Origin of the sequence: Polycladomyces zharkentensis (assembly GCF_016938855.1) — a bacterium.
Taxonomy (GTDB): domain Bacteria; phylum Bacillota; class Bacilli; order Thermoactinomycetales; family JIR-001; genus Polycladomyces; species Polycladomyces zharkentensis.
The window spans coordinates 58,436-115,816 of sequence record NZ_JAFHAP010000017.1 but is presented as its reverse complement, the minus strand read 5'-3'; the positions used below and the strand labels follow the sequence as shown (position 1 = coordinate 115,816).

The 57,381-nt window shown below is 51.6% G+C and carries 51 protein-coding genes and 1 riboswitch; of the genes, 23 read left to right on the top strand and 28 right to left on the bottom strand.

Going from position 1 to position 57,381, the window contains the following annotated elements; translation table 11 throughout:
• Positions 1-463: 463 nt before the first annotated feature.
• On the top strand, positions 464-1,657 hold the full coding sequence (locus JQC72_RS15530) for an SDR family oxidoreductase (protein WP_419179880.1): 1,194 nt from the start codon (positions 464-466) through the stop codon (positions 1,655-1,657).
• A 527-nt stretch (positions 1,658-2,184) separates the two neighbouring features.
• Here JQC72_RS15530 and JQC72_RS15525 read toward each other — a convergent pair.
• Genes JQC72_RS15525 through JQC72_RS15510 form a run of 4 tightly spaced genes read right to left on the bottom strand, consistent with a single transcriptional unit; the run spans position 2,185 to position 5,726 of the window.
• The gene (locus tag JQC72_RS15525) at positions 2,185-2,463 is read right to left on the bottom strand and encodes a ferredoxin family protein (protein WP_205497245.1); all 279 of its coding nucleotides are present in this window, start codon (positions 2,461-2,463) and stop codon (positions 2,185-2,187) included.
• Positions 2,460-3,767, bottom strand: a complete 1,308-nt coding sequence (locus JQC72_RS15520) for an FAD-dependent oxidoreductase (RefSeq protein ID WP_205497243.1) — start codon at positions 3,765-3,767, stop codon at positions 2,460-2,462. The genes JQC72_RS15525 and JQC72_RS15520 overlap by 4 nt, the downstream gene beginning before the upstream one ends.
• A 16-nt stretch (positions 3,768-3,783) precedes the next feature.
• Positions 3,784-4,872 carry an electron transfer flavoprotein subunit alpha/FixB family protein gene (locus tag JQC72_RS15515; protein ID WP_205497241.1) on the bottom strand — a complete coding sequence of 363 codons (1,089 nt, stop codon included), beginning with the start codon at positions 4,870-4,872 and terminating at the stop codon, positions 3,784-3,786.
• Positions 4,869-5,726, bottom strand: a complete 858-nt coding sequence (locus JQC72_RS15510) for an electron transfer flavoprotein subunit beta/FixA family protein (RefSeq protein WP_205497240.1) — start codon at positions 5,724-5,726, stop codon at positions 4,869-4,871. The genes JQC72_RS15515 and JQC72_RS15510 overlap by 4 nt, the downstream gene beginning before the upstream one ends.
• Before the next feature lie 345 nt (positions 5,727-6,071).
• Between JQC72_RS15510 and JQC72_RS15505 the strand changes: the two genes are divergently transcribed.
• The 3 genes from JQC72_RS15505 (at position 6,072) to JQC72_RS15495 (ending at position 9,132) form a co-directional block, all read left to right on the top strand.
• Complete coding sequence (locus JQC72_RS15505; protein ID WP_205497238.1) at positions 6,072-6,701, top strand: LysE family translocator; 630 nt, start codon at positions 6,072-6,074, stop codon at positions 6,699-6,701.
• Between the two features lie 608 nt (positions 6,702-7,309).
• Positions 7,310-7,630 (top strand): DUF485 domain-containing protein, encoded by a 321-nt coding sequence (locus JQC72_RS15500; protein WP_302104931.1) that lies wholly within the window; start codon positions 7,310-7,312, stop codon positions 7,628-7,630.
• A complete protein-coding gene (locus JQC72_RS15495; RefSeq protein WP_205497234.1) occupies positions 7,627-9,132 on the top strand; it encodes a monocarboxylic acid transporter in 1,506 nt (501 codons plus the stop codon). Before JQC72_RS15500 ends, JQC72_RS15495 begins: the two co-directional genes overlap by 4 nt.
• A gap of 335 nt (positions 9,133-9,467) precedes the next feature.
• On the opposite strand, the gene JQC72_RS15490 is transcribed toward JQC72_RS15495, so the two are convergent.
• The 9 genes from JQC72_RS15490 to JQC72_RS15450 all read right to left on the bottom strand — a co-directional run bounded on the left by JQC72_RS15490 (position 9,468) and on the right by JQC72_RS15450 (position 16,999).
• The gene (locus tag JQC72_RS15490) at positions 9,468-11,279 is read right to left on the bottom strand and encodes a glycoside hydrolase family 3 protein (protein WP_335342488.1); all 1,812 of its coding nucleotides are present in this window, start codon (positions 11,277-11,279) and stop codon (positions 9,468-9,470) included.
• A gap of 16 nt (positions 11,280-11,295) precedes the next feature.
• Positions 11,296-12,111 carry an endonuclease/exonuclease/phosphatase family protein gene (locus tag JQC72_RS15485; protein WP_205497232.1) on the bottom strand — a complete coding sequence of 272 codons (816 nt, stop codon included), beginning with the start codon at positions 12,109-12,111 and terminating at the stop codon, positions 11,296-11,298.
• 275 nt (positions 12,112-12,386) lie between these two features.
• A complete protein-coding gene (gene fadH, locus JQC72_RS15480; protein WP_205497231.1) occupies positions 12,387-13,160 on the bottom strand; it encodes a 2,4-dienoyl-CoA reductase in 774 nt (257 codons plus the stop codon).
• 79 nt (positions 13,161-13,239) lie between these two features.
• Positions 13,240-13,653 (bottom strand): NUDIX domain-containing protein, encoded by a 414-nt coding sequence (locus JQC72_RS15475; protein ID WP_205497229.1) that lies wholly within the window; start codon positions 13,651-13,653, stop codon positions 13,240-13,242.
• 66 nt (positions 13,654-13,719) lie between these two features.
• Positions 13,720-13,896 carry a hypothetical protein gene (locus JQC72_RS15470; protein ID WP_205497228.1) on the bottom strand — a complete coding sequence of 59 codons (177 nt, stop codon included), beginning with the start codon at positions 13,894-13,896 and terminating at the stop codon, positions 13,720-13,722.
• 45 nt (positions 13,897-13,941) lie between these two features.
• Positions 13,942-14,403, bottom strand: a complete 462-nt coding sequence (locus tag JQC72_RS15465) for a DinB family protein (protein ID WP_205497226.1) — start codon at positions 14,401-14,403, stop codon at positions 13,942-13,944.
• 329 nt (positions 14,404-14,732) lie between these two features.
• Positions 14,733-15,701, bottom strand: coding sequence for an HPr family phosphocarrier protein (locus JQC72_RS16755; RefSeq protein ID WP_205497224.1), 969 nt, complete (start codon positions 15,699-15,701; stop codon positions 14,733-14,735).
• Between the two features lie 245 nt (positions 15,702-15,946).
• Positions 15,947-16,438 carry a DUF6114 domain-containing protein gene (locus tag JQC72_RS15455; protein WP_205497222.1) on the bottom strand — a complete coding sequence of 164 codons (492 nt, stop codon included), beginning with the start codon at positions 16,436-16,438 and terminating at the stop codon, positions 15,947-15,949.
• A 12-nt stretch (positions 16,439-16,450) separates the two neighbouring features.
• Positions 16,451-16,999 carry a DUF6230 family protein gene (locus JQC72_RS15450; RefSeq protein ID WP_205497220.1) on the bottom strand — a complete coding sequence of 183 codons (549 nt, stop codon included), beginning with the start codon at positions 16,997-16,999 and terminating at the stop codon, positions 16,451-16,453.
• 911 nt (positions 17,000-17,910) lie between these two features.
• Between JQC72_RS15450 and JQC72_RS15440 the strand changes: the two genes are divergently transcribed.
• The 3 genes from JQC72_RS15440 to speD all read left to right on the top strand — a co-directional run bounded on the left by JQC72_RS15440 (position 17,911) and on the right by speD (position 22,739).
• Complete coding sequence (locus tag JQC72_RS15440) at positions 17,911-19,446, top strand: response regulator transcription factor (RefSeq protein ID WP_205497216.1); 1,536 nt, start codon at positions 17,911-17,913, stop codon at positions 19,444-19,446.
• 218 nt (positions 19,447-19,664) lie between these two features.
• Complete coding sequence (gene fni / locus JQC72_RS15435; protein ID WP_205497214.1) at positions 19,665-20,711, top strand: type 2 isopentenyl-diphosphate Delta-isomerase; 1,047 nt, start codon at positions 19,665-19,667, stop codon at positions 20,709-20,711.
• A 630-nt stretch (positions 20,712-21,341) separates the two neighbouring features.
• Positions 21,342-22,739, top strand: coding sequence for an adenosylmethionine decarboxylase (gene speD, locus JQC72_RS15430; protein ID WP_205497212.1), 1,398 nt, complete (start codon positions 21,342-21,344; stop codon positions 22,737-22,739).
• Between the two features lie 1,015 nt (positions 22,740-23,754).
• On the opposite strand, the gene JQC72_RS15425 is transcribed toward speD, so the two are convergent.
• A complete protein-coding gene (locus JQC72_RS15425; RefSeq protein WP_205497210.1) occupies positions 23,755-25,491 on the bottom strand; it encodes an acyl-CoA dehydrogenase family protein in 1,737 nt (578 codons plus the stop codon).
• On the bottom strand, positions 25,488-27,116 hold the full coding sequence (locus JQC72_RS15420) for a long-chain fatty acid--CoA ligase (RefSeq protein ID WP_335342487.1): 1,629 nt from the start codon (positions 27,114-27,116) through the stop codon (positions 25,488-25,490). The genes JQC72_RS15425 and JQC72_RS15420 overlap by 4 nt, the downstream gene beginning before the upstream one ends.
• A 163-nt stretch (positions 27,117-27,279) precedes the next feature.
• On the opposite strand from JQC72_RS15420, the gene JQC72_RS15415 reads away from it, so the two are divergent.
• The 3 genes from JQC72_RS15415 (at position 27,280) to JQC72_RS15405 (ending at position 29,095) form a co-directional block, all read left to right on the top strand.
• A complete protein-coding gene (locus JQC72_RS15415) occupies positions 27,280-27,693 on the top strand; it encodes a hypothetical protein (protein WP_205497208.1) in 414 nt (137 codons plus the stop codon).
• A 100-nt stretch (positions 27,694-27,793) separates the two neighbouring features.
• Positions 27,794-28,168, top strand: a complete 375-nt coding sequence (locus JQC72_RS15410; protein WP_205497206.1) for a DUF423 domain-containing protein — start codon at positions 27,794-27,796, stop codon at positions 28,166-28,168.
• 72 nt (positions 28,169-28,240) lie between these two features.
• Entirely contained in the window at positions 28,241-29,095 is an 855-nt protein-coding gene (locus JQC72_RS15405) for an SDR family NAD(P)-dependent oxidoreductase (protein ID WP_205497205.1), read from the top strand.
• Positions 29,096-29,204: 109 nt separating this feature from the next.
• On the opposite strand, the gene JQC72_RS15400 is transcribed toward JQC72_RS15405, so the two are convergent.
• The gene (locus JQC72_RS15400) at positions 29,205-29,636 is read right to left on the bottom strand and encodes a helix-turn-helix domain-containing protein (RefSeq protein ID WP_205497203.1); all 432 of its coding nucleotides are present in this window, start codon (positions 29,634-29,636) and stop codon (positions 29,205-29,207) included.
• Between the two features lie 217 nt (positions 29,637-29,853).
• Positions 29,854-31,026 (bottom strand): MFS transporter, encoded by a 1,173-nt coding sequence (locus JQC72_RS15395; protein WP_205497201.1) that lies wholly within the window; start codon positions 31,024-31,026, stop codon positions 29,854-29,856.
• 208 nt (positions 31,027-31,234) lie between these two features.
• Between JQC72_RS15395 and JQC72_RS15390 the strand changes: the two genes are divergently transcribed.
• Positions 31,235-32,098, top strand: a complete 864-nt coding sequence (locus tag JQC72_RS15390) for a LysR family transcriptional regulator (RefSeq protein ID WP_205497199.1) — start codon at positions 31,235-31,237, stop codon at positions 32,096-32,098.
• A gap of 283 nt (positions 32,099-32,381) precedes the next feature.
• On the opposite strand, the gene gcvPB is transcribed toward JQC72_RS15390, so the two are convergent.
• The 3 genes from gcvPB to gcvT form a co-directional block, all read right to left on the bottom strand.
• Complete coding sequence (gcvPB, locus tag JQC72_RS15385) at positions 32,382-33,851, bottom strand: aminomethyl-transferring glycine dehydrogenase subunit GcvPB (protein WP_205497197.1); 1,470 nt, start codon at positions 33,849-33,851, stop codon at positions 32,382-32,384.
• The gene (gcvPA, locus tag JQC72_RS15380; RefSeq protein ID WP_205497195.1) at positions 33,848-35,197 is read right to left on the bottom strand and encodes an aminomethyl-transferring glycine dehydrogenase subunit GcvPA; all 1,350 of its coding nucleotides are present in this window, start codon (positions 35,195-35,197) and stop codon (positions 33,848-33,850) included. Before gcvPA ends, gcvPB begins: the two co-directional genes overlap by 4 nt.
• Before the next feature lie 126 nt (positions 35,198-35,323).
• A complete protein-coding gene (gcvT, locus tag JQC72_RS15375) occupies positions 35,324-36,418 on the bottom strand; it encodes a glycine cleavage system aminomethyltransferase GcvT (RefSeq protein ID WP_205497193.1) in 1,095 nt (364 codons plus the stop codon).
• Between the two features lie 187 nt (positions 36,419-36,605).
• Positions 36,606-36,705, bottom strand: a riboswitch (glycine riboswitch).
• Positions 36,706-37,043: 338 nt separating this feature from the next.
• Between gcvT and JQC72_RS15370 the strand changes: the two genes are divergently transcribed.
• The 6 genes from JQC72_RS15370 (at position 37,044) to JQC72_RS15345 (ending at position 43,750) form a co-directional block, all read left to right on the top strand.
• On the top strand, positions 37,044-37,445 hold the full coding sequence (locus tag JQC72_RS15370; RefSeq protein ID WP_205497190.1) for an aspartate 1-decarboxylase: 402 nt from the start codon (positions 37,044-37,046) through the stop codon (positions 37,443-37,445).
• A complete protein-coding gene (locus JQC72_RS15365) occupies positions 37,442-38,275 on the top strand; it encodes a YheC/YheD family protein (RefSeq protein WP_205497188.1) in 834 nt (277 codons plus the stop codon). Before JQC72_RS15370 ends, JQC72_RS15365 begins: the two co-directional genes overlap by 4 nt.
• Positions 38,276-38,533: 258 nt before the next feature.
• Positions 38,534-40,252 carry a DEAD/DEAH box helicase gene (locus tag JQC72_RS15360; protein WP_205497263.1) on the top strand — a complete coding sequence of 573 codons (1,719 nt, stop codon included), beginning with the start codon at positions 38,534-38,536 and terminating at the stop codon, positions 40,250-40,252.
• Positions 40,221-41,033 (top strand): YqhG family protein, encoded by an 813-nt coding sequence (locus tag JQC72_RS15355; RefSeq protein WP_205497186.1) that lies wholly within the window; start codon positions 40,221-40,223, stop codon positions 41,031-41,033. The genes JQC72_RS15360 and JQC72_RS15355 overlap by 32 nt, the downstream gene beginning before the upstream one ends.
• Positions 41,034-41,229: 196 nt before the next feature.
• On the top strand, positions 41,230-42,405 hold the full coding sequence (locus JQC72_RS15350) for an iron-containing alcohol dehydrogenase (protein WP_302104928.1): 1,176 nt from the start codon (positions 41,230-41,232) through the stop codon (positions 42,403-42,405).
• Between the two features lie 31 nt (positions 42,406-42,436).
• On the top strand, positions 42,437-43,750 hold the full coding sequence (locus JQC72_RS15345; RefSeq protein WP_205497182.1) for an MFS transporter: 1,314 nt from the start codon (positions 42,437-42,439) through the stop codon (positions 43,748-43,750).
• A gap of 166 nt (positions 43,751-43,916) precedes the next feature.
• Here the strand turns inward: JQC72_RS15345 and JQC72_RS15340 are convergent, their stop codons facing one another.
• From JQC72_RS15340 to JQC72_RS15310, 7 genes are all read right to left on the bottom strand, one after another.
• Positions 43,917-44,669 carry an amino acid ABC transporter ATP-binding protein gene (locus JQC72_RS15340; RefSeq protein WP_205497180.1) on the bottom strand — a complete coding sequence of 251 codons (753 nt, stop codon included), beginning with the start codon at positions 44,667-44,669 and terminating at the stop codon, positions 43,917-43,919.
• A 14-nt stretch (positions 44,670-44,683) separates the two neighbouring features.
• Positions 44,684-45,376, bottom strand: a complete 693-nt coding sequence (locus JQC72_RS15335) for an amino acid ABC transporter permease (RefSeq protein WP_335342486.1) — start codon at positions 45,374-45,376, stop codon at positions 44,684-44,686.
• Positions 45,377-45,476: 100 nt separating this feature from the next.
• Positions 45,477-46,277: a transporter substrate-binding domain-containing protein gene (locus tag JQC72_RS15330; RefSeq protein WP_205497176.1), complete on the bottom strand. Its 801-nt coding sequence runs from the start codon at positions 46,275-46,277 to the stop codon at positions 45,477-45,479.
• 424 nt (positions 46,278-46,701) lie between these two features.
• Positions 46,702-47,514, bottom strand: coding sequence for a carbon-nitrogen family hydrolase (locus tag JQC72_RS15325; protein WP_205497174.1), 813 nt, complete (start codon positions 47,512-47,514; stop codon positions 46,702-46,704).
• Positions 47,515-47,576: 62 nt separating this feature from the next.
• On the bottom strand, positions 47,577-47,939 hold the full coding sequence (locus JQC72_RS15320) for a hypothetical protein (protein WP_205497172.1): 363 nt from the start codon (positions 47,937-47,939) through the stop codon (positions 47,577-47,579).
• 120 nt (positions 47,940-48,059) lie between these two features.
• Entirely contained in the window at positions 48,060-48,539 is a 480-nt protein-coding gene (locus JQC72_RS15315) for a hypothetical protein (RefSeq protein WP_205497170.1), read from the bottom strand.
• Between the two features lie 313 nt (positions 48,540-48,852).
• The gene (locus JQC72_RS15310; protein ID WP_205497169.1) at positions 48,853-50,148 is read right to left on the bottom strand and encodes an anti-phage deoxyguanosine triphosphatase; all 1,296 of its coding nucleotides are present in this window, start codon (positions 50,146-50,148) and stop codon (positions 48,853-48,855) included.
• A 177-nt stretch (positions 50,149-50,325) separates the two neighbouring features.
• On the opposite strand from JQC72_RS15310, the gene JQC72_RS15305 reads away from it, so the two are divergent.
• Positions 50,326-51,120: a hypothetical protein gene (locus JQC72_RS15305; protein WP_205497167.1), complete on the top strand. Its 795-nt coding sequence runs from the start codon at positions 50,326-50,328 to the stop codon at positions 51,118-51,120.
• 4 nt (positions 51,121-51,124) lie between these two features.
• A complete protein-coding gene (locus JQC72_RS15300; RefSeq protein WP_205497165.1) occupies positions 51,125-51,847 on the top strand; it encodes a hypothetical protein in 723 nt (240 codons plus the stop codon).
• Positions 51,848-52,220: 373 nt separating this feature from the next.
• Here JQC72_RS15300 and JQC72_RS15295 read toward each other — a convergent pair whose 3' ends face one another.
• Positions 52,221-52,406 (bottom strand): hypothetical protein, encoded by a 186-nt coding sequence (locus JQC72_RS15295; RefSeq protein ID WP_205497163.1) that lies wholly within the window; start codon positions 52,404-52,406, stop codon positions 52,221-52,223.
• 377 nt (positions 52,407-52,783) lie between these two features.
• On the opposite strand from JQC72_RS15295, the gene JQC72_RS15290 reads away from it, so the two are divergent.
• The 4 genes from JQC72_RS15290 (at position 52,784) to JQC72_RS15275 (ending at position 57,128) form a co-directional block, all read left to right on the top strand.
• Positions 52,784-52,990, top strand: coding sequence for a hypothetical protein (locus JQC72_RS15290; RefSeq protein ID WP_205497161.1), 207 nt, complete (start codon positions 52,784-52,786; stop codon positions 52,988-52,990).
• 1,391 nt (positions 52,991-54,381) lie between these two features.
• Entirely contained in the window at positions 54,382-55,083 is a 702-nt protein-coding gene (locus JQC72_RS15285) for a hypothetical protein (RefSeq protein ID WP_205497159.1), read from the top strand.
• Between the two features lie 135 nt (positions 55,084-55,218).
• Positions 55,219-55,602 carry an Imm7 family immunity protein gene (locus tag JQC72_RS15280; protein ID WP_205497157.1) on the top strand — a complete coding sequence of 128 codons (384 nt, stop codon included), beginning with the start codon at positions 55,219-55,221 and terminating at the stop codon, positions 55,600-55,602.
• 887 nt (positions 55,603-56,489) lie between these two features.
• On the top strand, positions 56,490-57,128 hold the full coding sequence (locus JQC72_RS15275; RefSeq protein ID WP_205497156.1) for a DUF4241 domain-containing protein: 639 nt from the start codon (positions 56,490-56,492) through the stop codon (positions 57,126-57,128).
• The last annotated feature ends 253 nt before the right edge of the window (positions 57,129-57,381 follow it).

Here is a 57,381-nt window from a genome sequence, read left to right as displayed (position 1 = left end):
AATGATGACCGCATTGGAGCCATGAATCTGCACAGAAAGGGAATTGAGTACCTGAGTGCAGTGTCGGCACAAGTATGACTTGTGTCGGACGGGTAGCTGTCAACCTGCCTTGATGTATCGTCACTCTAAGGTAGGAGTCGAAAGACGCTCGCACTACTGGACAGATACAAGCTCCCGCCTCTAAGCGTTAGCGTAGGCGGTGAGCAGTTGACTGGCTGATCTTGTGGAGTATCGGCGATCACATCGACTGCTCCGGGGATCAGGCGGAATGATTTCGCTGGCCATTACTGTTATCACGTATCCAATCCTCTACGCCTCCTTGTCCATCATCATGGCTCCGGATATGCATTTCATGATCACGGCCACCTGAACTCTTTGCAAGTTTCCCCATGTCCCAACAGATTGGAACCAACCGCCCTTCTGTGAAGGGCCATATCCGCTCAGAACACTTTGGGAGGGAAAGGTGTTGAAGCAAAAAACGTATTTCATCACAGGATTCCCGGGTTTTATTGCATCCAAAATGATCAGGAAATTACTTCTTCAAGACCCGGCTTCCCGATTTGAGGTGTTAGTCCATCCCAGTCAATTGAACAAGGCGAAAACAGAAATCCACCTCTTGGAAAACGATTTCGGAGCATCAGACAAATTTACTGTCATCCCCGGCGATATCACGTTAAAAAATCTGGGGATGAATGAACCGACTTTGCAGAGACTCCGGGAAAGCGTAACGCATGTATTTCACCTCGCCGCCATTTACGACTTGGCGGTTCCTCAAGATGTGGCTTATCGGGTGAACGTAGTTGGAACAGACAATGTGAACCAGTGGGTGTTACAATTGGCGAAACTGCAACGATACGTGTATTTTAGTACCGCATACGTATCGGGGACCCGATCCGGAAGAATTTTGGAAACGGAACTGGATTGCGGTCAATCCTTCAAAAACTTCTATGAGTCAACCAAATTTGAGGCAGAAGTGCTAGTGCAAAAAATCCGCGACAAAGTTCCTGCCACGATCGTTCGACCCGGCATTGTGATGGGGGATTCCAAAACCGGCGAAACCGTAAAATTCGATGGTCCCTACTTCATCATGCGGTTTTTGGACAAGTTCGCCAATTGGCCGATTCCCTATATCGGGAAGGGGACAGCGCTGATCAATCTGGTCCCCGTGGATTACGTGGTCGATGCAACCTGTTATTTGGCACATCATCCAAAAGGAGAAGACAAAGTATATCATTTGACCGACCCGCGCCCGTACCATGCGAAGGACGCGTATCGGATGATCTGCGAAGCGTTGATTGACAAAAAACCATCATTCACGCTTCCCCTGTCACTTGTGTACGGATTGCTTTCCATACCCGCGTTTCGCAAATGGGTGATGGTGGAAAAAGAGACCATTGATTACCTCAACCTGAAAGCAGAATATGACTGCACACATGCGTTGAACGATCTGGAGGGGTCCGGCGTGGCGTGCCCCGATTTCTCGGATTACATCAAGGCAGCGGTTGATTTCTACAAACAACACCGGCACGACCCGGACAAAATGATTCTTGTGGATCAGAGAGATAAAAAGAACGCACGTGGTGAAAAAGCAGGCTACCATGGACATCACTGGCATATCGGAAAAGAATCCGCCAGGCAACATTCACAATCTTTGTGACTTGCTCCACACGGCCGAAGACCAAGAGCACTCCCTTTGGTCGCCGGTGGACTTCTCGCTTCATCCGGCGTGGCAACCCACATCCATCCACGAAGGCTTTGTCCAAGCCTGGAAAAGGTTTTATTCTGATTGTCCGTATTTCGGTTCAGGAACGGTTCCCATCGCTCTATGCAGGATATTTCTTGCGGCATTGACACCTCTGTCTGCCACATATCCGCATGAGCAGCGATGGGGACGTTCTTTTCATGTCTTCTTTACAATCTGACCGCAACAATGTCGGACTTGCGAGAGCTGAATCCCTCCCACGTCCGACGCTCGCTTTCATCCCAACCCTGAAGGCCCGGGTTTTTCCGCTCGCTTTTTATAAGGCCAAAGAAAGAGAATGCCATCGATTCCGTACTCTCTCCGCTGTCACGCTCCACACTGCTTGCCTCGCCTGAAGCGCTATCATCTCCCCGTTTCATACAGGAGGATGATAGCGGTCAGTAAAAACCGGCTTCCTGTCGGAAACCGGAGATGATGTGATCTCAACCGTATTTGTACGTAATGCCGTAGCCGCCTTTGGGATATACCCACTCGATGTTGTAATAGGGGCAACCGATACGGCACGTACCGCACTCGATGCAATTCTCAAACGCGACGGTGGTCATCTCTCCCGTCCAGTCATAGACGTCCGCCGGACAAAAATGGGTGCACTCCTTGGTCTCACATGTCAGGCAAACCTGCTGATCCTTGATGATCAAATGGGACTGATCGTCCACTTTGTACCGGATGGTAAACAACTTCTCCGCAATGCTGCTGCTCATCCGTTCATCGCCCTCCATCCCTTCACGCCCATTTTGAGCAGATTCCAGGTTCCCCCTGCTGCCTGTTTGAGATATTGTATGGCTTTTTTCTGCTTTTCGCCTTTGGGGACTCCGTCAACCAAAAACATTTCGTACGCCGCCCGGTTTACCGCCTGCGGCAGGCGGTTGAACAACAACTCGGGGTCCTCTTCCTTCAAAATCTGGTGCATACCTTTGTACTTGACCAAATCCTTGCGGATAAAAGAATCGGCCACCTTCTGATCGTACAGGCGAAGCGTCTCACGCGAAAAATCCCCCCGCTTTTTGGCCTCGATCACCGCTTCTCCCGCCATACGTCCGGATGTCATGGCCAGGTTTGACCCTTCCCGGTGCACAAAGTTGACGAGCTGGGCAGCATCCCCGGTGATGCACCAACCATTTCCGCTGAGCGGAGGAACGGAATTCCATCCGCCCTCGGGGATCAGGTGTCCCGAGTACTCCTTGGTTTCCCCTCCCTCGATCAGCCGTCGGATCATCGGATGCTTTTTCACATGATCCAGCAGTTCGTACGGCTTGATCTTCTTCTTTTTGAGATGGTTCACCATCACGCCGATGCCGAGCGACAACGTATCCTTGTTGGTGTAAAGGAAGCCCATCCCGGCCATCCCCAACGACGTCTCGCCCATAAACTCGATGGTGACGCCTTCATCTCCTTCCAGATTGAAACGGTCCTGGATCTTTTCCCTGGGCAGGGCGATGATCTCTTTCACCGCCAATGAAACCTCATCCGGCTGCCATTCCTTGTGGATGCCCAACTGTTTACCCAACAGAGAATTGACACCGTCGGCGATCACCACCACGTCCGCGTAAAGATCGCCGTCCTCCCGATCGGTGCGTACCCCGACCACGCGATCCCCCTCGGTGATCAGCTCAGTGGCCACCGTCTCGTAAATGGGCAAGGCCCCCGCCGCTTCCGCCTGAGCGGCGAACCACTGGTCAAATTTCACGCGAAGGGCAGTCCAGCAGTTGTATGGTTCCTTGTAAGCTTCGTTTCTGTGGCTGAACGTAACCGCCGAATCCTTTCCCATCAGCCAGATCCGCTGTTCGACGATATGACGCTCCACCGGCGCTTTGTGCCACTGATCGGGCAATACATCCTCCAGTTGTTTGCGGTAGAGCACCCCACCGAACAAGTTTTTCGCCCCCGGAAATTCCCCCCGTTCAAGCAGGACCACGGACAATCCCGCCTTGGCCATGGTGTAGGCCGCCGCACTCCCCGCCGGACCCGCTCCCACGACGATGGCGTCAAATTTTTCGTTGGCCATTCTCTCCCTCCTCACGTTAACCCGCCGCGACCGGGTCGTTTGTTTCCGCTTTGAATAAAGGAAGTCCTCTCCGCTTTTTCACTTCCTCCGTCAATGCGGGAACGATTTGAAACAGATCCCCCACGACCCCGAAATGAGCGACCTTGAAAATAGGCGCATCAGGGTCCTTGTTGATGGCCACGATCACGTCGGCGTTTTGCATGCCCACCAGATGCTGAACCGCTCCGGAAATGCCCACGGCAATGTACAATTTGGGTCTCACCGTGTGTCCGGTCTGCCCCACCTGATGTTCATGGCCGATCCAGCCGGCATCCACTGCCGCCCGGGATGCACCCACCACACCGCCCAATGCGTCGGCCAGCTCCTTTAGCAGGCGAAAAGGTCCGGGACCGCCCAATCCGCGGCCGCCAGCGACGATCACGTCAGCGTCTTCCAGATTGACCCGCTTTTCATCCTGGATGAAGTCCAGCACCCGTGCCGCAATTTCCTCTTCCTTCATCTCGCAAGTAATCGGGATAATCTCCCCCTTACGGGAAGGGTCGCGCGGCAGAGCCTCAAACACGCCCGCCCGTGCGGTCGCCATCTGCGGGCGGTACTGCTTGCACAAAATGGTGGCCACCATTTTCTCCGAGAAAGCGGGTCGGCTGGCCAGCAACAACCGGCTGGGATGGGGTTCCACGTCCAGCTGGGTGGTGTCCGCCGTCAGTCCCGTCGGTAAATGGGTGGCGATCGCTCCGGCCAGGTCGCGTCCGGTGTAGGTGGCACCCATCAGCACGATCTCCGGCTTGATGTCCCGGATCAATTGCAGGCAGACGCGGCTGTAGGGGCGGGTTCGGTAGACAGACAACACGGGATCGTCACAGATGTACACCTTGTCGGCTCCCCGATGGATCGCCTCTTCCGCCAGGTGGCCCACCCGGTGGCCCATCACCAGCGCGATGGTTTCCACCTCCAGCTTCTCCGCCAGCTTCCGACCGATGCCCAGCAGTTGCCACGACACGCTTTTGGCCACGCCGTCCCGCTGCTCCACCACCACCAACACCCCGCGGTATTCGGACCAGTCCGGAATGTCGTTTGGTTGTGCCGCTTTTTTCTTTTCCGTCATGCCGACACCTCCTCCGACTGCTGGTTCCATCCCAATTTATCGGGCAAATCCGTCGACCACAGACGATCGGCCAGAAATGCGGCCGCTTCCTGCGGTGATTGGTCTTGCACGATTTCCCCGTTGACGGGCTTTTGTTCCGGTACCCATGTCTTGGCAACGATCGTGGGGGAGCCTTTCAGCCCGATTTGCTTTTTGTCCATGTCCGGAAAATCGTCCACCGTCCAGATCACGGGCTTGAAACGTGCGGCTCTGAGCATGCCCGGCATGCTCGCCCGGCGCACCTTGTTCAACTCTTTAAGCGCTGTCAACAGTGCCGGCAACTTGGTTTCCACCACTTCCACACCATCTTCCAGGTGACGGTGAACCGTGATGGTTCGTTTCTCCAAATCGATGCCCACCACTTTTTCCACATACGTCAACTGCTCCAGATCCAGACGGCAGGCGATTCCCGGTCCCACTTGCCCGGTGTCGCCGTCCAACGTTTGCTTTCCACAAAATACCAGATCGACAGGACCCCACTCTTCCCCGATCTTTTGAATCGCTTTGGCCAACACATAGGAGGTGGCCAGCGTATCCGCCCCGGCAAACCGGCGATCCGTCACCAACACAGCCTCGTCGGCCCCGAGAGAAATGCATTGTTTCAGCGTTTTCTCCGCCGGCGGTGGTCCCATGCAGACCACGGTGATGCGGGCGCCATATTGGTCCTTGATGCGCAGTGCCTCTTCCAGCCCATGCATGTCATAAAAATTGGCGATAGCCGGAACGCCCTGCCGGATCAGCGTGTTGGTCTTGGGATCGATCCGGATTTCCCTGCTGTCCGGCACCTGCTTCACACAACAGACGATGTGCAGCATGTTTTCGCCTCCTCTCCTTTTTGTGAAACTTGTAACAAGACATAAGATAAAGACCCCTTGGAAGAAACAGACTTTTTATCAACCTATGTGTGAATCCGCGTATCCATTCGTGACCCCTTTCTCAATGAGGAGCATATCATCTTAAATCGACGAATTGCGACAATTATTTAACAATAGTACTCTTCTGCATTATGATTCGAATCTCCTGCCACGGTTTGAAAAAAGAAAACTGTATGGTAATGGGAGTGAGATCGGTATCGGCATGTTCGGGTCACACCCTGGGAGGTTCACTTCCTGTACCCTATAATGAAGAATGAACCGCGATAAATGACGGGAGTGTGAGAGATGTTTCTCCAAGTCTTTCTCATCGGTTTGCTGGGCGCGATTTCACCCGGACCGGACTTTGTCATCGTGACACGCAACAGTTTGGGTTGCGGAGCACGGGTCGGGATTGCCACGGCACTGGGGATCGCCGCGGCACTGACCATCCATATCGCTTACACCGTCGGCGGATATGCACTGATCTTGAAGCAATCACCCGCCGTTTTCACCGTGATTCAACTGGCAGGAGCGGCTTATCTGGCATGGTTGGGTACGCAGGCGATCCGTTCCCGTCCTGCCACCGAAACGGATTGGGAGGGAAAGGGAGACATCACCGAAACCAAAAGCGGATGGCAAGGATTTCGGGAAGGCTTTTTGTGCAATGCACTCAACCCGAAAGCGGCACTCTATTTTTTGGGGATATTCTCCCAGTTTTTACGGCCGGGAGATCCGCAATGGTACTACTGGATGTACGGTTTGGAAAATATCGTGGCGGTAGGCGGATGGTTTATCTTGCTGGCCGCTGTTATCTCCTCCCCCCGTTTCCGCAAGGTGTATCATCGGTATCGTCATTGGTCCGATCGATTGTTGGGAGCCGTCCTCATGTTTTTCGCAGTCCGGATCTTATGGCTGGCTGTCAGTCAATGGATGTAACCCTGTGAAAACTGATCAGACACAACTTGCCACAGCCCGATGTCGGTGCTTCAGGACGGGAGTGTGTTTGTTGACACGCCACACGTCTGAAGATGTGGGTTTCCTGGGTCGTTGGCGTCCGCAGTCCGTTTCCGCTTGGGACAACGCCCGGGTTCAGGGGTGTGTCATCAACCCGTCCCGTGCAGTTCCACAGCAACGCTGCATGTATCCCGAATGGGCGGCGTACCTCTTACCGGTACGCCGGTTCCCCTTTCTCGCGCTCATGATTTTACCCGTCTTCACCACCGGAACCTCCTGCCATAACGTACAAAAACCCACTGCCGCAGGATATGTACAGCTCAATGATATGCCAACATCTCGTGCTTGCCCCGACAATCCCCGTGAAAGGGGTCACGGGCAAAGCTTTCATTCATCCCATGATGCAAAGACCCCAAGGGTACTTCCTATGGTCGCCGCGAGATGAAAGAAATCCATTTCTGTCAACTCACTGACGGATCAGCGACACAGACTCTTTGATAGGTTTTTCTTCTTGATTCATTTAAAGAATTTTTGTTATATAGTAACTAAACCGAATATTTATGAATAAAAGCGCTAAAGGAGGGTCCTGTATGACAACCGGTTCACACCGCACCGATTGGGAACAAATCGCCCGTTCACCCGAGTTCCGCGCATTGATGAAACGAAAAAGACGATTCATGATAGGTTCCGTCGTATTTTTCTCTCTCTACTATTTCGCGCTTCCCATATTGACCGGGTATTTCCGTTTTCTCAACACGCCGGTTTTCGGCTCGATGAACGGTGCCTATCTGTTTGCCCTGTCGCAGTTTTTCATGGCATGGGTGTTGGCTTTCCTCTACATTCGCCACGCTAACCGCATGGATCGCCTGATCGAGGAAATGATCTGCAAACGGAAGGAGAAAGCCTCATGAATACCATGGCGTTCACCTTATTCGCCGTGATCGTGCTGTTGACGCTGGGCATCACGTATTGGGCTTCGAAACGGACGCAAACCACCACCGACTTTTACGCGGCCGGCCGCTCCATCTCCGGTTGGCAAAACGGGATCGCGATCTCCGGCGACTATATGAGCGCCGCCTCATTTCTTGGGATTGCCGGGTTGATCGCTTTAAACGGATTTGACGGATTTCTGTACTCGGTCGGTTGGCTGGTGGCCTATCTCGTCGTGCTGATCGTCGTGGCCGAACCGTTGCGCAATTCCGGACGGTACACCTTGGCGGACATGCTGGCGTACCGGTTGAAAGCGAAACCGGTCCGATCCGCGGCCGCACTTTCCACGATGGCCATTTCCACCTTTTATATGATTGCCCAATTGGTCGGTGCGGGCGGGATTATCAAGCTGTTGCTGGGGCTGCAATACGAAGTGTCCATCATTCTCATCGGCGTGTTGATGATCCTGTACGTCGCATTCGGCGGAATGCTGGCCACAACGTGGGTGCAGATTGTGAAAGCCGTTCTTCTCATGACCGGAACCATTTTGCTCAGTCTGCTGGTGCTCGGCCATTTCGGTTTCAGCGTCGTGGAGATGTTCAACCAAGTGTCCGCCAAATACGGGCAATCGTTTTTGGAACCCGGCAAACTGTACAAAAATCCGCTGGATAACCTTTCACTCGGATTGGCCCTGCTCGCCGGAACGGCGGGATTGCCCCATATCCTGATTCGCTTCTATACCGTCCCCAACGCCAAAGAAGCCCGCATTTCCGTTGCTTGGGCGATGGTCATCATCGGTTTTTTCTATATCATGACGACCTTCCTCGGATTCGGTGCGGCACTGCTGGTCGGTCAGGAAAAGATCATGGCCGCAGACAAGGCCGGAAACATGGCCGCTCCCCTGCTGGCGGAAGCGTTGGGCGGCAACTTCTTCCTCGCCTTCATCTCCGCCGTGGCTTTTGCAACGATCCTGGCCGTCGTAGCCGGGCTGGTGATCTCGGCCGCCGGAGCGTTCGCCCACGATTTCTATTCCAATGTGTTGCGTGGCGGGCAAGCGACGGAACGGGAGCAAATGCGCGTCGCGAAATGGGCTTCCATCGGTGTGGGGGTGGTATCGATCATCCTGGCCCTGATCGCCAAAGAACAAAACGTCGCCTTTTTGGTGGCGTTGGCATTTGCCGTGGCCGCCAGTGCCAACCTGCCGGTCATCGTGTTCAGTCTTTTTTGGAAGCGCTTCAACACTGCGGGGGCTGTCACCGGCATCCTCACCGGATTGATCAGTTCCATCCTGCTCGTATTGGTCAGTCCCAACCTGATGGAACCCGATCAAGCCCTGTTCCCGCTGAAAAATCCGGCGATCCTGTCCGTACCGCTCGGCATGCTCGGCGCCGTATTGGGCACGCTCTTATCCCGCGAACCGGAAGCCGAGCGGAAGTTTACCGAACTGTACGTGCGCTCCCAGACAGGGATCGGTGCGGAATAGAGGGGCGTTTACATGTTCGAAATGCATGCCTCACCCTTCATTTCATATCCTTCGAGAACCGGGTGAGCCAACAAAGGCCGACCACTACATGGTCGGCCATGTTGATGACAACGTTCGCGGGCTCCGAATTCCCGTCTTCGCTCCGTAGCGACAGTGAGAGTCGCTCGACAGGAAATTCGGCCCCGCTCCTCAAACAGAGGGTGGCCGCTTTCCCACGAGCGACTTTTGAGCTTGCCGAAAGAGGATTGAGAGGGAAAACGGCTCACCCGAGATCACGATAGTAAACCACTTTGTTTGCAGTCTCGCCGACCATTGGCATGGTCGGCCGGTTCCGTTTATTTGGAGCTGTCCTGCTCCTGCAGTTGATCTTCCTTTGAACTGCCGGCATCCATTTGGTTTGCGGGCAGTTGCTCGGATTTTGCATCCGTGTGTTTCCCACCATAACGCAATCCGTGACCGTAGGGGTACAAACCCGGAATGGTGACGGGCAACCGCCCTTTCGGTTGGTTGTCCCCTAACACCGTCTCCACCGCCGCCTGGAGCGAAACGGAGCGGAATCCGTACGCGGCGAGATAGGCGGGGACATCCGGGAACGCCTGGATGTCGTACGGATTGCGGAAGGCGATCACGACCATCGGCTTGTGCAATTCCTGGAGTGCTTTTACCAGTTTCACCTGTTGCGGGTTGGCGGTCGCATTGTAGGTTCCGACCAACAGGACATCCTGCGTTTTGGCCATTTCCACCGCCGCCTGGATATCCGCATCGGAAGGATTGACTTGGTTGTGGTAGATTTCCGTCGTCTTGGCGTGATACGGTCGCACACGGTCGATCAGGGAAAACTGGCTGATGATCCCCAGTTTCTGATCCGGTTGCAACCGAAGCGGCAGCAGATTGTTTTCGTTTTTGACCAGCGTGATCGAAGACCGGGCGATTTTCATCGAGGTTCGCAAGTGTTTCTCCGTTGCGACATGCTCGGGAATATCGGCCGGATCGACGAAACGATGTTCAAACAACCCGTATTTCGCTTTGACCTTCAGGATGCGCAATACCGATTGGTCGATTTGCTCCGCGGGAATCTCCCCTTTTCGGGCGGCTTCCAGTACCGCTTGGTACACCTCGATCTGCTCGTCCGTCGTCAGTGCCGGCGTGAGCAGGATGATGTCCGCTCCGGCCTGTACCGCTTTCACCGCCGCTTTCGGCACCCCGCCGAAATAGTTGGCGACACCGGCCATCGTCATCGAATCGGTGATGATCAGCCCCTGATAGCCCAGCTCCTGTCGCAACAGGCCGGTCAGGATGGGGCGGGACAACGTGGCGGGCAGATCGGGCGTGTCATCCAATGCGGGGACATGGATGTGCGCCGTCATGACGGCATCGATTCCTTCGGCAATCGCCCGTTTGAACGGCACTAGCTCCACTTTCTCCAAATCTTCCCGGCTCTTGTTGATTACCGGCAATCCCAAATGGGAATCGACATTGGTGTCCCCGTGGCCGGGAAAGTGTTTCCCGGTCGCGATCACGTTCTCTTGATATCCGTGAATCGCCGCCGCTCCCATGTCCGCCACCAGTTGGGGGGCTTCCCCGTAGGAGCGCACCCCGATAACGGGGTTGGCCGGGTTGACATTGACGTCCAAATCAGGGGCCAGGTTCATGTTGATTCCGACGGCACGCAGCTCTTCTCCGGTCATTTTGGCCGCTTGGTAGGCGTAAGCCGTTTTCCGCGTCGCACCCAGCGCCATATTGCCGGCCCATTCGGTGGCTCCGGTCGTCAGGCGGGCCACAACGCCGCCCTCTTGGTCGGTGGAAATCAAGAGCGGTACGCCCAGGCGCGTTTCCTGCGCCAACGATTGCAATCCGTTGGTCAGGTGGGCCGTTTGCACCGGATTGACCACGTTTTGGCTGTAGGCGAACAAAATCACGCCGCCCGCATGGGCTTCCTGAATCAGTCGCGCGATGTCCGCATTGGGCTCACTGCCGTAAAACCCCACCATCATCATCTGGCCCACTTTTTCTTCCAAACTCATTTGTTTCAACAGCGTGACGGAGTCCGATGTCCGATTTGATTGTGCGGCAAACGCGGGGAATGTAAACAGCGACAGCACCAAACTCCCGATCATCCACAACGCCACGGAACGCCGAACGTCCACGCTCCTTCCTCCTCGTTCACTTTTTTTCGACTGACAGACGGGCCGACACAGGATAATGATCCGAACCCTCCACCGGCAATACCTCACAGGATTTCACCCGCACATCGGGCGACACAAACACATAGTCGATCCGCTTCACCGGCGCGGGAACAGGATACGTCCAACCATCACCGTTTCCTTTCACCGCAAAGGCATCCGTCATTTCACCGCTCAACCGTTTCATCTCCGGAGATCCCGGTTCTGCATTCATATCTCCGGTCAAAATAACGGGACCTTCTCTCCGGTGTATGATCTCCAGCATCTCTTCTGTTTCCAGCATGCGCACGTCGGGATTCAACCAGGACAAATGGGTGGAAAAGACATGTACCTTCACACCGCGGACATTGATGACCGCCTCCGGAAATCCAGGCAGTTTTTGTACGCCTTTGTCCGGTTCCTGCGAACTGATGCGGGACAACTCGTGGTTTTCAAAGGAGACGATCGGATAGCGGCTCAATATGGCCAATCCAAACTCCCGCCGCGGCTCCCCTTCCCGAATTGGATCGAGCGAGTAAATGGGCGCAAACCTCACCTGCATCCCCAGTCGTTCCCCCAGCCAAGCCGCCTCGTCCACAAACTTGCTTCTCTCCGACCAGTGCCGATCCACCTCCTGCAGGGTGATCACGTCCGCCCCGCTGGACTGCAAGTTCTCCGCAATGGTTTCCAAATCCAGCTGTCCGTGGTGATTGTCTCCGTGCTGGATATTGTACGTAACGACATGAAGCGGTCGTTCGTGTTCTCCTTTGGCTCCCGCCGTCGTCGGCAGAGAAAGTGCCATTCCACACAGAAACATCAAGACCAACCCGATTCGCCAGCGTTTCAGATTGATGCCTCCTTTCAGCGGTTTCTACTAAATTGTAAAATGATTCCGAAAAGAACGAAAGGTACGTGACAAAAAAAGACAAATTAAGCGAACCCATCAGTGTGAGAACAGTTCGAAAACACGGGATGTCGTCAGGCATACAATCCGTTTCCGGTTTGACATCTCCCCCCAGGGCTGTCTCGTCAAACCGAAACGGAGGCCACCCTTTCAACAAGCAGGACGTTACAGGGTGGCCCGACTGATCGTCACATCAACCGGGAGCCGGTCATCCAAAACCCGGCATCAATCGTTACACAATCACCGTTGATGTATTCCGCTTCGGGCGAAAGCAGAAACGCCACCAGATTCCCCACTTCTTCGGGCTTACCAAACCGTTTGGCCGGAATGGTTTGCAGCAAGTGGCGGTAGGCTTGCTCGGAAGCGATCAATTTCTCCGTCCCGCCTGTGTTTTCAATCGGTCCCGGTGCCACGCAATTGACACGAATACCATAACGGCTGCCCCACTCCACCGCCAGCGACCGGCTCATCGCCAGTACCCCCGCTTTGGCTGCCGCGGAATGAACCACCCCCGCCGCACCGGTCCACGCATAGGTAGCCACGATATTGACGATGGAGCCGCGAGTGCCGTCGGCAATCCACTCTTTGGCCAACGCTTGCGTGCAGTACCACGTTCCGTTCAAGACGATGTCAATCACCGCTTTCCAACCATTCAGCGACAATTCCTCCGCCTTGACCAAAAAATTGCCCGCCGCGTTGTTGACCAAACCGTCGATGCGGCCGAATGCCTCCTTGGTCCGGCGAATCATCTCCCCTACTTGGTCCACGTTTCGCACATCCATCGGGATCGTCAACACTTGCCCATCGTTTTTTTCGATCTCCGATTTCGCCCGTTCCAATTTCTCAGGATCTCGACCGGTGATCGTAACTCGATATCCTTTTTGGCACAAGACACGAGCTATGCCCTTTCCGATTCCGCTGCTGCCACCCGTCACAATCACGACCCGGCTTTCAACGCTCATGGTTTTCTCTCCTTTCCACACGGTTGAATGATTTGGTTTTCTCTTTCGATAAAATGGACCACGCCATCCCGCAACTCTTTTATTCCTTTGCGCAAACAAACCGGATAAAACACTTCGTTTTTTCGAGCTGTGAAACGGGCACCCAACGAAACAACAGATGGTTTTCCTCCACGGTAAAAGGCGCCGCTTCATTCAGAAACGGCGTATCAGTGGGCAGCCGCATCAGATAGTAAAACCCTATCTCGTGATATGCTTCTCCCTCAAACGTGAAGAAATTTTTTCGATGATTCATCCCAATCGTTCCACTGTCACTTCTCCACACCACTCTTCCTGCATTCTGCATTTCCCGATGAAGCGTAACGATGGTGGACTCGCCCCACTCAACCCCGCCGCCGGGCAGGGACCAATGGGATGGCCTCTCTTCTTTGGCACCAACAAGCGTTCGCGGTGAATGGCCACTCCCTCGAACGATATTGAAACCGCTTTCTTTCATGCTTCCAAACGATCATCTCCCGTATGACTCGTTCCCCACTGATCCAAAATCAACTGCCCGTCTATTTTACCGCAATTCGCCCACTTTTTGAACTAGGAAGTCAATTCGCGGTAAGATGATCTTTTTCGTCGCAAGGGCTGAACCACTTTTATTGCCCTTGCGAAGCTGCAGCAGAATAAGACGGTCCATTCCATTTTCTTTTTGCACCACCGGATGAAAAATGCCTGCCAAATGCGTTCCCACGAAAAAAGGGCCACCTGGATCAGGCACCCTTTTTAGGCTGTTTTGTCATTCTCTTTGCCCTTCAATCGCACGCTTCAATGCATTCATGTGCCCAAGATGCACCGCTTCATGCATGTTATTGAAACTAAACACGGAACCAATCGTTTCAATCTGATAACCGTTGAGATCAATCGGTTTCGCCAACTTCTCCTCTAACCGGTCGGTGAATGTTTCTTTGATTTGAGCCGTTTGTTTCTGTAACTCGGAAACCAACGTTTCCGGAGAGGGTACTTCCCCAGTCCAATCTGCAGGTTTCGTTCCGTTCCAGAATAACTGTCGATAGTCCGCAGGGAGCATCTTCAAACCAAACAACGCGTCTGCAACCGTCAAGATATGACCCACATTCCAACGAATCGTATTGTTAAACCCTTTCGGCATTTGATCAAAAAAGGTTTCGGAGGTTGAGTTGATAAACTGTTGTAATCGTTCTCGGGTCATCTCAAATTGCATGACCAAATCATGACGCATCATCATCCCACCCCAAAAAAAGTTGCATTTTACGTAATTGTACAACAAAACGGGCATCAGGAAAATCGGGGGCGCACGGGTGTGTCCGTAATATAAAACGTTCTGCGGAAAGAGCGAAACCGGACTCAAACAATGGCCCGCTATTTATTTCTACTCGCGAGATAAAATATCATTTCGTAGTGGATATACCTCTTCTCCCGGCTTGATGATTCTTTCCTCCAACCGAGATCAGCTTCCTTCAGTTTCTTTACGGTTGCTTCTCTATTTATTCAGTATACTGAAAAACCGGAAAACCTGATGCAAGAGTTTCGCAACGGAATATATGAAATTTATTCACGTCCACTGATAAGATCAGCCAAAGTTTCCACCGCCTGCTTTGCCTCTTTTCCTTCTGCAGTCAAGATGATCTCCGTCCCGCGAGTGAGCATCATGCCGAGAACCTCCAACAGATTTTTCGCGTCTGCCTTTTTGTCCCCCTTTTGGATCGTGATCTCTGTATGATCGTACTTCCGGGCCTCCTGAACAAACCGAAGGACGGTCAGGACATGATCCAACCCGTTTTTCAGCTTCACGATCACCTTTTTCACCACCGATTTCCCCTTATCGACCACGTCCCCGCCATTATTCGGAGGTAAGATAGGGGGTTTCGTTAAATCGTTCGGCGGTTCCAATGGCGGATCGGGGTCGGGTTTGCGCACAGGGGGCTTTTTCGTCGGTGGCTGGGGATCATCCTCAGGTAACGGTGGTTGAGTAGGTGGTTGATGGAGTGGCTGGTTCGAAGGATTTTCCGAACCGGTTCCGGGCGAATCTTCCGTTGAACCGGAGCCAGAAAAACGAGCCAACAGATCGTTGACGGTGTCCGTCAGTGCTTCCAACCCGTTCGCCTTGGGCAACCGGCTCATATCAATCACAGGATTGTCGGAAGACAAGATGACATCTTGCTTTGTTTGCAGGTTCACCTGCGGCATACTGACACGGTCAGTATTCATCTGCTCCACCTTTAGATAGACATCATAAAGTACCACAGCGGGGAGCGGTTTGTCGAGCTGCAAGAGAGGCCCTTTGATTTTGAATCCCAGAGCGGTTGCATCAACGACCAGGCCTTGGATCGATACAGGACCCGCGCCTTGAATATCCATGCCCCATTGTCCGGATGGGCTGCTCTTTTTACCGATGACCAATTTCATATCGTATACTTTGGACTTCTTTGCATAAAGATGAACAGCCAACCGGCCATTCTCCGTGATCGTCAATGAAGGGATCAACCCTTGAGCCTCGATACGCTCGGCTTGGATCACGATCCCTTCTCCCAGGGCCGATCGGCTTAACGCCGCCTTTGGTGTCTCATTCTTTAAAGAAACCTTTTCGTGCTGACTATTGATGATCTCGATCGCCGATCGACTCTCATCCGGTGACCTGGCTTGAGCCGAGGCCATTTTGTCACCAATGAAAACAAAACAAATGGACAAACCCACCGACAGGGTCAGAACCTTCCTCACACAAGAAGAGTACAAACGCTTCCCTCCCTCCATCCTCCGTCTTATCACTTGAACCACTTATTCGACGTGGCGGCGGCTTCCTGTTCGACTGATCCAGCCCCCTCCAACCCAAAATGTCCCTTCTCCTCATCGCTATCGTTTGACGGTCGGGAAGCCGGACCCCAAGCCATGCACAAGGACCCGCCTACCATTCCCAACAATGTGCCGATAATCAGCCCTCCCAGGGCTCCGATAATGGACAGGATCGACAATATCATCGCAAACGCCCCTAAAAGCCGAACATATTGGGGCATCAACCAACCTAAAACACCACAGCTGAGCACAAGCATGCCGAACAGGATGCCCGCAAAGGCAAAACTCCCCGGCACAAAAGCGATCCAATACAAATTGGCGGGAATCCATAAAATAGTCAGTCCTGACAGGCACACCAGCGTAAGCCCCAGTTTTGGACGCTTTTTTTCGTCAAATCTGCGGTCTGTCCGCAAACTGAACTCCGAATGGCTCAAAGCCCTTTCTTCCACCACTCTCTTTCGCATATCGACACCCCTTTACTCGGCCGAAATCATCTCCAATTTCATGGAAAGCCCCGGCAGTGAGATGCTGTTGGCAAACATGTAATGCCCTTGAATGTACGGTTTTTTCAGCACCAGGCTGGGTGCCGACAAACTGAATTTTTGCTGCCAATCACTGCTATGTTTCTCTGCAACTTTCAGTTTGCTGAAATTCGCGTCCGCTTGCATCCTGCTCAAATCGAGAATCACTCCGGTCGCTTTTACGTCCTTGGATGCAGTCATCAACACCCGCACTTTTCCTACGCCAGGAACATCGAGATCCTTGTAAAGCTTGAGCTTCTTGATCACCCCATCCAACTGTGCGCTTCCCTGGGGATATGCCGCCCTCTCGCTGGTTTCGCCAATCTTCGGCAACACCTTGAAATTGCTGATTTGGATCTCATCCGCCTCGATGATAAACCCGCCGATTCCCCCGACCGGGACGGCCAGCGCCACACCCCCGGTCCAAATCCCCAGTACCAACGTAAACACCAGACACAGAGCAACGACCATACTTAACCAGAACCTTTTCCCATGGTACCTCAAGGCCCTTTCCTCCTTACTTCGGGAAAATGTATGTCATTCAAGCTCTTTTGGAGCGAATGACCCGCCATGTGACGTAAACGCTGACGGCATATGCTCCCCAAAGCATCCCCGAGACCATTCCACACTCATTTTTTCAATATTTGGTTTATACACTTCGGAAGAGTTCCGACCAATGGGGCAGTCTCGCAATCAAACCGGCATTTGCCCGGAAGCTGAATCGTCTTGTTTGAACACTTGCGGGCCCGGTTCTTCAGCCACCCCTACGTACTCGTGTCCAATTACGGCTTCTGAGAACATTTCCGAACGCCTGAAGTCGTACCAAGGTAAAAATGCAGATCCGACCCGCATATGGCTGCCGCCGTGATACGAACGATCGCTTCAGTGGATTCTTGAATAGCCGTCGTGAAACGTTTCGAATCGGACATGCCATTGAATGAAACCGCTTTCATTTTCGTTCCACCGGAAACCCGGCATCCATTTCCAAAGTAACGAGACAGCTGTCTGCCAACACATCAGTGAAACACGCATCATCGTTGTAATCGGTTCCCATTTTCGGCCAAAAATTTGTTTCCAAGTGTAAAGATCTGCACTGATCCACATAAGGGGCAGTTTCTACATCTTCCTTCATCGCCAGACATGTTTACGACATTCTCCATGCCACAGCAAGACCAATCTTTATTCATTCCTGGCACGGGGCCTTTTCAAAGATCCATATCGACGGCCATTCCCAAGCCTGTGCAGCTTAACGGTACATTTTCATTGATCTTTTTTCACTTAAGTCCAATCCTCTACCTTTTCCTCCGTCATCGTATGACTTTGGTTTTGTATTATGTTATTCTATTTAAAACGTTGTGACAACTCCCAAAATACTAGGTTATAATATCCCTTAAAATAGAGGGGAGGCTATGTATATGACAAAATATCTAATCGTTCCCAGGTTGCAACCCGATGAAGTCGAACAAATGCTTGACACTGTTCATCGGGAATACCATGAGTGTCTAACCCAATGGTACATAAAATTATCCAAAATAAACGTAAACAACGAAGAAAAGAAATCTTTATCCGATGTGTTCCGCTTTATGTTGGATCACTTGGATCTCGCTCTTTCCGACGAACTACTTTTTTTCAATAAATTTGAACAGTCACTGTTGGATTGGGAAAAAATATTAAACGCTAACCGAATAATATTTGCCATCGGGGCATTTGAACAGATCATGATGGAGATGATCCTGCAAAACCATAATCGTCTTTATGTAAATAACTGCTTTCAATGGATTCACGCCTTGTGCATGAATGTAACCTCTTCCATCACACAGCATCAACTATTGACGTTCGGATATCAACACAATAAGAAAAACAGATCTTATTCTCCGCTCATCCGGCTGTTGCAAGGACAAGATATATGGCCTTATGTGAACTGGGAATTTGTCGCTGTCACAACCCCAAAATCAAGTAAACACAGATATGGAATTTTGGATATTGCCATTTATAACCTTGAAATGGAAGAATGGTTCCCTGCTTATCAACACGATGATCTGACCTTATCCGTCCATCAAGTCATCTCTGGAAAAACCGAAGGATTTGTAGAAAAAATCAATGAGAAATTATACCTTGTCATCAAAGGTAAAAAGGCCCCCTTATCGAAACGCTTCGTCCAGCAGCTGGTTCATTGGATGCGTCAAGCAATGGAATTGTCCAAGATGTATTACAATGAAGATATACACCAAACCATTCATGACCAGATTCAACAGTATGAAGCGATTTTGGAATTTGACAACACACTGCTGTCAACCAAGGGCATACAAGATACGCTTTCTTCATGTGTGGAACATATATGCCACATCGCCGGTTTTCAACGCAGCGCTCTTTTTTGGTACTATCCGTTCTTCAAAAAAGTCGAAGGAATTCTGTCCTATAATGTTCCATTGGAAGAGATTCAACGCATTCAAGAACCGGAACATAATATACCTGCGATTTCAAAGCTATTCGATGCGAAACGGCCTGTTCATCTGAAGCGAGTGGAAAATCTGATTCCGACTCACTATATTGAATATTTCCATTTGACTTCATTGTTGGTGGCCCCTTTGTATGGAGAGAACCATCGTGTTACCGGTGTTCTACTCCTTGACCAGAACGGCCGACCTTTCGAAGTGTCGGACAACACCATTGAAATCGTTGACTCCCTTTTGACCCGGGTATCAAGAAACTTGCATTCCAAACTGCATTCAAACTTTTCGGTCAAAAAAACATCTTCCCTCTTAACTAATCGTGAAAAGCAAATCCTCCAGCTGAGCGCCGATGGTTACAGCACCAAACATATTGCCTCCGAACTCCATATCAGCGAGTACACTGTCAATGAGTATATCAGTTCCATATTCAAGAAATTGAAGGCAAAAAACAGGACGGAAGCCGTAGCAAAGGCTTTGCGTCAACATTTGATCCAATAATGAAGGTAGATCACATTTGGCGATTGGCGATTTTCCCGCTTGATTCACACACCATGATGAAGAGGACGACCGCTTTTCGCCACCATCAACAACCATATGGGAATCAGCTCAGCATCGTACTGTCAGGGTACATAGCCGAAAACCAAGACCGGGAGACTCCCGACCCAAAAATAGGGTATAATCGAGCATAAGTCCGTAATAAAGAAAGGATCACTGTGATGTCTCAAAACCAGAAACCGACAAAAAAACGGAAAGCGGAACACATCGAGATCGTCCTCCACCGCGAGGTGACCGGACGGGGCATCACCACCGGACTGGAACGATACCGTTTCCGCCATGAAGCCCTGCCTGAAATCAATTTTAAGGATATCTCTCTCTCCACCGCTTTTTTGGGCAAACCGATGAAAGCCCCGTTGTTGATCAGCAGCATGACCGGCGGGACGAAAGCAGCATTTCAAATCAACAAAAACCTTGCCCAAGCCGCCGAAAAACATGGATGGGCGATGGGTCTGGGTTCCGTACGGACGGCGATCGAACATCCGGAGACGGCCTGTACCTTCCAAGTCCGAAAATACGCGCCTCACATCCCGTTACTGGCCAATCTGGGGGCAGTCCAGCTCCAATACGGCTATGATGTCGACGACTGCCGCCGCATCATCGAACTGACCGAAGCTGATGCATTGGTTTTGCATCTGAATGCCATGCAGGAAGTGTTTCAGCCGGAGGGAAACACCCGATTCGCCCACCTGTTGGCCAAGATCGAAGAGGTTTGCCGAACGCTGGAAGTACCGGTCGGTGTCAAGGAAGTGGGGATGGGGATTCATGGCGATTTGGCCAAACGTCTTTTCGATGCCGGGGTTCAATTCGTCGATGTAGCGGGTGCTGGCGGGACTTCGTGGATTATGGTCGAAAAACACCGGTCCCGCGATCCAATACTGACCGCCGCTGCGGAGGCGTTCGCCGATTGGGGGTTGCCCACCGCCGACTGCATCCGGGAGGCAAGGCAAAAAGCCCCCAACGGTTACCTGATCGCCAGCGGCGGATTATCCACTGGCGTGGAAGCGGCCAAAGCGATCGCATTGGGTGCCGACTTGACCGGATTCGGCCGCACCCTCTTGCGTGCCGCAACCGATCTGACACCAGCGGCGATCTCCCGGCAGTTGCAACGGATTGAGGCGGAATTGCGCATCGCCATGTTCGGAATCGGTGCCGCTGATGTTCCGACATTAAAGGGAACAGACCGGATTTTTCGGACGGATGATTGATGGCAGCCGGGTGAATTGGGAGAAATCATGGGAAGCAAATAACGGACCTTGGGGACCGTATTATCCTCGAACCGCTTCGGATAGTATCCCCATTGATCTGTTATGGATAGAAGATGGCTCTTGAACACTCCCTCCGCCTACGCTAACGCTTAGGAGAAGCGTTGATTGGATGTAGATTCAAAAAAGCAGTAGTGATAACCGTCGGCCTTCAACCAAATTTCGATCAAGGTCTCTGTTGTGGACCGACTCAACCTTGCCAATCGCTCCTGTTCGTTTTACGGTCCTTCTATCGATTCGTACACCTTGTCTCCTTACAGAAGGCATTGGAACAATGTCGACTTGCGGGAGATGAAGCCCTCCCGCGTCTGACTCGCTTTGATCCCACCCCTGAGGGCTGGATTTCCCCGCTCACACTTGATCATCCTCGAACGCGACCATTCCCCTCGGTTTGGTTATATGAGAATCATTCAACCATCATTCCCTGCGAGGCTCATGCCTTCCGTTGTTTTTCTCTTATCCCATTTTGAAGATGATCCATCACATATGACTCTATTTCTATTTGTACGGCAATGGTCCAATCTTTTGACTGTCATTTCACGTATACTATTTCAAAGTGAATCGAAGGGCGCAATGGAAGATTCAGCCCATTTTTATTTCAAGCAGGAGAAAGCCGGAGGGATCAATATGAAAACAATTGGACACCATCTCATAATCGATGCTTTTGATTGTGATGCAGCCATTTTGAATGATGTTGACCATATAAAAAACTTACTGATAGATCTGGTCCAGTCCCTGGGAATGGTGATGATATCAAGCCACTTCCATCAGTTTGAACCTGAAGGGTTGACAGGGATTCTTCTTCTTTCCACTTCCCACATTTCCATTCATACCTGGCCTGAAGAAAACTTTGCAGCTTTGGATATATTCACATGCGGTGATCATGATCCGGTGACACAGGTTGAGAACATTTTAAAAGGGCTCTCTTCCAAATACAGCGTCGTATACAATCTCACACGTTTTGACAGAAAAGCCAGAGTGCCATTGATGTATGAGCAACATTCCCCAAAACTGCCCCCGGATCATGATAATAGGAACAGCAAGAGCACTGATGTGGAAAAACATACAACCATTCAGCCTTTGCATGAACATGGAGATTTGTATGATTACATCGGACTAAAAGAACTTCTCGCCGCGAGACATCCCGTACTGTTCCAAGGGATGAGTCAATATCAAAATATTCATATCATTGATGCGAAGGATATTCGTATGTACTTAAACCAACAATTGCAGTTTAGTTCACTCGATGAAAGGCTGTATCATGAGGCAATCGTTCATCCTGCTTTTCTATATACCCCTTCACACCGACGTGTTTTGATTTTGGGTGGCGGCGATGGACTGGCTCTGCGTGAAGTACTCAAATACCCCGATGCCTCGCATGTTGATCTTGTTGATATTGATCCTCTGGTATTGCATGCTGCTCGTACGGTCCCCGAACTCGTGGCACTCAATGAACGGTCATTCTTTGACAAACGGGTCAACGTCCACACGCAAGATGCCCGCAAGTTTTTAACAGAACCGCATCAGCCCTATGATGTGATCATTGCAGACTTTCCGGACCCGTCGAATGAAGCGCTCAGTCAATTGTATACCAAAGAGTTCTTTCAATTGATCTCAAAATCTCTTGCTCCGGACGGAATCATGGTTTGCCAATCATTTTCGCCCGAAGATGCGCCAACGGTATTTTGGAGTATTGGATTGACCTTAGAAAGTGCCGGCTTAAAGACACGTGGATACCATGTAACCGTCCCCTCATTTGGGAACTGGGGATTTCATTTGGCGGGACATCAACACATCATACAACGTACAACGTCTATACCGGTAGAAAATCGCACACTGCCGGCAGATATACCTTCCATATTTGTCTTTCCGGAAAAAATACTCAAGAAACAAAAAGCGGCGATGGTAAATAGCTTGAATCAATTAATATTACACAAATTCTATCGCAAAGAATACGAATATTTAAGTTGAAACGAACCGATATCCTGATGATGTTCCCCCGGATGATGGAGAACTGTAGCACAAAGAGGAAGAACGGAAAATGATAAGAGAGGCCCGCCAGGGCCTTCTCGTTCTGAGAGCTTTGTTATTCCGGGTACCCAGTTTATCCACCGCAATTGAAGCGGAAAAAGCGAAACGGGAAGAACGTTGAAGTGACGCTGATACGATATACCGGTTGATCGGCGACGTGCACTGGTATTCCATCATTCAGAAATAACGAAAACCATATGCTGTGGAGGAAGGGCGGACCCACTTCAAAAGTATTTCTTAGCAGACGAGAAACGAGCATCTGCCAACATGGGAACAACGATCTTCAAGACCATTCAACCGCCTGTCCTTGGCCGGTAAGACAACGGAGGATGATGCTACTCTTCTCCTGTTTTTGTAGCGGATGTCCGAATCTGCAAAACGGTTTTATCGTCCTGAATCATCCCGGTTTGCGGCTTTAGAAGGAAGAACAGCAGGCATCCGGAAAATAGGATGAAAAATATGATGAAGAACAATGGATTCCCACCCCCTTATCCCCTTTGCAACTTTCTTCATACGGCCAAAGACCAGAGGAACTCCCCTGGGATGCCGTGGACCTGCGGCGTGGCAACCCCAGCTGCGATGGTTTTGTCCAAGCCTGAACGACTTTGTTTCACGGGTATTTGCTCGCACAGCGGTTTTCAGGGTTTTCAAACTTCTCGACTCGATCGAACCCAAATTTCGTCGAATTTGCGAGAGGGACAAAGCCCTCCCGCGTCCGACGCTCGCTTTCACCCCGACCCTGAAGAGTCGAGTTTTCCCGCCCGCTCTTTATACTTCATGTATACGTACCAGAAGGTCAGGTTGTACTGATGAGATCGCCTCTTTTCTCCAATTCCGCTTCTCTTCGACAATCAGAGTTTGATTGGGTGGCGGAGTTGAGACACGCGCCGTGTCGTACGCAAAGATGTACGATCTTCAAAGATGATACACATCCGGTCGGCGGAGTTGTCCGGGTTCACTGTTTTGCCGTACGGGCCTGTTCCGCATAGCGCACGGCGATATCAAACAAATCGATGCTGGGGATTTCCTGTCCGCGAATGTCGTACATATAGGGGCGATAGGTGCGATTGATCCAGTATCGGGCAATGTGGACAAGCCGTTCCGAACCGGTTTCCTTTTTGGCGTACTGCGCCTCCTCCAACAGACGCGCCGCACAATACAGATCGGTCAGTTTATCCATGAAACGGCGGGCATGGGCATTTTGAACCATGGGAGGAGCTTCGAGAAGCACAGCCAGATCCGTTTTCACGTTGTCCGTCTGCTCCTTCACACAGGCGACGGTTTCGGCCAGTTCCGGCAAAACGACGGCGTCCAACGTCTCCCGAATTTCCCGCAGGATTACACTCTCTCCGGTTCTTGCCCGCGCCTCTTTGCCCAACGTTTTCAACAATTCGAGACCCATGATGTTGGAAGTTCCTTCCCATACCGTGTTCACTTGTGCATCCCGCAACAGACGGGGGGTGACGTACTCCTCGATATACCCGTTTCCCCCGTGCAATTCCAGTGCCTGTTTGGCATGAAGAACCGCCTGTTCACTGCAACGGTACTTGCTCATCGCCAGCAGCAGCCGGAGTAGTGTGCGTTTTTCCGCATCCCCTTTTCCATAGGTGTGGCACTCATCAAACAGTTGGATCATGCGGGCCACCATCGCCCATGCCGCCTCGATGTCTGCGATAATGTCCAGCAAGGTTTCCCGCACCATCGGGTATTCGATGATCGTCCGGCCGAATGCTTCCCGTTTGGACGTGTATACGGCGGCCTCCAAAAAAGCCCGGCGGGAGATCGCGAGCGCCCCCGTCGCCGTGCACATACGGGAGATGTTCAGCGCTTCCGCCATATATTTGAATCCTTGATCCGGCTCCCCGATCAGATATCCGACCGCCCGATCAAGGATCAATTCCCCGCTGGCCACGGCCCGCACACCCAGCTTGTCCTTGAGCCGACGAATGGTGATGCGGTTTTTTTCGCCATTGTCCAAATAACGCGGGAGCAGAAACAGGCCCAATCCCGCGGTACCCGGCCGATCGTTCACCCTCGCCAACGTGATGGCTACACCCGCGTCACAGTTGCTGGCAAACCATTTCTCCCCCGTCAGCTCATAGTGATCGCCACAGGGTACCGCGCGGGTTTGCGTCGCGCCCACGTCGGAGCCTCCCTGAATTTCCGTCAAAAACGTGGCCCCCTGTTCCAGCGTATGCCGATCCATGCTGGCCAGGCGCGACAGATACCGGCGCTTCTGCTCGTCCGTTCCGAACTTCTCCAATACAAACGCCACTGCCATGGTAAGAGTGACTGGACACGTGAAACCGGTCTCCGCCTCGGACATCAGGATGTGCATCAACTGGGTGTAGAAAAACGGGACTTTGTGCGGCAGGTCGTCCCTGTACCGTAACCCCACCACACCAAATTCAAAACAGTCTCCCACCGTGGCCAGATATCCTTCGTTGTACCAGACTTCATTGATCTCCCGTCCCTGCCGATCATAGCGAATCAGTCGGGGAGCACCGTCACGGTCGGTGTGACGCGCCCGCCGTTCCATCGGTCCCGCCACATAAGCCCCCAACTCCATCAGGCGCGACTCCCCCCACTCCATCAGGTGAGGCAGATACCGGTGGGCGTAATACCGCATGGTGGGGTCGCTTTCATACCAGTTGAGAGCTGTCCCGTCTTCATATTGACTGTAATCGATCACGCGTTTACCCCCTTGGTCAAAAAGTGATTGTGAAATTGTTCACGCAACAGGGATTTGAGGAACTTGCCCGCCGATGTACGCGGAATTTCCTCCACGAAGACGACATCATCCGGCAACCACCATTTGGCGAACTTCGGTGCCAGAAATGCATGCAGTTCCTCCAGCGTCAATGTCGCTTCCTCTTTTTTCACCACCACCGCCAATGGCCGCTCCTGCCACTTGGGATGCGCAATTCCGATGACGGCCGCTTCCTCCACGGCGGGATGCGACATGATCGCATTTTCCAAATCGACGGAGCTGATCCATTCTCCGCCCGATTTGATGAGGTCCTTGGTCCGGTCGGTGATTTTGACGTACCCTTCTTCATCGATCGTCGCCACGTCACCGGTGCGGAACCAACCGTCTTCCGTGAACGAATCGCGGGTATTCGGCTTATCGTGATACGCCCCCGCAATCCACGGCCCCCTCACTTGGAGTTCACCCATCGTGACACCGTCGGGCGGGACCTCTCCCTGCTCGTTGACCACCCGCACGTCCACAAACGGAGCGGGAATACCCTGTTTGGCCCGGTATGCGTATTGTTCGTCCTCCGGCAGGCTCCTCAGGTGCGGCTTCAACACCGATATGGTCCCGAGAGGTGTCGTTTCCGTCATTCCCCAAGCGTGTACCACATGGATGCCGTGCCGGTCCATCCCCCGCAACAATACTTCCGGAGCAGCCGCGCCGCCTACCACCGTCCGCAATTCAGGATGCAAACGCCAATGGCCCGGCTGTTTCTCCAGCTCGCGGTAAATGCCGAACCAAATCGTGGGCACCCCGGCGGCGAACGTCACTTGTTCCTCCTGCATCAGTTCGAGCAGGCTGACAGGGTCCAAATGCGGTCCAGGGTATACCTGCTTGGCCCCCACCATGGTCATGGTGAATGGCAGGCCCCATGCGTTGACGTGAAACATGGGCACCACAGGCAATACCGCATCACGGCCGGAAACGGCCAATGTATCCGCCATCGCCGAAGCAAAAGAATGCAACACCACGGCCCGGTGGGAATACACCACCCCTTTGGGACGTCCCGTCGTGCCGGAGGTGTAGCACATGCCCAACGCGTCGTTTTCATCCAGATTCGGGTAGGTGAAATCGTCAGCCGGTTCTCGGATGAACTCCTCGTAATCCTCATAACCGGGCGGGACCGGTTGACCAGTCAGCGGTACGACAAATACGCGCTCCACCCGGATGCGATCCGCCACTTTTTCCAGCAACGGGAGCAATACGTCGTCGACGATCAGGAAACGGTCTCCGCCGTGGTTGATGATGTAAGCGATCTCATTCGGGTGCAAACGGAGATTGATCGTGTGCAACACGCCACCGGAGGCGGGGATGCCGAAATATGCCTCCAGATGTGCGTAATGATTCCACATCAACGTACCCACCCGGTCCCCTTTTTTCAACCCGGCCCGTTGAAGCGCCTGCGCCAGCGAACGCGCCCTGCGAACAAAGTGGGTATACGTATAACGGTGCAAGCGTTTGTCCGGCAACCGGGAGACGATCTCAACCGAACCGTAATAGCGTCCGGCCCGTTCCAACAGATGCGGCAACGTCAGTGGATATTGCATCATTGTTCCTTTCACCGCTGAACCGCCCCTTTCCCCCTTTGACTAGTTTGAATTTTACGTCTAAAAAATGAGTTTTGTCAATGTGGTCTTGTTGGGAAACAGTCGCAAAAAAACATACCTGTGATGAAAATTCAATTATAATAATGTTGGGACAATCGAACAGGAAGGATGACAACACGTGGCAACCGTGACTTGGTTTCAGTACGCCTGGGGGTTTCTTCCCCAACCAAGTGGGGATATCGCTGTATGGCAACCTTTGAAACAACTGGATTGCGAACGTTTTCCCCATTGGCAGACCATCGCCATTGGTTTTGAGTTGCAAAACATCGATCTGACACGGGACAACCTGATCGCAGTTCACTTTTACGCGCCTCACCTCGTTTCTCCGCTGGCGACCGCAGAAGGGCTCACCAAACCAATACCTGGCGCCAAAAACAGTGTGTTCCAACATCACTTGCGTTTTGAAAATCTGCCGTTGGAGCGGGAAGGCGAATATTGCTCCATATTGTACATAAACGGACGGAAGGCGGGCACTTTTCCACTAACCGTCACACGAAAACGGTTTATGGAGGAATTACGGGTGGTAACATGAGGGGGGACACGGGTCAACGGATATGAGGTCCTCTCTGGTGAGTCCAAGAGACGGCCATGTTGGCCACACATCCTCAAAACGACGATAGGAGCGATCATCCATGCGTCTGTTTCTGTTGTTGGGCAGTTTGAACATGTTTTTGAGCATCGCGTTGGGAGCGTTCGGCGCACACGGTCTCGAAGGCAAGGTTTCGGAACGGATGATGGAGATTTGGCGAACCGGTGCGCACTATCATATCGTACACGGTTTGGCGCTCGTCGTCATCGGCCTGTTGGCCGATCGTTTCGGCGGCAGCGAACTGATCACCGCTGCGGGCTGGCTGATCCTGGCGGGGATTGTGCTATTCTCCGGCAGTCTCTACGCCATGGTGCTCACCAATGTGACCAAACTGGGCGCCATCACGCCGATCGGCGGTGTCGCCTTCTTGGCCGGATGGGTGTGCGTGTTTCTCGCTGCGTGGAAACAGATGGGATGAAAGGAACCAGGCGCTGAATCTTCCGGAAACGGAAGGTTGGCGCCATATTTTTATGGAAAGGATCGTGAGAACATGAGGTCCTTGGAAGGAAAAATTGCGCTTGTCACAGGTGGAAGCAGAGGAGCAGGCCGTGGGATTGCTGTAGAATTGGCCAAAGCGGGGGCAACGGTTTACGTCACCGGTCGAAGCGTCAAAGGCAGATCCACCCATAATCGGCCGGGGACCATTGATGACACGGTTTCCCAAATGGAAGCTTCCGGTGGGAAGGGAATCGCCGTTCGCTGTGATCATACCAACGACTCGGAAACGGAGTTATTGATCAACCGAATTCGCGAGGAACAAGGAAGGCTGGATATACTCGTCAACAATGTCTGGGGCGGGAACGAACTTGCGATTGAGGATATGCCATTTTGGAAACTCCCTCTCCAACATTGGGATCATATGTTTACCGCCGGTGTCCGCGCTCAACTCGTGACGAATCATTACGCCATCCCCCTCATGCGCCGGAACAAAAAAGGGATCATCATTCACACCACCTTTTGGGACCGGGACAAATATATCGGACATTTTTACTATGATTTGGCCAAAAACGCACTGATTCGCATGGCGTACGGATTGTCCATTGAATTAAAGCAAGATCAGATTGCCGTCCTTGCCGTTTCACCCGGTTGGATGAGAACGGAACTAGTGTTGAAGCACTTTCAAACGGATGAGAATCATTGGCACGAAGTCGAAGAACTGAAAAACACGGAATCTCCTTTTTACATTGGACGGGCTATCGTGGCCTTGGCAAGTGATCCCAACGTCATGGAAAAAAGCGGACAAGTGTTGCGAGTTGGCGACTTGGCCAAAGAATATTCATTTACGGATACAGATGGCCGTTACATTCCGCCTTTCTCGATCAACTCGAAAGACACGGACGCTTGAACCAACCAATCAACTGCGGAATACAGAACAACGACACTCTCCATGAATCAAAACCGTAGCCGGGGTTTCTCCCCGGCTTGGCAATTCCTTTCATCTCATCCGGCTCTGTTCATTCTTCTTTCCCCTGCATCTCCGTTCCGATGTTACTCAGTCGGTACGCCATTTTCAGCACCTCATGATGATACGCCTCCGGGATGGAAGTACCATCCGCCATCGTGACCAATTCTTTGGCCATTCGGATCAGAGTGGCGGCCGTCTCTCGTCTGCTTTTCTTTCTCGTTCGTTTCTTGGGTGTGGATTGCGCAGAGGATGGTTTCGTTTGTTTTTTCTTGGATGTGGAGAAGTCCTCCTTTTTCCCCGACCGCATCAGCGCATCGGCCGACACCCCCAGATGAGGGGCCAATTGCTCGGCCAGTTCCCGGGTCCACTTTTTCTTTCCTTGTTCCAGTGAGCGGATGACATTCACACTGAGTCCCGATTTCTCCGACAATGCTTTTTGTGTCAATCCTGCTGCCGTTCTCGCTTCTTTCAATTTACTCATCGTCGATCCCTTTCTCTACTCAATCTCTCTACCATCATACAAAAAAACCCCGTATTGGGGGAATCTCTGTGAGTCATGGCGGGATGAGCCAAAAAAATCGACCAAAAAGAAAATCCCGGCAAAGACCGGGAAGCCGTAATGTGGGTGTATAATCCATTCAAATGAACATTCCGCACGGTTCAAGTACCGGAAATGATACTTGAGATTTTCTCGCCGCTCATGATTCCATTTTTATTTTCCCTTGATTTTCCTTGATTTTTTCCCGTGACATGACCACCAATTGTGCCAGGAAGGCCACCATTGCAACACAGCCGGCAGCAAATGGCAGCCGGGAAGGTGCCAATCCGGCCAGCATCGCAATCCCTCCGAGCGCGGAACCGATCGCACTTCCCAGATAATTGGCGGAACTGTTTAGCGCAACTGCAGCTGCGCCGTGATCAGGTTGCAAGCGAAGCAATACATGTTGTTGCGGGGCTTGCGAGGCCCACCCCATCGCCCCCCAAATTACGAAAGGCAGGTATGCCAATACGGGGAATGGAAGCCCCAATGGCAGGATGAACATGGAAAAAGCCATGATGGCCAGAATACCGGCCATAAGCAAGCTGGGACGTCCCGTTCGATCAATCAGCGTGCCAATGGAAAAGCTCCCGATCATGCCGCCAATCCCCCATGCCCACAGAAATGGAGTGGTGTAATCAATATCTGCCAAGTGATACAAGACGGATGCAATATACGTATACAAACCCAAGCTCGAAATGCTGGTCAATAAAGTAATCCCAACGGTTGCTGAAACCCGTCCGTTGGTCATCATGGCCACACGTTGTCGGAGTGACGGCGGCGCTGAAGCCGGAAAGTTCGGAAACCAAATCACAATTCCAACCAAGGCAAGCAGGCCAAGTGCAGTGATGGACCAGAGCGTTCCCTCCCAACCCAGATGTTCGGCAACAATCAATCCCAGCGGAACTCCAACAACCGTACCGGTACTCATACCACCCAGCGTCATCCCGAGAGCACGGCCGCGTTTTTGTTCGGAAACGAGAGATGCAGCAGCCGCAGCGGCCAGCGGGGAAAAAAGCCCGGCTCCGACGCCTGCAATCGCACGAGCCACAAGCAGCATCGAAAAACTGGAGGCCAGCGCACTCATCCCGTTGCCTACAGAAAATACGGCGAGCGCCAGCAGCAAAATCCGGCGCATTGGTTTTCCAGCCAACAATGTTGCAAAAACCGGAGCTGCCAGTGCATAACAAAAGGTAAAGACGCTAACCGCCTGTCCCGCTTGTGAAGCGTTTATTTTAAACGTTGCCCCAATGTCCGGCAACAGACCGGCCACCACATAGGCATCAAACCCAAGCGCGAACATGCCGATCGCGAGAAGTAAAACTCTTTGCATGGTAACCCTCCTGATTCCATATCGGATGGATGCCCATCCGCAGACCCAAGATGTTGGAAGATCCACGTGTTGGGGCCAAACCATCAATCGATTTGTTATAATCAAATGAGCTCCGACAATTGAAACATTACCAGAAAGTAAAGGCAAGAGGAACAATCACTATTTTTGAGGGTTATAACAATGGGTTATATCAATCGGGGTGAAACAGATGAATATAGAGTGGTTGCAAAGTTTTGTTGAAGCCGCCAAGCAAAAAAGTTTCTCCAAAGCCGCCAAAGTACACAATCTTTCCCAACCGGCATTAAGCAAGCATATTCGCAATCTGGAACACGAACTTGACACCGTCTTGTTTTACAGAACGTCTGCCGGCATTGAACTGACGGAAGCCGGTGAACGCTTTTACAATCGAATTGTTCCTGTCCTCACTGAGCTGAACGCGATCCGCCAAGAGTTAAGACAATTCCGACGAACGACTCCGATCGCTGTAGGGAGTCTGCCCAGTGTAGCCACTTATTATTTACCTCCCAGAATCAAGGAACTTCGGCTTTTGGACCGCCCCATGACAATCATGATTCAGAACACGTCTTGGGAACTGATCCAATCATTGCAGGAAGGAAGACTCGATGCAGTCTTTGTTGATACATCCTATATTGGGGAATCGTTGTGGAGTGGTGAATTGTTTACGGAGTCTTACTATGCGGTGTTTCCTTTACACCATCGTTTCCGTTCACGAAAAGCCGTGGAGCTGGCCGAACTGTGCGAAGAACCGCTGATCGTTCACCAAGCCCCTTGCGATACAAGGAAGCATATAATCGAACAAATGGAAGCGCGGGGGCACAAGCCCAACATCATCAGCGAGGTCGCTTTTGGCGACTTTATCCTCGGAGCTGTATCGGCTGGAATGGGAATCACGATCATCCCTGAATTGATGGCCAAACATATCAGTCATCTCCCGCTGTTCGCCCTGCCGATTCTGGATTTTGGAAGACACAGATCGATTTCGCTCGCTACCCGCAATCATCAACTGGGATCGCAATTATATGAATGGATCACAACATTTGACACACGATAAAAGGTGATTGTTACCCTTTCAACTCTTTGTCCGAGTGGGGAAAATCGCAGGCTGTGGATGTTGTCGTCAACCTGTGGCCGGGGTTTTCCCGGCCTGTCGATGTCGCGGCAGTCTCCGGAAATCTCGTCCACGCGTTTGGATTGGAATGGAGATTTCACCCTTTGGGGATCACCCCTGCGCCGATTGTACAGAAAAAACGCACGCCCCCCTGATGGGAGTCGTGCGCAGACGGACGAAGAACGAACAGTTTTTTTGTCCCCGGTCTCGAACTGTTCCCTGTCTTTTATTCTTTCACTTCCTGTGTTTTTTGCCAGCGCAGGATCGGTTTGCGTGCCGCGGTCACCTCGTCCAAACGCTTGACAATCGTGTTGTGGGGCGCTTCCTGCACCACTTCCGGTTGGTTTTCAGCTTCCTGCGCGATTTGGATCATCGCCTCGATGAAACGGTCCAACGTCTCCTTGCTTTCTGTTTCCGTCGGCTCGATCATGAGACATTCGTCCACGATGAGCGGGAAGTAGATGGTCGGCGGATGGAAATCAAAGTCCAACAACCGTTTGGCGATATCCAACGTACGCACGCCCAGTTTTTTCTGCCGTTTGCCGGAAAGCACGAACTCATGCTTGCAGTGTTGCGGGTACGGCAGATCATAGTACGGCTCCAGACGGCGCATCACGTAGTTGGCGTTGAGCACCGCGTTTTCGGATACCTGACGCAATCCGTCCGGACCCATCGTGCGGATGTACGTGTAGGCGCGCACCAGGATGCCGAAGTTGCCGTAGAATCCTTTGACTCGCCCGATGGATTGGGGCAGATCCTTCAGGTAGTAGCCGTTTTCCCCTTTTTCCACAATCGGGGTCGGCAAAAACGGAATCAGGGCTTTTTTGACGCCGACCGGCCCCGCTCCCGGACCTCCGCCGCCGTGCGGGGTGGTGAATGTTTTGTGCAGGTTGAGGTGCACCACGTCAAAGCCCATGTCCCCCGGACGGGCGATGCCGAGGATGGCGTTGGCGTTGGCCCCGTCGTAGTAGAGAAGGCCGCCCGCCTCGTGGACGATGTCGGCAATCTCCCTGATCTGCTCCTCAAACAATCCCAGCGTGTTGGGGTTGGTCAGCATCAGGGCCGCCGTGTCTTCACCCACCACTTGTTTGAGGGCTTCCACGTCCACATGCCCTTTTTCGTTGGATTTCACCGTGACCGTTTCAAATCCGGCGACCGTCGCGCTGGCCGGGTTGGTGCCGTGCGCGGAGTCAGGCACGATCACTTTGTTCCGCTGAGATTCGCCTCGGCTTTCATGGTAGGCCCGGATCATCATCAGACCGCTCCATTCACCTTGGGCACCTGCCGCGGGCTGAAGCGTCACCTGATCCATGCCCGTGATTTCAGCCAAATCCCGTTGCAGTTCGTACAGCAGCTGCAACGCACCCTGCACCGTCTCCTCCGGCTGGTACGGATGGATCTTGGCAAAACCGGGCAGACGGGCCATATCTTCATTTATTTTGGGGTTGTATTTCATTGTGCAGGAACCGAGCGGGTAAAAACCGTTGTCCACCCCGTAGTTGCGACGGGACAACTCGGTGTAGTGCCGGATCAGATCCAGCTCGGACACTTCCGGCAATTCAGCCGGGGTTTCGCGAAGCAGTTCTGCCGGAATCGCCTCTTCCAACGGGATTTCCGGTACATCGGATTCAGGCAGACTGTATGCTACCCGCCCGGGTTGGCTCATCTCGAAAATCAGTGCCTTTTCCTTGTTCATCGCACGATCGCCTCCATTACCTCGGCCAACCGGTCAATCTCCTCTTTGGTCCGCATCTCTGTCACCGCCAACAGCATGGCATCCGCCAATTCGACATAATCACGGCTCAAATCGTAACCGCCGATAATGCCTTCCTCCAAGAGTCGCCGGTTTACTTCTCCAACCGGTTTCGGCAATTTCAGCGCAAATTCGTTGAAGAAGGGACGGTTGAACAGCGGCTCCACCCCCGGTATCTGCGCGAGACGCTGCCGGGCGTAATGCGCTTTTTGTATGTTCAACCGCGCCACTTCCCGGATGCCCTGTTTGCCCATCGCCGACATGTAGACAGCGGCGGCCAACGCATTGAGCGCCTGGTTGGAACATATGTTGGAGGTGGCTTTTTCACGTCGGATATGCTGTTCCCGCGCCTGCAGGGTGAGTACGAAACCGCGTTTGCCCTCTTCATCCACGGTTTGCCCCACAATCCGGCCCGGGATGCGCCGCATCAACGCTTTGGTCGTCGCGAAATAACCGCAGTGCGGACCGCCGAACTGCACCGCGATCCCCATCGGTTGTGCATCGCCGACGACAATGTCCGCCCCATATGCCCCCGGTGGTTTCAGCACCCCAAGCGCGATCGGATTGGCGCTGACGATCAGCATGCCTTTGTGCCGGTGGGCAATCGGCTCGATGGCTCCCAGATCTTCCAGGTTGCCGAAAAAGTTGGGTGTTTGCACGATGACGGCGGCCGTGTCGGCATCCACCAGCTCCTCCAGCCGGGCGGGATCGGTCACGCCGTCAGTGCAGGGAACTTCCTCCACCGTCAAGCCGACGCCTTTGGCATAGGTGGACAAAATGGCGCGCGCTTCCGGGTGGACGGCACGGGAGACCACCACCTTCCGTTTGCGCGTGGTCGCCATGGCCACACCCGCCGCCTCCGCCAATGCGGTCGGTCCGTCATACATGGACGAGTTGGTCACTTCCATCCCGGTCAGCTCGCAGATCATCGTCTGAAATTCAAAAATGGCTTGAAGTTCCCCCTGGCTGATCTCCGGCTGGTATGGGGTGTATGCGGTGTAAAATTCCGAACGGGAGATCACGTGATTCACCACGCTGGGAATGTGGTGCTCATACGCCCCCGCCCCCAGGAAGCAAACATACTGGTCAAACGAAGCGTTTTTCCCCGCCAGGCGGTTCATATGCCGCACCAAATCGGGTTCCGCCATCGCTTCGGGAATGTTGAGCCGCCCACGGAAACGGACGGACTCGGGAATATCCGCGAATAGCTCCTCCACCGAATCGATGCCGAGTGTCTCCATCATCTCCCGGCGATCTTGTTCGGTCATCGGCAAGTAACGAAACTTCATCCACTCCATCCCCCTGTAGTAGATTGCAGACAAAGCTTCGCGAACCGTCTCTCCCGCCTCCGCTCGGCCGGGAGATGACTTCGCTCCTCGCAACCGTTTGCCAACAATCTGCTGTTGTGATCGTTCTTATTTTTTCGGTCGTTTGTAAAAGGGTGTGGGCACAATCGCGGCTTCCACCCGTTTACCCCGCACATCCACATGCACGCGGTTCCCCGTCTCTGCATACCGGGAGTCGATCAATGCCAGCGCCACGTTTTTGCCCAACGTCGGTGATTGCGTGCCGGAAGTGACTTCACCCACTTCCTCCTCACCCACATACACCGGATAATGCGCCCGGGCGATCCCCCGCCCGATCATCTCCAGACCGACCAATTTGCGCGGCACGCCCTCTTCTTTTTGTTTGAGCAGGGCATCCCGTCCGATGAAATCGCCTTTATCCAGCTTCACGGCGAACCCCAAACCGGCTTCCAACGGGGTGATGCTGGCGGACAGCTCATGTCCGTACAGCGGCAGACGCGCCTCCAGACGCAGCGTATCCCGTGCACCCAATCCGCACGGTACCACGCCTTCATCCGCACCGGCTTCCAGGATTTTCTTCCATGTCGAAGGCGCATCGTCCGGACTCAGGTAGATTTCAAAACCGTCTTCCCCCGTGTACCCCGAACGGGACACGAGTGCGATCGCTCCGTCGAGATCGACATCTTGCCGGAAACGGAAGAATCCGATTGAGGAGAGATCGGTTTTCGTCAGCTTTTGCAGAATCTGCTCGGCAAGCGGACCCTGCAGCGCCAACTGGGCCGTTTCCCGGGAAATATCCCGCACCGTGACTTCCCCTTCGGCCTGTTTCTCGATCCATTCCAGATCCTTGTCGATATTGGCGGCGTTGATGACCAACATGAACGAATCTTCTCCCCTGTACACGAGCAGGTCGTCCACCGTGCCGCCGTCCGGGTAGCACATCAACGAGTATTGCGCCTGTCCCACCTGCAATTTGGAAGCATCGTTGGTCGTCAGCTTCTGTACCAGCGCCAATGCATCCGGACCACTGATCTCCACTTCTCCCATATGGGAGACGTCGAACAAGCCCGCACGCGTCCGAACCGCTTCATGCTCCGCCTTGATCCCCGCAAATTGTACAGGCATCTCCCACCCGGCGAAGGGAACCAGCTTCGCTTCATCTTTGTACACTTCATATAAAGGGGTACGCTTCAATTCCGACAACCTCTCCACCTCCGCACGATTTCCACCACAGTTTGCCACATATTCCATCTTTTCAAACAAAAAGACAGAGGGATCGCCCGTATCAGGTGCGTTCCACTCTGTCCGGAAACCTGAGAGTTCATCCCGCATGGGGAGCGGGATTGCCCCTTGGGTGGCTCACTCGCGTGGTGAGCGCTCTCCAGAGTTGCGTCCAGCGGGCCTCCTTTTGCCTGAGAGATTCACCCTGTGTAACGGGTTTGCTCCTTCGGCGCCATGCCTCAAAGCATGGTCTCTCCTCCCGCCTTCAACCGCTTGGTCGTATGCAATTGTCGAACAATGGCCGGGAACACCTTATCCGTCTTCAATGTTCCCCTATCGGGGTTGATCTGCCCCGTATACAGCAATTCTCCTTCTCATTGTGCCATAAATCCCGAACAAAATCGATACTTTTCACGATAAAATTCGGCACACAATCGTTTCCATGAGGTATTCCATGATCCATTATACACATTTCTCTTCCCAATGGCGAAACGATTTGAAACAACTGAAAATGCGAAACGGATTTTCCGGCCCATTTTCCAAACCTTTTCTCCATTTCATCATACATTATCCCATGATTTCATCGACATCAAAGGACGGATGATACATGCTGCATATGGCGTGCAAAGGAAAAATTCACCGGGCAAAGGTGACAAAGGCCAACCTCGATTATGTCGGGAGCATCAGCATTGACGAACAATTGATGGAATCCGCTTCGATCTGCCCGTTTGAAATGGTACAGATCAACGGTCTCCGCTCCGCCCAGACGTGGCAAACCTACGCCATCCCTGCCCCCTACGGAAGCGGAGAAATCTGCGTGAATGGTCCACCCGCCCATTTATTCCAAGCGGGAGACCTCGTCATCATCCTCAGTGTCGGTTTTTACACCGAATCGGATTTGGAACGGTTTCAGCACCGCACCGTTTTGGTGGATGAACAAAACCATCCGGTGGACGTCAAATCCTACACCCGGCAAACCGCCCACCACATCCGTGGAGAAGGGAAATGAAACCGGCAGGATGGGACCCTGAACGGCGTTTTCTCAACAAATGGGGTATGCACCTGTTACTGTCGGAACAACGGGACGCCCCCTGCCATCTGCCGGAAACTCACCTGTTGGATGAGACCACGTTGCATCGTTTGCTTCAACGATACGAACGGGTCTACATCAAACCCGTCGCCGGATTTGGTGGCAGTCGGATCAGTCTGGTGGAACAACAGGCGAGCCAGATACACTGGACCCGACAAGAAACGGGTCAACAGCTCATGTTCCCCGATTGGCTCCGCTTTTGGCCCGTTTTCTCCTCATCCCACCCGAAATCCGACAACTATATCGCCCAACAGGCCGCCCCGCTCCACACCTACCAAAACCGTCCGTTCGACGTCCGTGTTCATCTCCAACGCGATACCGACAACCATTGGGTGTACGCCGGCGATTTGGTGCGTGTGGCCGGGAGCGGAGGGATCGTTTCCAATGTGGGGATCACCGGGGGCGAGGTGATCCCGACGGAACGGGTGTTACAGGCATTGGGACTGGCAGAAACCACCCACCACTCCTGGCGAGCGATCGCCGATTGGGTTTGTCGGTCACTGGACACGGTTCATCGGTTTGCGGAAGTGGGACTGGATTTGGGAGTGGACGGGAACGGGCAATGGTGGCTGTTGGAGGTAAATACCAATGACGCATGGGGAGGCCCCAGCCATGAGTTGTTCGCCCAACTGCCCGATACCAAACAATATCAGGAGATTCGCCGCCGCTACGCCCGACGCGTCGGTGTTCCGCAATGGTTGCAGGATATCGTGTTCGGTCAATCTGATTCGGATGGCGGGACAGATTGAGATGGGGGCCGCCATATCGCGAGCGAAAAAGTCGTTCTTCGGAAAATGATCACCCAACTCTCCCCCGATGCCGTCTCCGAATGAGCATCCTCAACCGATCGCCCGGAAGACAACTCCCGTTCCTCACTTCCCATATACACTTGTAACGATCATGATGGAGAACATTGCTCATACTTTTTTCCTTATCCGCTCATACTAAAATCTGGCAAACATTCGGAAGCGGACGAGGAGGCTATCGCGGTGTCGTTACCCATTCGCATGGATCGCAAGTGGTTGGTCGATTTGCTGCGTCATATCGAGAAAGACGCCGACTGGAGCACGTGGGATCAATTCCGGTTGGCATTGGAAGCCACTCAGGCGAAAGTCGTTCCTCATTTTGACGCGTTGCAGTGCCTTCAGCACCTGCACGGATTTGAACCGCTCCCCCATCAGATCGAGACAGCCCGCCGCGTGATCGGTGAAATGCGGGGACGGGCCATTTTGGCAGATGAAGTCGGTTTGGGAAAAACAATCGAAGCCGGCTTGATCCTCAAAGAGTATCTGTTGCGCGGATTGGTCAAAAAAGTCCTCATCCTGGTACCATCCTCCCTCGTTCTTCAGTGGACGCGGGAGTTGAACCAGAAGTTTCAGATTCCGGCGATGGCGCAAAAGAAAGAGTGGATGTGGGAGAAATACGATATCCTGATCGCATCCATCGATACCGCCAAACGCGACCCACACCGGAGCATCGTACTGTCTCACCGCTACGACATGCTGATCGTCGATGAAGCGCACAAACTGAAAAACCGCCGGACGAAAAACTGGCAGTTCATCAACGAGTTGCAAAAGAAATATTGCCTGTTACTCACAGCCACGCCGGTGCAAAACCAGTTGGACGAGCTGTACAACTTGGTTACGCTGCTCAAACCGGGGCACCTCGGCCGTCAATCCACGTTTCAAACCGAACATATGGCAGGCAAACGCAAAGCGAAAAACCCGGAACAACTACGCGAGGAAATCCATCGGGTCATGATCCGCAACAAACGGAGTGACAGCAATCTGTCCTTCACCCGGCGGCATGTCTACACCGTGCCCATCCGGCTCTCTCCGGAGGAGCGGGACTTGTACGAAGGGGTCACCCGTTTTGTGCGCGACCGTTACCGGGAAGGACGTGGAAATCTGAAGACCCTGCTCTCCCTGCTCGTTTTGCAACGGGAAGTGTGCAGCAGTCGGGACGCGGTGTTTCTCACGCTGTTCAAGCTGTTTCAGCAGGGGGAGAAAGGGCGGGAAACCATTTCGCCGGAAGTGCAGCACCTGATTGACCTGCTCCGCGCCGTCAAGGAACAGTCCAAGGTGAAAAAAGTGGTGGAAATGCTGTCAAACAGCGATGAGAAATGGATCATTTTCACCGAATACCGCGCCACGCAGGAGATGATCATTCGTGCCCTGGCTGAGAAAGGGATTTCCGCCATCCCGTACCGCGGTGGATTTCAGCGCAACAAAAAGGACTGGATGATGGAACTGTTTCAAAAGCGCGCCCAGGTCATGGTGGCCACCGAAGCGGGCGGCGAAGGGATCAACCTGCAGTTCTGCCATCACATCATCAACTATGACATGCCGTGGAACCCGATGCGTGTCGAACAACGGATCGGGCGTGTCCACCGGCTGGGACAAACCCACGATGTTCATATTTACAATTTCGCGACGGAAAATACGATCGAAGAGCATATTATCTGGCTGTTGCATGAGAAAATCGACATGTTCCAGTCGGTGATCGGTGATCTGGAAACGATCCTGGAGCGGTTGGACATGACAGACTCGATGGAACAAAACTTGATGCAGATCGTGATGGAAGCGAAAGATGACCGGGAAATCCGCGAACGGTTCGGACAAATCGGGGATCGCATCCATCATGCCCGCAGACGCTCCGGTGAACGGACACTACGGCAACGGGAGGATTCAGACCATGAATCCACAACAAGTGCGCAACTTCGCTGAACGCTACTTTATGTCCCAAGAATGCAGTATCATCGAAAAAAGTCCGGCCCACCTGCAAGTGCAACTGTCGGTGGAGGCGGACAAGGACATCATGAACCGTCCGTTTTACTGGATGTATGTGGAACGGATGGGCCTGCCCGCAAATCCTGCCATCCTCACGCTGATCTTCGATCCGGAAGCGGCTTCGCCCGACCTGAGCGGTGAACTGATGAACTTCGGTTCTCCCCGCTTCGCCTTGCTGTTGGAATCCGCCCAAAAACGGGGGCGTTTTGTTCGGCTGTTCGAATCTCCATCCACCACCGCCCCGCATCCGTTGCTCTCCCGGCCATACGTGCCGTGGTTGGGGGTCAACTTTCTCGTCTCCTATGTCTGTGACCGGAAAAAGGACGAGATCGTCGATCTGGGCATCAATCTGCACAGCGGAGAAGTGGTGAAGTCGTTTTACGAACATCTTCAACACAAACAATGGTCGTCCAAACTGCCCGCCAATCGGCACGTCATTCAACCTCATTTCGGTATCGCCGAAGGCGTGGGCGAGCTGGAATTCCACCTGCAAAAGCACATCGAAGAACAGGATCGCACTTGGGCTCATGAAGCCTACGAACAATTGGAACAGGAACTGGACCAGCTGGACCTCTACTATCCGGACAACCTGCTTCTCAACGACGAAACCCGGGCAGAAAAGAAACAACGCATTCGTGAGGCGGTGTGGCAGTACCACCCGCGCGTGGAAGTGTCGGTGGTGAATGCGGGGTTGTTTTATCTGGACGGGGGGAATTGAGGGGAGTGAAGAAGAGGAAACCGCGGGTGGCGGTTTCCTCCCGTCTTGATCATGTCTCTCCTTGACTGAGCATAATATTATGAATTAGTATAATAGTCGAATATTTCCGTTAAAATGTGGGGACAGATATGAATCCAGCTTTACTTCATTACATATGTTTTCTGTATCCACGTCCAAGCAGGGGGAGGAATATGATTTGAACGAATTTCGCGTACCGCCGGTTGTACTTTATGGCCGCGATTCTTTCTTGCAAACAGGGAGGCATGCCGCAAGTTTAGGGAGCAAAGCACTGATCGTCAGTGACCGGGTCATGGAAAAGCTCGGTTACATCAGGCGGTGTGAGCAACTGCTCCACCAGGCCGGAGTTGCTTCTTTATCCTACCCGGATGTCAATTCTGAGCCTACCGATCAGCATGTCGCCGCAGCGCTGGAACTTTTCCAAAAAGAAAACTGCGATTTGCTCGTCGCCATTGGCGGTGGGAGTTGTCTGGACGCTGCCAAAGCGGTCTCCATCGTCGCGGTAAACGGTGGATATATCGGTGACTACATCGGAGTGAACAAAGAAATTTCCCACCGACCGATCCCATTGATCGCCATCCCGACGACAGCAGGTACAGGCTCGGAAGTAACCAGTGTGACTGTGATCACCAACACAACAAACGATGTAAAAATGATGATCAAGCATCCCGCTTTGATCCCCGCCGTGGCCATTGTCGATCCCATCTTAACCCTTACATCACCGCCACATGTTACCTCTTCCACCGGAATCGATGCCTTGTGCCATGCGATTGAGGCGTATCTGTCCCGCCGTGCCCACCCCATCACGGATACGTTGGCCCTGTCTGCGATTCAATTGATCAGCCGGAATATCCGAACGGTCTATGAGAATGGAGATCATATTACGGCCAGAGAAAACATGGCTTTGGCGGCGATGCAAGCGGGTATGGCTTTTTCAAATGCCTCCGTTTGCCTGATTCATGGCATGTCCCGCCCGATTGGAGCCATTTTTCACGTTCCTCATGGCATTTCCAATGCGATGCTGCTCCCGGCTGTGTTGGAGTTCAGCAAAGAGGCTTGCATCGAGCGACTGGCAAGGATTGGACGCGTATTTTCCGATGATTTGAAAACGCTTTCCGATGCAGAAGCGGCTGACGGTGTCATCTCCTTGATCAAACAACTCTGTATGGATCTTCATATTCCCAACATGAGTCAACAAGGCATCGACAGAGCCGAATTTGAACGAGCAGTTGATAAAATGGCCGCTGATGCCTTGGAAAGCGGCAGTCCGGGAATGAATCCGCGCATTCCGACGCATGCGGAAATCGTCGAGTTGTATCATCAATGCTATGATTATCATTTTGTTAATATTTGATAAAAACAGAACAAGACAGGAGTGAACTTACATGGCTCAGAAAAACAGCGAAGCCGTCAAATCCGCTCTATCCAGTTTCATCGGAACGGCGATCGAGTGGTATGACTTCTTTCTGTATGGGACAGCGGCGGCTCTGGTTTTTCCTCAACTCTTCTTTCCAGAGTCTGATCCGCTGATTGGAACACTGCAAGCATTTGCCACCTTTACGCTCGGTTTTGTCGCGAGACCGTTTGGAGGCATGATTTTTGGTCATTACGGCGATAAAATCGGCCGTAAGTCCATGCTGATCACAACGCTGATGATCATGGGGATCGCCACCGCTTTGATCGGGCTGTTGCCCACATATGAAAGTATCGGCATTTGGGCACCCATCCTGCTCATCGTCTTGCGCTTGCTGCAAGGGATCGGCGTAGGAGGAGAATGGGGAGGTGCTGCCTTGATGTCAGTAGAGCACGCACCAAAAGGGAAAAGAGGGTTTTATGGCAGTTGGGCCCAGATGGGAGTACCGGGAGGGCTGTTGCTCTCGACTGCTGTATTCACCATGTTTTCGTCTCTGCCGGAGAAGCAATTTTTGGCATGGGGGTGGCGAATCCCCTTCCTGGTCAGTATTGTTCTCATCGGAGTAGGCCTGTTTATTCGCCTGCGTGTGATGGAAACACCCGCCTTCCAAAAAGTAAAGGAGACAGGAACGGAAGCCGGACTGCCGATCCTGGAAGTGCTCAAAGCTCATCCAAAACAGGTGCTGCAGGCAATGGGGGCGCGTTTTGCCGAGAACGGAACTTTCTATATCTTTAGTGTGTTTGTTCTGACCTATACGACTGAACAATTGGGAATGTCCAAAAGCATGGTCTTAAATGGCGTAACCATAGCCACCGCTGCAGAGTTTTTCGCAGTGCCGCTGTTTGGCGCTCTGTCAGACCGCATCGGTCGACGTCCGGTATACATGGGTGGAGCCGCGTTTACCGCATTGTTTGCTTTCCCCTTCTTTTGGCTGCTTGACACGAAAAGTACCTTCTTTACATGGCTGGCAATTGTCATCGCGCTGGCGCTTGGTCACGCAGCGATGTACGGTCCGCAAGCCGCTTTCCTCTCTGAACTGTTTGGCACACGGGTGCGCTACAGCGGCGTCTCCATCGGTTACCAGTTGGCATCGGTATTTGCCGGAGGGCTTGCCCCGCTGATCGCCACCTCGCTCATCGCTTGGACGGGCGGTAAACCTTGGGGAGTGGCTGTTTATTTGATCTTCATGTGTCTGGTCACACTCATCTCCGTCTACTGGACTGCTGAAACGTATCAAAATGAGGTATCAGAAAAGCGGATGGAAGCAAAATCCATTTCGTCTTGATTCAACCCGGCATGCCGGCAAATCACAGTAAGCAGTGACCAGTTTAGGCGAAACCAATCTTCTTGTGACTTGATGCCAATGTCAAGCCATTAACGGAACAGACCGTACCACTTTTCGCGATAAAAAGCCCTGTCGTGTTGACAGGGCTAAACGTTCGGAAAAACCGTCACACTGTCGGGTCCGCCAGCATCTTGGCCAGAAACTGCCGGGTTCGTTCTTCTTTCGGTTCGGTAAACAGTGCCTGCGGCGTTCCTTGCTCCACGATTTGGCCCGCATCCATGAACAGCACCCGATCAGCCACGTTTTTGGCGAAATTCATCTCATGGGTGACGATGACCATCGTCTGATTTTCCTGAGCCAGCTCCTTCATCGTTTTCAGCACTTCGCCCACCAGTTCGGGGTCCAGAGCCGAGGTAGGCTCATCGAACAACAGCACTTCCGGTTCCATCGCCAGCGCACGGGCAATCGCCACCCGTTGCTGTTGTCCGCCGGAGAGACGCGTCGGGTATTCGTTCCGTTTCTCCAACAACCCCACCTTTTTCAACAGCGTTTCCGCTTTCTCGATGGCGGTGCGTTTGTCCGCCTTTTTCACCACAACCGGACCTTCGATCACATTTTCCAGCACCGTTTTGTGGGGGAACAGGTTGAAACTTTGAAAGACCATCCCCGTTTTGCTGCGAAGGGTGCGAACATCCTTTTCCTTCACTTTCCCCTGTCCAAACGACAGTTCCGTACCAGCGACGGCGATCGTTCCGGCGGTGGGCGTTTCCAGCAAATTGATGCACCGGAGCAGCGTCGATTTCCCTGATCCACTCGGACCGATCACACAGACGACTTCTCCCTCTTTGATGTTCAGATCGATCCCGCGCAAAACTTCCGTTTCTCCGAATCGTTTCCGCAAACCACGAATGTGAATCATGTCCGCCCCTCCTCTCACGCCGCAAAACGGCTGTACCGTTTTTCGAGCCAATCCTGCAACACGTTGAGCACCGTACAAATGATCCAATAAATGATGGCCACCAGAATGTAGGCGGTCATATAATCATAGGTCTGGCCGCCGACGATTTTCGCCTGATACATCATCTCCGGCACGGTGACAACGGACAACAACGATGTGTCCTTGACCAAACTGAGGAACGTGTTAGCCAGCGACGGCAAAGCCACGCGCGTCGCCTGCGGGATGATAATGCGTCGCATCGTTTGCCAATACGTCATGTTGAGCGATTGCGCCGCCTCCCATTGCCCTTTGGGAATGGAGAGTATAGCGCCGCGAATCGTTTCCGCCGAATATCCGCCCACGTTGAGTGACAAGCCAATCACCCCGGCGGCAATCGCGGTGAGGGAAATCCCGATCACCGGCAAACCGACGTACAAGATGAGCAGTTGCACCAACAGCGGCGTGCCGCGGATCACCGAAATGTAGGCGCGGGCCGGCCACCTGAGCAGGACGTTGTCCGACATGCGGGCCATCGCGGTGATGAGTCCCAACACCAATCCGATCGCCATGGTGACGAAACTGATCGAAATGGTGTATGTGATCCCTTTCAATACAAACGGTGTCGATTCAAACGCCGACTGGACATCAAAGATGTTTTCCCATTGGATGTGTTCCCACCATCCGCTCACGGTTGTCCCACCTTTCGGTTGCTTCATCTGAAGATATCCAAGTTGTGTCCGGTCATTCCGAAAAAGGAGAAAAGCGGCTCCGTGAAAGAGCCGCCCAACCTCACTTCGTGATGTCCTGACCAAACCATTTCTCCGAGATCTTCGCCAATGTTCCGTCTTTGCGCATATCGTCCAATGCGCGGTTGATCGCCGCCACCAAGTCTTTATTTCCCTTCGGTACCGGGAAAGCGGAGACCCCTTTTTCAGCCGTAATCGGGATCACTTTGACCGGCAGATTGACCGTTTTCATCATTTCGGCCACGGCCAGTCGGTCGTTGATGCTGACATCCACCCGCTTGGCGGCCACATCGCGCATCGCGGTCATCATATCTTCATACGATACGAGATTGGCACCCGCTTTTTGGGCCATCTGTCCGTAGTTGCTCGTCGGAGTTTGACCGGCGCGTTTTCCTTTGATATCCGCCAGTCCGTGAATGTCCTTGTTATCCTTGTGCACCACCAACACCGCATAGGACACGGTGTACGGCTTGGAGAAGTCGAATTTTTTCATCCGCTCCGGCTTGACCCCGACCTGATTGGCCACCGAGTCGAAACGACCCACGCTGAGACTGCTGAGCAACGTGTCCCAGGGACCTTCCGTGAACTGTGCCTTTACGCCCAAGCGTTTGGCCACTTCTTTGGCCACGTCAATATCGAAACCGACCAGTTGTTTCGTTTTTTCATCATGATAGCTGAAAGGTTTGTAGGTCCCTTCCGTTCCAAAGCGGATCGTGCCCCGCTTTTTGATTTGATCCAACAGATGATCCGTGCTTGAGGATTGATCGACGATCTTCACTTGGCCGCACGCGGCAAGAAAGATCATCGATAATACTGTGATCAGGATCAAGCTCCAACGCTTCATGGTTCCAATCGCTCCCTTAAAACCCAGTTGACAGGTAGGTATTTACGGTTAAGAACACGATCATCATCATACCGAATAGACCCCGTTCTGTCAATAATAGGCTACCCCCGATCCATCCGATTAATCGCCGGAAAGATCCCTCTCCTCGGCCTGATAGCAGGGTTGTCTTGTAAACACTGTCCACATGGCTTTCCCGGCTCCACCGTGCCCTCAAAAAGGCTGCACATGGTCCTTCAGACCCCGAACAGAACGAGGGAAAAAATACGCTTCTCTTAAAGAAGATTGCCTGCAATTCCCTGCGCTTTCCGGGTATTTTCTCGGCCAGGGCTTGGTCAGTTGTTCTCTCGGAAAAACATGGACCCTTTACGAATGAACCGACACACCCTGACCGGATACCCATACCGCTTATCCGATCATGTGATGGTCAGGATTCTCCATCGCCGTCCCGGTCGATCCCCAAGCTCCGGTACACTCCCGGCATACGATCTTCAAACACCGGAATCTTCCGCCGGATACGTGCGACTTCGGCGAGATCGATCTCCACCGTCAGCAACGCTTCCTCTTCCCCGCCTTCAACCAGGATTTCTCCCCAAGGATCAACCACCATGGAATGCCCGCCAAACACATCCCGACCGCCGACACCCACCCGGTTGCACGCCACGACGTACAACTGGTTCTCCACGGCACGCGCCTGGTTCATCAGCCGCCAATGCTTCAGGCGTGCCAGCGGCCACTCGGCTGGAACGAACAAAATCTCCGCTCCGTCCAACGCCAGGGAGCGCGCCAATTCGGGAAAACGGATGTCATAGCAGATCATCACGCCCGCCCGGTGCGATTCAAGGGAGAATGAAACCCGTTGATCCCCCGCCTGTAAGTATTTTTCCTCGTCCATCAACCGGAACAGATGCACTTTGGCATATCGGGCCACTTGCTTGCCATGCCGGTCGAAAATATAAGCCGTGTTCCAAAAATGGTCCGCTTTTTTTTCGGCAATGGAACCCCCCACCAGATGAACACGGTAGCGCGCTGCGGTCGACGCCATCCATTCCGCCAGCTCTCCCCGGTCAGCACCATCTTCCAAGCGATCCAACGCATAACCCGTGTTCCACATCTCAGGCAGTACGACCACGTCTGCCTGCTCTCGTTCCGCGGCCTGACGAATCCATTCTTCCGCCCGTTGCCGGTTTTGTTTCGGGTCTCCCCACGCGATATCCATTTGTACCAACGAAATGCGCATTCCCTTGTTCCCCCTTTTTCTCCATTCAAACAAAAACCACGGCCATTGACCATGGTGGATGTTCAATATTGGTTCATACATTTCCTCGTGACGCGCGGGCGACGGAAAAAGTAAAGGCTCCGCAGCAATCCCTTGTAACGCAGTTTCACTTCCTCCCGGTAAGTGTGAAACGACTCACCGCCAAGTTGAACGACACTGAAGCAACATAAGTAAAGGAAGCAAACCACTTCGTGCAACTGGGGGTAGCGTTTGGTCAGATTCCGCCGATGCAGGGTTTCCTGCACTTGCTGAACGTTTTCCAGCACCAACCGGATCGGCGCGGGATCTTGTCCCGGCTCAAACCGGCGCAGTTCCCGCACGCTTCTGTCGATAAAGGGCAAAATGTCTCTCAATTCCTGCGGCCGGGTCTCCCGCTGGGTACCCATTTCCTCCTCACCCCCATAATCAAGAATCCGACAAGCTTTGCCGTCATTTCAGTGAACCAGGGAACTTGTCTGAAACCCAAACCGTTTTCAGATATTTTTGGATTCGATCGGTTTTTCTTTCTATCCGCCAGATTCTGTCGATATGGTACTAATTAACGGCTTTTGCCGGTTCAAAAAGTGATTTGAGTCGATTGTACCACATTCTCCCCACTTCTCCCATGGGTGAAATGAGGGAGATTTCGCCGTCGATTTTTGTCCTTGACGGTTGAGTTTTGGCCTCTGTACCTGAAGCACGCGCAACACACGGACAAATTCCCCCGTCTGACATTTCCCCATCATACGCTCCGCCTTTTTTACCTCCAGTCGCAAACGGACGCCGTTTTGCAACAGCGAGGAGGGCAAACCCACCAGCTGGTATCGTTGCCCTGTGTCATCCTCCAGCACCCAGCAACCGCCTTCCAAGTCCAAGTATCTCAACGTACCCTGCAACATCCAGGTTTCTCCGATCACCGTTTTTCCCTGCCATTGTGTCGCCGTCCAAACACCGGCTGCCGCCGTCAACAGACCAACTGTCAGGATCATCGCCAATCGTTTGTTCAAGGATATCCCCCCCATCATGCCAACATCTTTTCCAATATCCTTCCAATCAAATGCGATCCGCAAAACAAAAGCCCCGGTAAGGGGCAGAAACTTCCCGCAAAGTGGCCTGCTCAAACCATCAGGCGACCATGTTTTCCAGGCAACCGGATCGAACCTCTTGCCGAACGGAGAATCGGAGAGGCGCGCCCCCTGCGCCTCAGATTCGAAGCGGCCATCACCAGCTTCCTGAACGCAGCCGGGACAAATATACACACGATACGGATCAGATACCGGAGCCGCAGACTCAACAAACCGAACCCGTACAAGGGACCATTCAATCAAAAAAACGCTGACTGATCCCGTACAATTTGGCAAAGGTTTTCCATGCGTAGGAATCCGTCATGCCCGCGATGTGATCGCATACAACCCGTTCCTTCTTCCCTTCCTCGGCCAGTAGGCGGTCTTTTTTGGGCAGCAGTTTGGGCTCTTGCAAAAACGCTTCAAACAGTTTGCGGACAATGTACTGTCCTTTCCATTCCGCCGTCTGTACGGTATCGGAATCGATCACTTCGTCTTTGACAAGCGTTTTGAGATCGGCGCACAACCACCGCAATTCATCAGGCAAAAAAGCGGTCCATCGCAAACGGTCGGATGTGACGCCCGGTACCTGTCGCAATTGGACGTTGCGGACGAATGTATCGATCAAGTAAGCAAACATATGCTTCAGCTTCGATTTGAATTCTTCGTCACGGGGGTGAAGATCCCGCAGCACATCCACTGCCTTTTTCAGTCCCGGATAAGCTTCATGCAATCGATCCCGCTCCATCAGTCGGCGGATCGGCTCGACGTCCACCATCCGCAAATTGAGTGCATCCTCCAAATCGTGGGTGGCATAAGCAATGTCATCGGCGATTTCGATGATGGAACATTCCAGCGTTTGGTTGACCGTTCGTACATGTTTGTCCTTGGCCGGACGCTCCGCTTGCAGAAAATAAGCAAGATCGTCACTGCAAAACGGACGCAGAACCCACTCAAACGCTTCCCGATCCTCCGCAAAGACCCCCGCTTTGGGTGGATAGGAGGCCGCTTTGGGATTGCAAGCATCATCGTAGACAATGGGATATTTCAGTATGGACAACAACAACGCCCGGGTCACGTTCAGCCCTTGCGGCGGTTTCCCTTCCAGCCGGGTCAAAAGGCGAAACGTATGAGCGTTGCTTTCGAAACCGCCATGTTCCCGCATACAGGCATCCAACGCACGTTCTCCCTGATGGCCAAACGGGGGATGACCCAAGTCGTGAGCCAGTGCCGCCGCTTCAATCAAGGACGTGTCGATCTTCCGATCCGGTTGCAACAAGGGGGAGTGTCGGTTGAGCGCGATGGCGATTCCACGGGCAATCTGCGCCACTTCCATCGAATGCGTCAACCGGGTGCGGGGAAAATCGCTCACCCCGGTACCGATCACCTGCGTTTTGGATTGCATTCGCCGAAAGGCCGCACTGTGCACGATCCGACCGTAATCCCTTTCAAACTCGTCCCGCGGCTCCTCTGCGGAGCGCTTCGGATGGGAAAACCGCCGTTCCCAATCCGCTGAACCGTACAATCGATTGGGCGCATCAGACAACCACATCCCCAATCCCCCTTTGTCCGTTTCTATGAGGTTTATGTCCGGGTCATAGGTTCATTCGTTTTTTTGCAAAAAATCCCTTCCATGGATTTGAGGAAGTGGAAAACACCCCTCATCCGTCGACCTTCGCAGTAGTTGGATACTGTTTTTCGGATTATATTGCCGGGCCTCGGCCCGCTCGTGGGGGAAGTCGTTGACTTTTTCGACCCGACACCCACCATTTACGAGCTGACCACGGGGAAAGACTGGGATACCGGTGAGGAACTGGGCGGTTACGATCGCTATGCCGAGCCTTTCCTGGAATACTTGATTGGCAAGAAAGTAGGCAAAGGCGGAAAATTCCCGGCAAAGCTGGACAAGAAGCTGCTCGGAGGAAAAGTTACCAAAAAGCTGGATGAATGGACACAACCGGTAAGGGAAAAACGGGATGAATTCGTAGAGTGGGCATGTTCCAATGGTGGCTTGCTCTCGGAACGAGCCGTCTCCACCGCCTATGCCGACAATGGTGGTTCCATACCGGACAAGGAATGTTTGATGCAGCAGATATTGGGATGGTCGGGTGATCAAGCACGGAGAGACAGAGTCGCCCATGGCGGATATTTTATGAGCAAGGAGTTCCGCAAACGCATCGCGAATGCAAAACCAGCACCTTACGACAAACACACTGATGCCCGAACAGTAGATGAGGCGAAGCGATTTAGCTACAAACACGCTCAGTTTTTGCCTAATGTTGACAGAAAAAAGCTTGAAAAAGAAGCATTGATGAAAGCTGAATACGTTTTTGTGAAGAATGGTGTTGCTTATTTCTTCTATGATACAGGAAAAATCGTTGGTTATGATAATGGAGAACCTACAACCTGGATTCGTGCTGAATTACCTATCGGTGATAGATCAAAACCTGAATATCACGGGCATCCCATGTCCAAGAAAAGGGTAGATGGCTATTTAAAAAAATCAATACGATTAAAGAGGTGAAAAAATGAAAAACCAGTCCATTCCGAAAACACCTTACCCGATCTTCCATCGTCAGCCATTAAAAATTCATGCCGGATGGCGAATTCAGTTTACCTCTCTTTCCAATGATATGGATACCCAGCAAGTTTCCCCAGATGATGAAGACGCATGGCTCGATTTTATGCAGGATCTGGTGTATATCCATTATAGAGATACTTTCGGATTGGATCTTGGCTGGTATCCGGAGGGGGATCCGAACGGTGCATTTGAGCTTCAACTGGTGACCCACAAGGACTTCAAAAAGCTCTTTTCCATCGAAACGAGGAGTTTGAACGAAGTACTCGATGGCATCGAAAAGATCACATGGGGTGTCAGCCAAGGGATTTTGCCCACTCGTGATCGTGAGTTTTCGATTGAACTGCTGGTTCCTCCGATTCGGTTGCAACCGATTAAATTTTATCAAGGGTGGACGGTTCGACATAACACCTTTACGGAAACAGACCTTATTAAACTCCCTCCCGATCGACCGGAGATGTGGACGAGCCTGACCGAGGACTTGTTACGGTTGGAAAATGACGACCATGATGAAATTCGTCTGGGATGGGAGCCCGGCTGTGATCCCAATGGACGGTTCGTCCTACGGGTGTTCAAAGACGGTGACAAGAAACATCCGACTCGCACCATCGAAACGAGAAAGAAAGAAGAGATCGTTGACTGGATCGAATGGGCCACATTGGGCAGATTGTAAGATTCGAAACTACTAGCGAGCTTGTTGAGTCCGTTTGAAGATGAAGTAAGGCATCCCTCCGGTCGGAGGGATGCAATGCATCATGAGCCCATGGTAAGAATTTTGCCCATTTGTTACCGGTAATGCGCCTTTCGCACTCCTCAAATCCGCCTTCGTCACCCGGCCGGCTTTCATTTTGACCCGTTTCGGCATCGCACCGTCTGCTTTCGCCAAGTTATAACCGGGAAGTACAAACGAGGGGATCACCATTTGTTTATTATCTGTAATCAGACAAATAACCTACCAGCATTCGAATGAGCGGCCAAAATTCTCTCAGTTAAAGTTGAACAAACAGCAAACAGAGCCTTCGTCAGCGAAGGCTCTCAAATGGTAATCATCCATCAATGGCTTGATGGATACTTTGCCCCATCGCTATCCTTCTCTCTTTCACGAACAGCACCAACACGAAAAAGGAAAGGATGATCGCTGCATCAAGGAAAACCGCCGGAGACCAACTGTTCGTTGCATCCCGCAACGTGCCACTGACAGCGGGTGAAAGAACGGCACCGATTTCCCCCACCTAGTTGGCCATCCCAAAAGTCGCACCACGCCGGTTCGGTTCTGAAAGATCGGCAATGATGGCATGGTAAATGGGTTGTAATGCATTGAAAAACAGACTTGCAATGAATATCAAAATTACCATTACGAAGGCGGATTTGCCTCCTTTGATGAGATAGATACCGAAAACAATTACAGGAAATATTTCAAAACCATCAAAAAAGGGGAAATAGCTGATGTGTTATTTCTTCGCAGACTTGGATGATGAAAAATACCCTGCTTGGGAAGAGATTAGCAATGCAATTGAAAAGTTGGATGGGGGATCATTCAACCATTTTGTATTTGATATAAATGGCGTAGCAATGATGACGTGTGGAGGAGGAAGGGGAAAGAAGGTATGTGGTCAGCTATGTATCAGGAGATAAAAATGGTAGTTTAATTAACCAACAAGAACCAACCGACAAGTTTTATGTGATTACGGTTCAAACCCCCGATGAAACACCAGCGGCTTGGTGTGTGAAGAAAGAGACTGTGATCAATGCTTTTAGATATTTCTATGATACAAAAGGAGACCTGAATCCAAACTTACACTGGGACTGTGTCTAATTTTTGATAAACCCGACTATTCACTGGCCGGGTTTTCGATATTATTCATTTGCTCAACTGAATTGTCGTCGATCGATCGAAGTGGAAACCAGTCTAGCTAATGTAAAGGAATCAATATTGATTATTTGGTACGTCAAACACGATTTTTCCCGTCTTTGTCGTGCGGTTCAACATTTCCAAGAAATACTGCGTGAGCCACCATTCACCTAGGATCAGTTTTGATCAAAAACAGAGCATGTTTACAATCCGTTTTCAGGAAAAATATCAAAGCCAAGGAAAGTGAATAAGTGATGAATTTTTACTTGAGTTCAGATTTATACGAAGGAGACAATCCTACTTGGGAACAAATATATGACGTTATTAAGAGTTTAGATGGAAAAAATTTAATAACTTTTATCTTGAATTAGAGGAAGTATCGGAAATAACTTGTGGCGGTGGGGATCTGATAAATGGCGAAAGACGATACGTAGTCGGGTATGTATCTGCTGACAAAAATTGTAGACTGATTCATCCTGATGAGCCAAAAGATAAGGAATACACGATTACAATTCACACGCCCGATGGCTTGTTGGTGTGTGAAGATAGAAGATGTTGTAGCTGCCTTTAAGTACTTTTATGAAAATGAAGGAAACTTGAATCCAAATTTACATTGGGACTGTGTTTGAACTTTGATCCAGCGAAATTGAATATACTACGATTGTTTATGATAAATAAAGTATGCCCTCAGTTCGGAAGGCTTTTTTTGTAATCATTCAACTCAGTCGGATATTTCTGCTTATTCCAGCATGTACCTAATGTCTATAAGCTGGATGAATTGACACAACCGGTAAGGGAAAAACGGGATGAATTCGTAGAGTGGGCTTGTTCCAATGGTGGCTTGCTCTCGGAACGAGCCGTCCCCACCGCTTACACCGCAGTGGTGGTTCCGTACCGGATCAGGTTTGTTTAGCACAGCAGAGATTGAGATAGTTGGGAGATAAAATACAAACGGACAAAATCGCCCATGGTGGATATTATGCAAGTAAGGAGTTTAGAAGCAGAATTGCCAACGCGCAGCCGGAACATTACATCAAACACACAAAAGGATGAGGCAAAACGGTTTAGCTACAATGCGGCCCAATATTTACCGAATGTTTACAGAAAAAAAATGAAAAAGAAGCTTTGATGAAAGCTGAATTTATTTACGTTGAGGACAAAAACAGGATCTATTTCTTCTATGATACAGGTCGGATTGTTGGATACGATCAAGGTGAACCTACTACCTGGATTCGGTCTGAACTCAGTAGAAAGGGACCACCTGAATTTCACGGGCATCCGATGTCAATAAAACGTGTTGACAGTTATAAAAACAAATGGATACGTAGAAGTGAGCTATTAAAGGGGGGAACGAAGTGAGAAAACAAAATTCAATCGACTATCAACCTCTCAGAATTCATCCGGGATGGACGGTTGTGTTTCATCATCTTTTAGATTTAGATCCTGCAACGGTACCACCGGATGATGAGGATGTATGGCTTTTCAAATTCACACAAGATTTGTTTTACATTCATTACAATGAGATTTATGGACTAGATGTAGGATGGTATCCAGAAGCAGATCCCAATGGTACGTTTGGACTCCAGTTTGTCACTCATCAAGATTTTGAAACCATTCTTTCTATAGAAACGAGAAGATTGGACGAAATCGCGGATGTAATCGATAAGATCACATGGGGGGTCAGTCAGGGTGTCCTACCCAGCTCAGATTCCCACTTAACCCTTGAAAAGATTACTCCTCCGATTCGATTGCTGCCACTCAAGATCCATAAATCATGGACAATTGAACGAAATAATTTTATGGACCTTGATCCAAACAAATTGGATGATGATTCACAAGTGATATGGCTAAATTTCACAGATGATCTGTTATGCCTGAAAGGATATCATGATAAACAAATCCGCTTGGGATGGGAACCGGCTGGCGATCCCAGCGGACGATACGTCCTGCGGGTGATTGATCCCAACAACAAGAAAAACTCTCTTCGTACTTTTAACACGCGCAATAATGAGGAAGTAGTGGATTGGATTGAGATGGCGACATTGGACATGCTGTAACTCGGTTTTTCACTATCCGCTTTTCTAACGATGTGCGATGTGTCGATCCAGAGATGATGAATCGCCCTTCGTTCAAGGTCCTTCAATATCTTATGGGATAAGAAACAAACGCCCTAAAAAGGATGGATTAAAGCCATGTATGAGTTTCACGGGTGGATCATGATTCCAGAGTATGAAAAAAATAAAGATGCAGTGTTTGAGAAGATTAAACAGCGGATCGAAGAATACGCATGGGTGAGAGGTGTCCTTGGAATCACGGTGGTCAATGCTTCCTATCATATCTATACGTCCGGATATACAAATCACAAAGCTCAAGACGCTGATGAAGTATTTGAATTGTATCAATATGTCGCCAAACTATCTCCCCGGGCATACGGTCTGCTCTATGTATGGGATGACGAAGATCCAAACGGTTTGGCCAACGAATTTCAAGTGTTCGTGTTAATGCGAGGGAAAATTCATGAGCGAAGGGATCCGTTTTTATCTCCTTGTATCCCCTTGCTGGACGATCCCAAGTAGATTTGATTTACCGCCCCGAAAAGGGCATCTTTTAAACCGTTCTAATTTAAGCATGCAAAAAACTGAAAGGTATCTAAAAGCCGGATGAATGGACGCAACCGGTAAGGGAAAAACGGTATGATTCCGTAAAGTGGGCATGTTCCAATGGGGTTTGCTCTCAGAACGAGCCGTTCTCGCTGCCTACTCTGACAGTGGTGGTTCCGCACCGGATAAATAGGAGGCGATGTAATGAAAAAGAGACTTCGAAAAAAGTTACACAAGAAATATTTGTATGATGTAATCTATGAAATAAGTGTCTCATCCTATTGGCGTGAAAAAATCATAAATTTGTCGCCAGTGGAAAGCCTCGTCTTAAATAAAAAGACGGTTGATTATGTACCAACATATCTTTCCAATGTTATACGAAAATATTCATTGTCATATATGATCTCCAGATTGGCGCACCCTAATGGACAAATCATATTCATATTTATGGCAGAAGCGTTTCCTGATCAGGTTTATGGTTGTTCATATAACAATCCAAATGTGGTTGAAAGATAACAGTGGTCCGCAAGTGGGCTGAGATCTCCGGGTTCCGGAAGATACGCCGGGGAAGCGCTCTTGGATGCCGTCGGATGGTATGACGTGGTTGCCTGGTTTATGAAGGATCTGCTCAGAAGGTGCATTGAAAGGATTGGAGCCGGCGCCAGTATAACATTGACGGTGAAGGGAACCCAATCGGATTCGTACCACCCGATGAGAAAATATGTGTATATGACCATAACTTCGGTGGTAGGCATTATGCTTTGAGGGATATCTCGAAAAAGCGATAAATGGGTTTTGGAAGTATAGTAAGTAGATTTGATTTACTGCCCCGAAAGGGGCATCTACGGATGAGAGGTTCTGTCATGAGAATCAAAATTCCTGATTTCGCAAATCTCTTTCAAGATAACGTAAAAATTGATACTCACCTGGGAGAAGGAATGACAAAAAACATCGAAGTGGGCAAAATAAGTCTATTATCAGGTCAAATTGTTGCGTGTGATCCTTTCGTTTCGCCTGGCACGGAACCGTTTGTCAACAAAGTTGTTCCAGGTGAATATCCGGTAGTCATCAATATTGTCCATTATCTGGATGATGACGACGAACGGATTGGAGCGGCGATGATTAAAATAAAAGAAAGTAAAGTTGTGCGGTGGGAAATGGCTTTAAAGAAAGGACAAGATCCCAATACTTTAGAAGACGGTGAAGTTTTTGGTTATCCGGTTGATAGTGGTACAGGATGTTTTATGGATTATGAAACTGCCCTAAGATATAAAAAAATATCACAAGAGAACCCTCTATTTCATGAGTTTATTTTAGAAGAAACGAAAAATAATTATGCTGATACACGAGATTGGGCTGATATTCAAATAGAACCGTCAGGTAACATAATCACCTTTTCAAGTGGGCTGGGTGACGGATATTATGCATCCTATTGGGGTTATGATGATGAAAATCATATCTGTTGTTTGGTAACGGATTTTGGTTTGTATGAAGAAGATTAAACAAAAGTAAGCTGTGCGTGGTTCACCAAGAAGATTTTGAATGTATGTATGAGCTGATTTAGGAAAGGGAGATTGGATTCAATCGGCTCAATTCCTAGAGGCAGTGGACGGTAACACCGCAACCTTTAAGATCAATGGGAAAGTTGAGACAGTACGTGGAGTTCCGGAAAGCGGAGAACGTGGCTAAAACAAAACATATTGGTATTTGGAAGTGCCCCGGATATGTCACTGATGACGGCTTTGACCCCGGCAA

Coding starts and splice junctions, on each gene's coding strand:
- JQC72_RS15525 (WP_205497245.1), bottom strand. CDS start 2,463: ATGAGCAGCAGCATTGCGGAGAAGTTGTTTACCATCCGGTACAAAGTG.
- JQC72_RS15520 (WP_205497243.1), bottom strand. CDS start 3,767: ATGGCCAACGAAAAATTTGACGCCATCGTCGTGGGAGCGGGTCCGGCG.
- JQC72_RS15515 (WP_205497241.1), bottom strand. CDS start 4,872: ATGACGGAAAAGAAAAAAGCGGCACAACCAAACGACATTCCGGACTGG.
- JQC72_RS15510 (WP_205497240.1), bottom strand. CDS start 5,726: ATGCTGCACATCGTCTGTTGTGTGAAGCAGGTGCCGGACAGCAGGGAA.
- JQC72_RS15505 (WP_205497238.1), top strand. CDS start 6,072: ATGTTTCTCCAAGTCTTTCTCATCGGTTTGCTGGGCGCGATTTCACCC.
- JQC72_RS15500 (WP_302104931.1), top strand. CDS start 7,310: ATGACAACCGGTTCACACCGCACCGATTGGGAACAAATCGCCCGTTCA.
- JQC72_RS15495 (WP_205497234.1), top strand. CDS start 7,627: ATGAATACCATGGCGTTCACCTTATTCGCCGTGATCGTGCTGTTGACG.
- JQC72_RS15485 (WP_205497232.1), bottom strand. CDS start 12,111: ATGTTTCTGTGTGGAATGGCACTTTCTCTGCCGACGACGGCGGGAGCC.
- fadH (WP_205497231.1), bottom strand. CDS start 13,160: ATGAGCGTTGAAAGCCGGGTCGTGATTGTGACGGGTGGCAGCAGCGGA.
- JQC72_RS15475 (WP_205497229.1), bottom strand. CDS start 13,653: ATGAAAGAAAGCGGTTTCAATATCGTTCGAGGGAGTGGCCATTCACCG.
- JQC72_RS15465 (WP_205497226.1), bottom strand. CDS start 14,403: ATGCGTCATGATTTGGTCATGCAATTTGAGATGACCCGAGAACGATTA.
- JQC72_RS15455 (WP_205497222.1), bottom strand. CDS start 16,438: ATGCGAAAGAGAGTGGTGGAAGAAAGGGCTTTGAGCCATTCGGAGTTC.
- JQC72_RS15440 (WP_205497216.1), top strand. CDS start 17,911: ATGACAAAATATCTAATCGTTCCCAGGTTGCAACCCGATGAAGTCGAA.
- fni (WP_205497214.1), top strand. CDS start 19,665: ATGTCTCAAAACCAGAAACCGACAAAAAAACGGAAAGCGGAACACATC.
- speD (WP_205497212.1), top strand. CDS start 21,342: ATGGAAGATTCAGCCCATTTTTATTTCAAGCAGGAGAAAGCCGGAGGG.
- JQC72_RS15410 (WP_205497206.1), top strand. CDS start 27,794: ATGCGTCTGTTTCTGTTGTTGGGCAGTTTGAACATGTTTTTGAGCATC.
- JQC72_RS15405 (WP_205497205.1), top strand. CDS start 28,241: ATGAGGTCCTTGGAAGGAAAAATTGCGCTTGTCACAGGTGGAAGCAGA.
- JQC72_RS15400 (WP_205497203.1), bottom strand. CDS start 29,636: ATGAGTAAATTGAAAGAAGCGAGAACGGCAGCAGGATTGACACAAAAA.
- JQC72_RS15395 (WP_205497201.1), bottom strand. CDS start 31,026: ATGCAAAGAGTTTTACTTCTCGCGATCGGCATGTTCGCGCTTGGGTTT.
- JQC72_RS15390 (WP_205497199.1), top strand. CDS start 31,235: ATGAATATAGAGTGGTTGCAAAGTTTTGTTGAAGCCGCCAAGCAAAAA.
- gcvPB (WP_205497197.1), bottom strand. CDS start 33,851: ATGAACAAGGAAAAGGCACTGATTTTCGAGATGAGCCAACCCGGGCGG.
- gcvPA (WP_205497195.1), bottom strand. CDS start 35,197: ATGAAGTTTCGTTACTTGCCGATGACCGAACAAGATCGCCGGGAGATG.
- JQC72_RS15370 (WP_205497190.1), top strand. CDS start 37,044: ATGCTGCATATGGCGTGCAAAGGAAAAATTCACCGGGCAAAGGTGACA.
- JQC72_RS15365 (WP_205497188.1), top strand. CDS start 37,442: ATGAAACCGGCAGGATGGGACCCTGAACGGCGTTTTCTCAACAAATGG.
- JQC72_RS15360 (WP_205497263.1), top strand. CDS start 38,534: ATGGATCGCAAGTGGTTGGTCGATTTGCTGCGTCATATCGAGAAAGAC.
- JQC72_RS15355 (WP_205497186.1), top strand. CDS start 40,221: ATGAATCCACAACAAGTGCGCAACTTCGCTGAACGCTACTTTATGTCC.
- JQC72_RS15345 (WP_205497182.1), top strand. CDS start 42,437: ATGGCTCAGAAAAACAGCGAAGCCGTCAAATCCGCTCTATCCAGTTTC.
- JQC72_RS15340 (WP_205497180.1), bottom strand. CDS start 44,669: ATGATTCACATTCGTGGTTTGCGGAAACGATTCGGAGAAACGGAAGTT.
- JQC72_RS15330 (WP_205497176.1), bottom strand. CDS start 46,277: ATGAAGCGTTGGAGCTTGATCCTGATCACAGTATTATCGATGATCTTT.
- JQC72_RS15325 (WP_205497174.1), bottom strand. CDS start 47,514: ATGCGCATTTCGTTGGTACAAATGGATATCGCGTGGGGAGACCCGAAA.
- JQC72_RS15320 (WP_205497172.1), bottom strand. CDS start 47,939: ATGGGTACCCAGCGGGAGACCCGGCCGCAGGAATTGAGAGACATTTTG.
- JQC72_RS15310 (WP_205497169.1), bottom strand. CDS start 50,148: ATGTGGTTGTCTGATGCGCCCAATCGATTGTACGGTTCAGCGGATTGG.
- JQC72_RS15300 (WP_205497165.1), top strand. CDS start 51,125: ATGAAAAACCAGTCCATTCCGAAAACACCTTACCCGATCTTCCATCGT.
- JQC72_RS15280 (WP_205497157.1), top strand. CDS start 55,219: ATGTATGAGTTTCACGGGTGGATCATGATTCCAGAGTATGAAAAAAAT.
- JQC72_RS15275 (WP_205497156.1), top strand. CDS start 56,490: ATGAGAATCAAAATTCCTGATTTCGCAAATCTCTTTCAAGATAACGTA.